57 protein-coding genes (1 of these 57 only partly in view) are annotated in these 57,671 nt (G+C 46.3%); 33 read left to right on the plus strand and 24 right to left on the minus strand.

All coding sequences use genetic code 11. The annotated features are described in order from the left end of the window. Window positions 1-19: 19 nt before the first annotated feature. The gene (locus tag H6626_13800; GenBank protein USN47244.1) at window positions 20-853 is read right to left on the minus strand and encodes a flagellin FliC; all 834 of its coding nucleotides are present in this window, start codon (window positions 851-853) and stop codon (window positions 20-22) included. A 206-nt stretch (window positions 854-1,059) separates the two neighbouring features. Here H6626_13800 and H6626_13805 point away from each other — a divergent pair, with 206 nt between their 5' ends. Both H6626_13805 and H6626_13810 read left to right on the plus strand, forming a co-directional pair. Beyond that, a complete protein-coding gene (locus tag H6626_13805; GenBank protein ID USN47245.1) occupies window positions 1,060-1,215 on the plus strand; it encodes a YgiT-type zinc finger protein in 156 nt (51 codons plus the stop codon). A 25-nt stretch (window positions 1,216-1,240) separates the two neighbouring features. Continuing rightward, entirely contained in the window at window positions 1,241-1,480 is a 240-nt protein-coding gene (locus tag H6626_13810) for a hypothetical protein (protein USN47246.1), read from the plus strand. A gap of 222 nt (window positions 1,481-1,702) precedes the next feature. On the opposite strand, the gene H6626_13815 is transcribed toward H6626_13810, so the two are convergent. The 3 genes from H6626_13815 to H6626_13825 form a co-directional block, all read right to left on the minus strand. Continuing rightward, window positions 1,703-2,548, minus strand: a complete 846-nt coding sequence (locus H6626_13815) for a flagellin FliC (protein ID USN47247.1) — start codon at window positions 2,546-2,548, stop codon at window positions 1,703-1,705. A 365-nt stretch (window positions 2,549-2,913) separates the two neighbouring features. Next, a complete protein-coding gene (locus H6626_13820) occupies window positions 2,914-3,717 on the minus strand; it encodes a hypothetical protein (protein USN47248.1) in 804 nt (267 codons plus the stop codon). 242 nt (window positions 3,718-3,959) lie between these two features. Continuing rightward, on the minus strand, window positions 3,960-4,652 hold the full coding sequence (locus H6626_13825) for a hypothetical protein (protein USN47249.1): 693 nt from the start codon (window positions 4,650-4,652) through the stop codon (window positions 3,960-3,962). 384 nt (window positions 4,653-5,036) lie between these two features. On the opposite strand from H6626_13825, the gene H6626_13830 reads away from it, so the two are divergent. The 3 genes from H6626_13830 to H6626_13840 all read left to right on the plus strand — a co-directional run bounded on the left by H6626_13830 (window position 5,037) and on the right by H6626_13840 (window position 6,873). Next, complete coding sequence (locus tag H6626_13830) at window positions 5,037-5,303, plus strand: hypothetical protein (GenBank protein USN47250.1); 267 nt, start codon at window positions 5,037-5,039, stop codon at window positions 5,301-5,303. Window positions 5,304-5,636: 333 nt separating this feature from the next. Further along, entirely contained in the window at window positions 5,637-5,849 is a 213-nt protein-coding gene (locus tag H6626_13835) for a DUF4143 domain-containing protein (GenBank protein ID USN49045.1), read from the plus strand. A 511-nt stretch (window positions 5,850-6,360) separates the two neighbouring features. Continuing rightward, window positions 6,361-6,873 carry a hypothetical protein gene (locus H6626_13840; protein USN47251.1) on the plus strand — a complete coding sequence of 171 codons (513 nt, stop codon included), beginning with the start codon at window positions 6,361-6,363 and terminating at the stop codon, window positions 6,871-6,873. Here H6626_13840 and H6626_13845 read toward each other — a convergent pair. Genes H6626_13845 through H6626_13855 form a run of 3 tightly spaced genes read right to left on the minus strand, consistent with a single transcriptional unit; the run spans window position 6,838 to window position 10,050 of the window. Then, entirely contained in the window at window positions 6,838-7,479 is a 642-nt protein-coding gene (locus H6626_13845) for a threonylcarbamoyl-AMP synthase (protein USN47252.1), read from the minus strand. The genes H6626_13840 and H6626_13845 overlap by 36 nt on opposite strands. Then, window positions 7,476-8,732 (minus strand): phosphoribosylamine--glycine ligase, encoded by a 1,257-nt coding sequence (gene purD / locus H6626_13850; GenBank protein ID USN47253.1) that lies wholly within the window; start codon window positions 8,730-8,732, stop codon window positions 7,476-7,478. The genes H6626_13845 and purD overlap by 4 nt, the downstream gene beginning before the upstream one ends. Window position 8,733: 1 nt before the next feature. After that, window positions 8,734-10,050, minus strand: coding sequence for an HD domain-containing protein (locus H6626_13855; GenBank protein USN47254.1), 1,317 nt, complete (start codon window positions 10,048-10,050; stop codon window positions 8,734-8,736). A 128-nt stretch (window positions 10,051-10,178) separates the two neighbouring features. On the opposite strand from H6626_13855, the gene H6626_13860 reads away from it, so the two are divergent. The 4 genes from H6626_13860 (at window position 10,179) to H6626_13875 (ending at window position 13,285) form a co-directional block, all read left to right on the plus strand. Continuing rightward, on the plus strand, window positions 10,179-10,658 hold the full coding sequence (locus H6626_13860; protein USN47255.1) for a hypothetical protein: 480 nt from the start codon (window positions 10,179-10,181) through the stop codon (window positions 10,656-10,658). Between the two features lie 112 nt (window positions 10,659-10,770). Next, window positions 10,771-11,565: a thymidylate synthase gene (locus H6626_13865; protein ID USN47256.1), complete on the plus strand. Its 795-nt coding sequence runs from the start codon at window positions 10,771-10,773 to the stop codon at window positions 11,563-11,565. Further along, window positions 11,562-12,056, plus strand: a complete 495-nt coding sequence (locus H6626_13870; GenBank protein USN47257.1) for a dihydrofolate reductase — start codon at window positions 11,562-11,564, stop codon at window positions 12,054-12,056. Before H6626_13865 ends, H6626_13870 begins: the two co-directional genes overlap by 4 nt. Window positions 12,057-12,106: 50 nt before the next feature. Beyond that, window positions 12,107-13,285, plus strand: a complete 1,179-nt coding sequence (locus H6626_13875; protein ID USN47258.1) for an ATP-binding protein — start codon at window positions 12,107-12,109, stop codon at window positions 13,283-13,285. Between the two features lie 101 nt (window positions 13,286-13,386). On the opposite strand, the gene H6626_13880 is transcribed toward H6626_13875, so the two are convergent. The 3 genes from H6626_13880 to H6626_13890 form a co-directional block, all read right to left on the minus strand. Next, complete coding sequence (locus tag H6626_13880; protein ID USN47259.1) at window positions 13,387-14,787, minus strand: sigma-54-dependent Fis family transcriptional regulator; 1,401 nt, start codon at window positions 14,785-14,787, stop codon at window positions 13,387-13,389. Window positions 14,788-14,955: 168 nt separating this feature from the next. Continuing rightward, the gene (locus tag H6626_13885) at window positions 14,956-16,893 is read right to left on the minus strand and encodes a PAS domain-containing protein (GenBank protein ID USN47260.1); all 1,938 of its coding nucleotides are present in this window, start codon (window positions 16,891-16,893) and stop codon (window positions 14,956-14,958) included. A 4-nt stretch (window positions 16,894-16,897) separates the two neighbouring features. Beyond that, window positions 16,898-17,593 (minus strand): DUF2817 domain-containing protein, encoded by a 696-nt coding sequence (locus H6626_13890; protein ID USN47261.1) that lies wholly within the window; start codon window positions 17,591-17,593, stop codon window positions 16,898-16,900. A gap of 91 nt (window positions 17,594-17,684) precedes the next feature. On the opposite strand from H6626_13890, the gene glmU reads away from it, so the two are divergent. Next, window positions 17,685-19,073, plus strand: a complete 1,389-nt coding sequence (gene glmU, locus H6626_13895; protein ID USN47262.1) for a bifunctional UDP-N-acetylglucosamine diphosphorylase/glucosamine-1-phosphate N-acetyltransferase GlmU — start codon at window positions 17,685-17,687, stop codon at window positions 19,071-19,073. A 3-nt stretch (window positions 19,074-19,076) separates the two neighbouring features. Then, complete coding sequence (gene glmS / locus H6626_13900; GenBank protein ID USN47263.1) at window positions 19,077-20,909, plus strand: glutamine--fructose-6-phosphate transaminase (isomerizing); 1,833 nt, start codon at window positions 19,077-19,079, stop codon at window positions 20,907-20,909. Here the strand turns inward: glmS and H6626_13905 are convergent. Next, a complete protein-coding gene (locus H6626_13905) occupies window positions 20,896-21,957 on the minus strand; it encodes a hypothetical protein (protein USN47264.1) in 1,062 nt (353 codons plus the stop codon). The genes glmS and H6626_13905 overlap by 14 nt on opposite strands. Before the next feature lie 166 nt (window positions 21,958-22,123). Between H6626_13905 and H6626_13910 the strand changes: the two genes are divergently transcribed. The 3 genes from H6626_13910 (at window position 22,124) to H6626_13920 (ending at window position 27,396) form a co-directional block, all read left to right on the plus strand. After that, on the plus strand, window positions 22,124-23,404 hold the full coding sequence (locus tag H6626_13910) for a hypothetical protein (protein USN47265.1): 1,281 nt from the start codon (window positions 22,124-22,126) through the stop codon (window positions 23,402-23,404). A gap of 264 nt (window positions 23,405-23,668) precedes the next feature. Beyond that, entirely contained in the window at window positions 23,669-24,853 is a 1,185-nt protein-coding gene (locus H6626_13915; protein USN47266.1) for a hypothetical protein, read from the plus strand. Further along, on the plus strand, window positions 24,850-27,396 hold the full coding sequence (locus H6626_13920; protein USN47267.1) for a hypothetical protein: 2,547 nt from the start codon (window positions 24,850-24,852) through the stop codon (window positions 27,394-27,396). The genes H6626_13915 and H6626_13920 overlap by 4 nt, the downstream gene beginning before the upstream one ends. A gap of 31 nt (window positions 27,397-27,427) precedes the next feature. Here the strand turns inward: H6626_13920 and H6626_13925 are convergent, their stop codons facing one another. The 3 genes from H6626_13925 to trmFO form a co-directional block, all read right to left on the minus strand. Then, window positions 27,428-29,359: a hypothetical protein gene (locus H6626_13925; GenBank protein ID USN47268.1), complete on the minus strand. Its 1,932-nt coding sequence runs from the start codon at window positions 29,357-29,359 to the stop codon at window positions 27,428-27,430. 117 nt (window positions 29,360-29,476) lie between these two features. Then, complete coding sequence (locus tag H6626_13930) at window positions 29,477-30,193, minus strand: hypothetical protein (protein USN47269.1); 717 nt, start codon at window positions 30,191-30,193, stop codon at window positions 29,477-29,479. A gap of 48 nt (window positions 30,194-30,241) precedes the next feature. Further along, the gene (gene trmFO, locus H6626_13935; GenBank protein ID USN47270.1) at window positions 30,242-31,675 is read right to left on the minus strand and encodes a methylenetetrahydrofolate--tRNA-(uracil(54)-C(5))-methyltransferase (FADH(2)-oxidizing) TrmFO; all 1,434 of its coding nucleotides are present in this window, start codon (window positions 31,673-31,675) and stop codon (window positions 30,242-30,244) included. Between the two features lie 144 nt (window positions 31,676-31,819). Between trmFO and H6626_13940 the strand changes: the two genes are divergently transcribed. The 3 genes from H6626_13940 (at window position 31,820) to H6626_13950 (ending at window position 34,940) form a co-directional block, all read left to right on the plus strand. Further along, on the plus strand, window positions 31,820-32,212 hold the full coding sequence (locus H6626_13940) for a DUF721 domain-containing protein (GenBank protein USN47271.1): 393 nt from the start codon (window positions 31,820-31,822) through the stop codon (window positions 32,210-32,212). A 237-nt stretch (window positions 32,213-32,449) separates the two neighbouring features. Next, window positions 32,450-32,860 carry a hypothetical protein gene (locus H6626_13945; GenBank protein ID USN47272.1) on the plus strand — a complete coding sequence of 137 codons (411 nt, stop codon included), beginning with the start codon at window positions 32,450-32,452 and terminating at the stop codon, window positions 32,858-32,860. A 181-nt stretch (window positions 32,861-33,041) separates the two neighbouring features. Continuing rightward, window positions 33,042-34,940 (plus strand): hypothetical protein, encoded by a 1,899-nt coding sequence (locus tag H6626_13950; GenBank protein USN47273.1) that lies wholly within the window; start codon window positions 33,042-33,044, stop codon window positions 34,938-34,940. Between the two features lie 114 nt (window positions 34,941-35,054). Here the strand turns inward: H6626_13950 and H6626_13955 are convergent, their stop codons facing one another. From H6626_13955 to H6626_13975, 5 genes are read right to left on the minus strand one after another with little or no spacing between them, the layout of a single operon-like run. Continuing rightward, window positions 35,055-35,930 (minus strand): M23 family metallopeptidase, encoded by an 876-nt coding sequence (locus H6626_13955; GenBank protein USN47274.1) that lies wholly within the window; start codon window positions 35,928-35,930, stop codon window positions 35,055-35,057. A gap of 44 nt (window positions 35,931-35,974) precedes the next feature. Continuing rightward, the gene (locus H6626_13960) at window positions 35,975-36,793 is read right to left on the minus strand and encodes an MCE family protein (GenBank protein USN47275.1); all 819 of its coding nucleotides are present in this window, start codon (window positions 36,791-36,793) and stop codon (window positions 35,975-35,977) included. Window positions 36,794-36,807: 14 nt separating this feature from the next. After that, the gene (locus tag H6626_13965) at window positions 36,808-37,539 is read right to left on the minus strand and encodes an ATP-binding cassette domain-containing protein (GenBank protein ID USN47276.1); all 732 of its coding nucleotides are present in this window, start codon (window positions 37,537-37,539) and stop codon (window positions 36,808-36,810) included. Continuing rightward, window positions 37,530-38,294, minus strand: a complete 765-nt coding sequence (locus H6626_13970) for an ABC transporter permease (GenBank protein USN47277.1) — start codon at window positions 38,292-38,294, stop codon at window positions 37,530-37,532. The genes H6626_13965 and H6626_13970 overlap by 10 nt, the downstream gene beginning before the upstream one ends. Continuing rightward, on the minus strand, window positions 38,291-38,779 hold the full coding sequence (locus H6626_13975; GenBank protein ID USN47278.1) for a hypothetical protein: 489 nt from the start codon (window positions 38,777-38,779) through the stop codon (window positions 38,291-38,293). Before H6626_13975 ends, H6626_13970 begins: the two co-directional genes overlap by 4 nt. 319 nt (window positions 38,780-39,098) lie before the next feature. Here H6626_13975 and H6626_13980 point away from each other — a divergent pair, with 319 nt between their 5' ends. From H6626_13980 to H6626_14050, 15 genes are all read left to right on the plus strand, one after another. Next, complete coding sequence (locus H6626_13980) at window positions 39,099-41,873, plus strand: tetratricopeptide repeat protein (GenBank protein ID USN47279.1); 2,775 nt, start codon at window positions 39,099-39,101, stop codon at window positions 41,871-41,873. Further along, complete coding sequence (locus H6626_13985; protein USN47280.1) at window positions 41,870-42,814, plus strand: sigma-54-dependent Fis family transcriptional regulator; 945 nt, start codon at window positions 41,870-41,872, stop codon at window positions 42,812-42,814. Before H6626_13980 ends, H6626_13985 begins: the two co-directional genes overlap by 4 nt. Then, window positions 42,811-43,221 (plus strand): flagellar basal body rod protein FlgB, encoded by a 411-nt coding sequence (gene flgB, locus H6626_13990; GenBank protein ID USN47281.1) that lies wholly within the window; start codon window positions 42,811-42,813, stop codon window positions 43,219-43,221. The genes H6626_13985 and flgB overlap by 4 nt, the downstream gene beginning before the upstream one ends. After that, entirely contained in the window at window positions 43,221-43,658 is a 438-nt protein-coding gene (gene flgC / locus H6626_13995; GenBank protein USN47282.1) for a flagellar basal body rod protein FlgC, read from the plus strand. Before flgB ends, flgC begins: the two co-directional genes overlap by 1 nt. A 51-nt stretch (window positions 43,659-43,709) precedes the next feature. Further along, window positions 43,710-44,048 carry a flagellar hook-basal body complex protein FliE gene (gene fliE / locus H6626_14000; protein USN47283.1) on the plus strand — a complete coding sequence of 113 codons (339 nt, stop codon included), beginning with the start codon at window positions 43,710-43,712 and terminating at the stop codon, window positions 44,046-44,048. A gap of 1 nt (window position 44,049) precedes the next feature. Next, a complete protein-coding gene (fliF, locus tag H6626_14005; protein USN47284.1) occupies window positions 44,050-45,699 on the plus strand; it encodes a flagellar M-ring protein FliF in 1,650 nt (549 codons plus the stop codon). After that, the gene (gene fliG / locus H6626_14010) at window positions 45,700-46,737 is read left to right on the plus strand and encodes a flagellar motor switch protein FliG (GenBank protein USN47285.1); all 1,038 of its coding nucleotides are present in this window, start codon (window positions 45,700-45,702) and stop codon (window positions 46,735-46,737) included. A 20-nt stretch (window positions 46,738-46,757) separates the two neighbouring features. Then, window positions 46,758-47,618 carry a hypothetical protein gene (locus H6626_14015; GenBank protein ID USN47286.1) on the plus strand — a complete coding sequence of 287 codons (861 nt, stop codon included), beginning with the start codon at window positions 46,758-46,760 and terminating at the stop codon, window positions 47,616-47,618. Next, entirely contained in the window at window positions 47,618-48,949 is a 1,332-nt protein-coding gene (locus H6626_14020) for a FliI/YscN family ATPase (protein ID USN47287.1), read from the plus strand. Before H6626_14015 ends, H6626_14020 begins: the two co-directional genes overlap by 1 nt. Next, the gene (fliJ, locus tag H6626_14025; GenBank protein USN47288.1) at window positions 48,949-49,398 is read left to right on the plus strand and encodes a flagellar export protein FliJ; all 450 of its coding nucleotides are present in this window, start codon (window positions 48,949-48,951) and stop codon (window positions 49,396-49,398) included. Before H6626_14020 ends, fliJ begins: the two co-directional genes overlap by 1 nt. Next, window positions 49,395-50,240 carry a hypothetical protein gene (locus tag H6626_14030; GenBank protein ID USN47289.1) on the plus strand — a complete coding sequence of 282 codons (846 nt, stop codon included), beginning with the start codon at window positions 49,395-49,397 and terminating at the stop codon, window positions 50,238-50,240. The genes fliJ and H6626_14030 overlap by 4 nt, the downstream gene beginning before the upstream one ends. 14 nt (window positions 50,241-50,254) lie before the next feature. Beyond that, entirely contained in the window at window positions 50,255-51,862 is a 1,608-nt protein-coding gene (locus H6626_14035) for a flagellar hook-length control protein FliK (protein ID USN47290.1), read from the plus strand. A gap of 1 nt (window position 51,863) precedes the next feature. Beyond that, a complete protein-coding gene (locus H6626_14040; protein USN47291.1) occupies window positions 51,864-52,847 on the plus strand; it encodes a flagellar hook assembly protein FlgD in 984 nt (327 codons plus the stop codon). Beyond that, the gene (locus H6626_14045) at window positions 52,847-53,266 is read left to right on the plus strand and encodes a hypothetical protein (protein USN47292.1); all 420 of its coding nucleotides are present in this window, start codon (window positions 52,847-52,849) and stop codon (window positions 53,264-53,266) included. The genes H6626_14040 and H6626_14045 overlap by 1 nt, the downstream gene beginning before the upstream one ends. 102 nt (window positions 53,267-53,368) lie before the next feature. After that, the gene (locus H6626_14050) at window positions 53,369-54,655 is read left to right on the plus strand and encodes a flagellar hook protein FlgE (GenBank protein USN47293.1); all 1,287 of its coding nucleotides are present in this window, start codon (window positions 53,369-53,371) and stop codon (window positions 54,653-54,655) included. A 55-nt stretch (window positions 54,656-54,710) separates the two neighbouring features. Here H6626_14050 and pfkA read toward each other — a convergent pair whose 3' ends face one another. The 4 genes from pfkA to H6626_14070 all read right to left on the minus strand — a co-directional run bounded on the left by pfkA (window position 54,711) and on the right by H6626_14070 (window position 57,090). After that, window positions 54,711-55,694 (minus strand): 6-phosphofructokinase, encoded by a 984-nt coding sequence (pfkA, locus tag H6626_14055; GenBank protein ID USN47294.1) that lies wholly within the window; start codon window positions 55,692-55,694, stop codon window positions 54,711-54,713. 105 nt (window positions 55,695-55,799) lie between these two features. Next, window positions 55,800-56,072 carry an HU family DNA-binding protein gene (locus H6626_14060; protein ID USN47295.1) on the minus strand — a complete coding sequence of 91 codons (273 nt, stop codon included), beginning with the start codon at window positions 56,070-56,072 and terminating at the stop codon, window positions 55,800-55,802. A 113-nt stretch (window positions 56,073-56,185) separates the two neighbouring features. Next, window positions 56,186-56,392 (minus strand): DNA gyrase inhibitor YacG, encoded by a 207-nt coding sequence (locus H6626_14065; protein USN47296.1) that lies wholly within the window; start codon window positions 56,390-56,392, stop codon window positions 56,186-56,188. Window positions 56,393-56,418: 26 nt separating this feature from the next. Next, window positions 56,419-57,090 carry a hypothetical protein gene (locus H6626_14070; protein ID USN47297.1) on the minus strand — a complete coding sequence of 224 codons (672 nt, stop codon included), beginning with the start codon at window positions 57,088-57,090 and terminating at the stop codon, window positions 56,419-56,421. Between the two features lie 264 nt (window positions 57,091-57,354). On the opposite strand from H6626_14070, the gene H6626_14075 reads away from it, so the two are divergent. Beyond that, complete coding sequence (locus H6626_14075; GenBank protein USN47298.1) at window positions 57,355-57,633, plus strand: DUF2283 domain-containing protein; 279 nt, start codon at window positions 57,355-57,357, stop codon at window positions 57,631-57,633. Here H6626_14075 and H6626_14080 read toward each other — a convergent pair. Continuing rightward, a protein-coding gene (locus H6626_14080) for a transposase (GenBank protein ID USN47299.1) crosses the window boundary here: on the minus strand, window positions 57,529-57,671 show its 3' portion. 520 nt of this gene lie beyond the right edge of the window; the window shows 143 of its 663 coding nt (coding positions 521-663); its start codon lies beyond the right edge, outside the window — the gene reads right to left on this strand; it ends in the stop codon at window positions 57,529-57,531. The two genes, H6626_14075 and H6626_14080, sit on opposite strands and share 105 nt — an antisense overlap.

The following is a 57,671-nucleotide window of genomic DNA, read 5'->3' on the forward strand; positions in this document are numbered from 1 at the left end:
GCCAGAGGCGCGTGTAAATTTAGCTGAGTAGTTTCAAGGCTAGGTTCTGGGCGCTGTTAGCTTGTGTCAGCACTGATATACCGGCCTGCATGAGAATGCTGTTTCTTGTGAGTTCGGCGGTTTCTTCGGCCACATCTGTGTCACGAATTCGCGAGTTCGCTGCAGCAGCATTTTCGTTGGCCACCATCAAATTTTGAATGGTTGAATTCAGTCTATTTTGAAGAGCTCCGAAATTGGCTCTCATTGCATTGATTGAAACCATTGCGTCATCGATGACGTCAAGACTAGTTTGGGCTTGCTCTTTACTGGATACAGCCTCCACGGACAAAGCCAGGGCATCTACAGATGCGTTGGCCGCGGCCGAGTTAAAGGAAATCCGATCTTTAAAAGGATCATTATGGGTGCCGACTTGGATATCAATAATGCCGCCCGTACCATTAAGGAGGTCTCGGCCATTAAAGTTAGTGACTTCAGAAATTCGCTGAATTTCAGATTTGAGTTGTTGAAATTCCACATCCAAAAATTTTCGTTCGGTGTTTCCGAGGGTATCAGATGCCGCCTGAACAGACAGCTCACGAAGACGAATGAGCATCGATGAAATTTCATTGAGTCCCCCTTCGGCAATTTGCACAAGAGACACACCATCGTTTGAGTTTCGTCTGGCCTGATTGAGTCCTCTGATTTGAGCCTTGAGGTTTTCACTTATGGCTAGCCCGGCAGCGTCGTCGGCGGCCTGGTTTATTCGGTAACCCGAACTCAGCCTTGCAAGTGATCGATCGAGCAGGCGATTAGTGCCGGCTAGGTTCTTTTGTGCATTCAATGATGCAACGTTAGTAGAAATATACAGTGCCATGTTGTCCTCCCTGCATGGCACATCTTCCTGATGTTTTGCCTTCCGTGTGGCAAAAGGTACATTCTGTACCTCAATGAATAGTCCGTTAATGATGAAGACTCAGTTCTTCATACGTGTCTTATATCGGGACGCCTCAAAAAAACTTTAAGTCTAGTTTTTAACGTGGGTGACAAGCCTCAACGAAGGGCGGGCAAAGAAACCCCATTATGACTCTGCCAAACGTCCAAGAAATCCCTTCAAGGGAGCATGTTCATGGTCGGGTTTGCGGAAATTGTGGTGAAGAGTATATTTCTGAAGAAGTGCTAGAAAATCTCTTTAAGGCCAGCAGACGGGCATCTTTTCGACACGTACCGGTTTGGTAACGATTTTAACTATGCTATTTTTGTTATGGACCTCGATGGGAATTTTTACGCCACCTACAAATATCACGAAAGTTCAGATGGTCCAGATGGCGTTCTAGAAAAAATTAATAATGATTCTGGCCATTACGGACCCGATGGTGAGCATCATCAACAAGTGTATGATCAACTACGGAAGCTTGTAGGATACGATTTTTCCCATTTGCGTGTGGATCCAGAAGAATTGCAGTACACGGTTTGCGCAAAGGCATTGCTATGGGATCCTTGAGAGTCGGTGGGTTTGCTTGCGGCATGCTTAGCGATAATTTTTTGGTGAATAAAAAAAGAGGAGCCGCCGCCTAGACGGCGACTCCAATCGCAGGAAACAATTTTTTACACTCAGGGCCAGCCGATGTTACCATCGGGGCCGCGTCACATTCCATCGCGACACGGGTGAGCTAAAGTTCGAAAACCAAAGGGTTTTCGCCGACTAACTCGTTAAAGTTAGACGTTACGAAAACGTCCGGTTCAAGAGACTCAAAGCGACCTGTGCCGATTGGTTAGCTTGTGCTAACACCGAAGCGCCCGCATTCATAAGAATGTTACTCTTCGTCAATTCAGCAGTTTCTTCAGCAACATCCACATCGCGGATACGGCTGTTGGCAGCGGCCATGTTTTCTAACGACACTGCTAAGTTAGAGATCGTTGATTGCAAACGGTTTTGGATCGCACCAAAATCCGCGCGCATCGCAGATACACTGACAATGGCAGAGTCAATAGCACCTAAAGCATTTTGTGCAGACGCTTTATCAGCAACACTTGTTAGGTTCACACCTAATGCTGCAGCGTTGGCATCGGCTTTTGATGAATCAAAAGATAGACGGTCAATATTTGGATCGTTACGAGTTCCCACTTGGAAATCCAAGATGGAACCAGTACCACTTAACAGCTGTGTACCGTTAAATTCTGTACCATCTGCGATTCGGTCGATCTCAGAAACCAACTGGTCATATTCCACGTTGAGAAACTGTCGCTCAACGGGGCCAATGGTGTCTGAAGCGGCCTGTACAGAAAGCTCGCGCAGACGGATCAGAATAGCACTGATCTCGTTCAAAGACCCTTCCGCCACCTGAACGAGAGAAACCCCGTCCTGGGCGTTTCGCGAAGCCTGTTTAAGACCGCGAATCTGAGCCTTTAAGTTTTCGGATATGGCCAAACCAGCGGCATCGTCACCGGCTCGGTTAATTCGGTACCCTGACGATAATCGCTCTAGGCTCTTATCCAGGGATAACTTCGTGCCGACCAGATTTCTCTGGGCATTCAGCGAAGCTGTATTGGTGTTAATTCTTAAACCCATTGTTTCCTCCTCCTTGAAGAACGCAGGCACCGTCCGTGATACCTGTCGGGTTATACTTCCTTACCTGTCTCTTCGGCGTTTCAGAATGAGACTTTAGGGGATGATCTCAAAATGAGAAAAACTGGACGTTGGGGTGGTTTCACGGCCGCCGTCTTAGCGGTGGGCGCGGGTCCAGCGACGGGTGCCGGCGGGCTCAGACATCCGCTTTGCGGAACTCGCCGGCGGCACCCTTCGCTGGATCCGTGCCCACCGCTAAGACGGCGCCCTAACAAAAGCCTGGTTTTGGTGGGGATGGTGGTTTGGCTTTCCGCTTGGCGGAAGTCGCCCTTGTTTTGTGAGTTTTGCTTTGGTTCGGTTGGCCTAGTTTATTGTTTTTTGCATTTTTTGTAGCCTAGGAAGCCTATTATGAATGAGGACACTTTGTTGTTGGCGTTGTTTAGGGAGAATTTTCTGTCACCTTCCGAGTAGAAGGTGGCGTCTTGGATGTCGCCAGTTTCTAGGACGTTGACCTTTATATAGAAGTCTTCGCCTTCGAAGGGGCCTATTATGCCTCCGTCTGTGTTGTCCCAGTAGTGAAATCGACCTTCGTATTGATGGCCTTCTTGAGTTTCTGCAGAGCGCTTAAGCTCGTTGGCGTCGTCGCTGAGAAGGACATCGTCTTTTTTGCTGTTACCTATGGTTTCCATGTCCCAGTTGACTATGTTGTCGGGGCTGCCACCTTCGTCGATGTTAAAATAAAAATTAAAGGTGAGGCCGTCGCTTCCTTCATAAAAAAATACGTGTGATGAAAATTCATCAGGCTTTGGTCCAATATAGGGATGGGCCGATGCGCTGTAGTAGTTGTAATTTTCAGCAGCCGATTTGTCTCCTTGATAGGGCACAATGGATCCCAAGAACTTTTCGTTTTCAATGGAACCGTCGTCGTTTTCATCTAGCCATATGCCAAAGTGTTTGCCTTCTTCGCAGATGAGATTTCCATCTTCATCACGAATTTCGGGTATATCTCGGGGTAAGTCTTGGTCTAGCCCCCCTTGGCCTGGATCATTCGGATCTACAGTTGCTGTGGGGATTGACGTAAACTGGACGTCTTCGCAGTTCTGAAAGCTCACGGTTATGCCTGCTCCTAAAACCAAAACAATACTGCCTATAATGTATTTTCGAAGCTTCATGAATTTCGCCCCCTCTGGCTACCTCTTATAGAATAGCAAGAAAAGGGCCATGACAACGATAAATAATAGATACTACGAGAAAAGAAGTGCGTAAGCCTAAGACAGTGTAAAGCCTCTAGGCGCTCTGCGATCCACGCAGTTTATATCCAGGTGCATTTCTAACGTCGACTGGGTGTTTTGGTCAAACTCACCAGTGGCTGCAGAAAATTTCCATTAAAGATTACCGAACTATGGCTACTGCATTAATCAACAAGAGTGATGTCCACAGAATCATACTGCGAGGACTGAATGCTGCCATCTAGGCCTTCGGCCATTTGGCCGTCGCGCTCTCTAAACACACTGACCGTGGCAGGTATATTGCCGCCATTCACTGTAAGTGTGTCGCTAGCAGGAATGGTGTGTGAGCTGGCCGTAGAAACTAGGGAACTACTCGAATACCCAGTTTCGTCATCACCCTGTTTAGATAGGGAAACCGAAATAGAATCAGATGCATCGGCCCCAGCATTCCACTGCACGCTCAGGGACTGGCCCTTGGTGGCATTCGCACCCGCCGTGGGCGATGAAATCGTCACAGCCTCTGTGAGAGTGACCGTTGATGTGTACGGTTCTTCGTCTTCGCGAGAAAAGACAAAAGTATAAATGCCACCTTCGCTATAGGGGACCGATTTTCGGTACTCAATGATGCCGAGTAATTCTTGTCGAGTCAGCACAAGTCCATTCACCGTAATTGAATCGCCACTAGATAAATCTAGAAATGATCCCGTGGGTCCGCCCACTTGAAACTTCGCTATTGCAGTAGCTGCCCCATTTGAGGCAGAAACATCAAAGCTCGCATAAATTCCCTTAGTTTTGACATTTTCGGAGTCGGTATTTGAGCATCCAAAAAGAGTAGCTGAACTAAAAAACAAAACTATAGACAAAATACTAAAGCGCATTCGACTCCACCTTTCAGATTCATCCATTAGAAAGATATTATTACCAAATTAATTGTCCCATTGATTTCAGTCCCTGGCGAGACCAAAAGTCTGAAATCAACTGAAACACCAGAGACCGATTCAAAATGATATCTTTGAACAGGTTAGTCTCAACGCGCAACGAGCCTTAGAGGGGGCGCCGAGAATACAGGCCGTATACGCAAATACCTTTATGTTCTTTTTATTTCAATGTCGCTGACGGGATGCCTATGGGGCACAGGCACCGGGAATCCAGAAAAACAACCTGCTTCTGACAGCAATAGTCTGTTTACTCTCCGATCATATGTATGTGTTAAGCTGACAAATTGTTACAACTTACTGTCCGCGAACGACTGCCAAGCAGGAATGGGTGTACAAACAAATATCGATACTGAATTAGGTCTATCTGAAGGGCAGTACGCCAGTTATGAAGAGGTTGAAGATGCGGTGTATGATGGTGTTCTCAGCCCCCATTTAGCGGCTGTTTCACAATGTGCCGATGATATATATCAGCTCAGCTGCGAAGACCTCGACGCACGGGATGTGTATGATCCATTGAAGTCAAACCCCTATGAAAATCTAAAGAATATCTTCTCACCCGCCTGTGAGGGGATATTTGGTGGCGTTCTCTAGACCATTGCTGGTGAATCATAACAACGCATTTAAAGGTCACCAAGTATTGGCCACTTAGGTTTTGGCAAATCCAGCGAGTGAATTTCATTTCTTCCTTAGTCATATGTCTGTATTTTTTGGAAGTGGAGTGATTAGAATGGGTTTTGGCTAGCACCCTCTCCAACTGACAGGCCCTAGTAACATTTTGTAAAATCAAATTAACAAAACGAATAACATGATCTAACGCACGGTAATTATTATGAAAAATAGACAGATTCAAGCAGTTTTGAAGGCCCGATTGAGTGAGGAAAAGCCGCTGATCCAGGTCCTAGTTGGCCCCCGGCAACACAATCTATCCCAGAAGAAAAAAGGGGTTGGTATTTTGAAAATGCAGTTATCGCCAGACTCATAGCGGCCGGTTGGGATGTCAGCTATTGGAAAGACCGAAATTATGAGGTGGATGCTGTGGCCAAGGGCCCTAAGGGTGAGCACTGGGCCATAGAAATAAAAACAAGTCCTACATCACACAGGGAACTTGCTGGCCTAGAAAAATTTTGTACTCAGTAACCAGACTTCGAGCCCTGCTTGGTTTCACTAGCCGGCCAGCAATTTCAAGACATTAAGTGCCTGGACCCCACAGAGATTTTATCTCTGCATCGATATTACTAACCCACCGAATTGCCCAATGAAAGGTATGGCGTTTGGTAGATTTACTCGCTCGACCTGCGTTTCAAGCAAAGAACCCAATGAGCCTCTAATTCCGGCTTTTTTTCTGAACCCTAGTTTTGGCAATCGAACGTACACCACATAGAATGTTAATGGGCCCGTGGGCGACAGTGATATAAAGCAGTGCTGAACAAAGAAAGGAAAAAAACTCTCTCCAGCCCGCTGTTAGCGTATCCTAACTAGCAAAATTGTCCAATCCCTCAACATCTGCCACTTTGTGGGGCATTTAACGCTGTCAGTGCCCAATAGATGGCTTCTGGCCGGACCGGTTTTTGCTCTTAATATTAATATCTTGAGCGCTTGATCGTATCAAAATGAGACGCAAGCGTGGGCTAAACTGGGGGAGAAATAAATGTCAAAACGTGGGAAACACAACGCAATTTTGGGTGTACTACTCTTAGCCACAAGCTTCTTGTGTCTAAGTAGTTCATTGGCGGCTGTTGATCCTACTGTTTTTAATTGGACCCACTCGTCCGTGGTGGATGATGATAGCCCGTCCCTCGATTTAAAATATTGGGAACAAGCTTATAGAGAGTTTGGTTCTGATCAGATCAATATGGCCAAATATATTCCGCTGAGTTTACATGGAGACTCAGAGTCGCAAATGGCTGAGCAAATGGCCGGTCACTGGCTTAAACAACAAGTCGTTGCAAGCCCCATGGGCGAGACGGCAGTGGTCGAGGGTTTCACCATGAAAGCAGACATTTCTGAAGATGAAGCGGGTGACGCCACCCACTCTGTGGAGTGGGACCTGGACCCTGCTTCTCAAAAAACAAAATTCACTTATCACGGCTACGTGAATGCCAACTTAGATTATCATGTGGGATCATCACAACTGTCGTTGGCTGTGAATTGGTCTTGGTAAAAATCCGAGCATGTCTAAGGCGGCCAGCAAGATGTCCTTGTCTTGATCACCATGGCGTAAGATTTCGTAGGTGTGTTTGTCTATGCGTATGACCGTGCTGCCTTGACCACTGCTATTGGTAGATGCCGCGGCAGGCTCCTCTACGATCATCACATCAGAGGGCAACCAATCAATCTGCTGTCTTTGTCGGGCTGGCGGCTCACCAGATCGGTTAATGCTGGTTGTTGTGATCGGTATTTGGTTACTCCATATGAGATCCCTGACTGTGGGATGGGGAGAACACCTAAGCCCCACAAATTGAGTGCCGCCATGAATGAACTCTGGCGCCCCTGGGAGCGCTGGTAACACAAATGTCACCGGGCCTGGCCACAAAGTCTCTAGAAGTTTTGTTGTGCTAGGGTCGAGGACCACATATCTGGCGGCCATATCCGGTCCTGAAACCAAGACGCTGACGGCCTTTTCAGGGGGGCGACCTTTGATTTCAAAAATACGTTTAACGGCCTTTGGCTTATCCCAATTGCACCCCAAGCCCCAGATGGTCTCAGTGGGGTAGGCAATAACGCCGCCTTGGCCCAAGTGTCGAACAACTTCATCCAGATTATTCATAACACCTTATTGCCGATATCCCGCCGCATCTGACGACCTACCCAGCCGGCTTTGTCAGCCTGTTTGTAGGCATTCTCAATGGCCTCGGCAAATGACGACCCCACGGCCACGGCATTGAGAACTCGGCCGCCATCGGTGACCCATTGGCCATTGTCGTTCTTCTTAGTGCCTGCGTGGAGAAAATAACTGGATGGAAGTTCTTTATCGAGGTCGCCTTCAATCAAAAGGTTTTTTTCAGGAGCTTCAGGGTATCCTGGTGCCGCCAAGACCACACAGGCTGAAAATAGGGATTTCCATTTCACGGGCGGCAAATCGCCAAGAGCCACTGCCATTAGAATGCTAGCCCATTCTTCATCTACCAATGGCAATAGAGCTTGCGCCTCGGGGTCGCCAAAGCGAACGTTGTACTCAAGCACCGTTGGACCTGAATCAGTGACCATGATGCCCACATACAATATGCCGCGATAGTCGAGTCGACGTTTTGCAATCTCGGCAATGGTTGGTTCAAGTATGGTTGTGTGTATGGCAGAGTCGAGGTTTTGATCAATTGTGAGCGGTGCAACCACACCCATGCCACCGGTGTTCGGACCCTTATCACCCTCAAGCAACCGTTTATGATCTTGCGACAATGGAAGTGGCGTGTAGTCGGAGCCATTGGTAAGCACGAGATAGCTCAGCTCCCAGCCGGACTGATGCTGCTCCAATAGAGCCCGTTTGCCGGCATCACTTAAAATATTTTTTTCGAACAACTGAACGGCCGCCTCTTTAAGGTCTTCAAGGGTGTCACAAATAAAAACGCCCTTTCCCGCAGCCAGGCCGTCGGCTTTTAAGACATACGGAGGGGTAAAACTGAGAGCCTGTGACAACGTGGATTCCACACTGTCTACAATGACAAAAGCCGCCGTAGGCACGCCCGCATCGACCATGAATTGTTTTGAGAAAATCTTGCTGGCTTCAAGTTGCGACGCCGGCTGGCTTGGGCCAAACACTCGGCATCCCTTTTTACGCAAATGATCACCAAGTCCACTGACAAGGTCAGCCTCAGGACCAATTACAACAAGGTCAACTCCGGTGCGTTTTACTAAATTTTCAACAGCATCAAAGTTCGCAGTGTCTACCCGATGGCACAGAGCCATTTTTTTCATACCGTCATTGCCGGGAGCACAATGGATCTCGCTAACGCTCGGAGAATGAGCAAGACTTCGTACGAGAGCGTGTTCACGTCCGCCTTTGCCAATAACTAAAACTTTCATCTCACATTCTCTTTTCAACTAACAAAGTCTCAGCTTCGTCAAACTGTTCGGGTGCTACATAGAGACGTTCAATACGGCGAATCTCTTCGTACTTTTGAAAAATTTCTGTTGTATCTTCAATGGGGTAAGGAGTGGCCATTCGATCGTAATGGTCCACCACATAGATGGGAAACACCCGTTCAAGAGGGCTTCCGCCATGGTACTTACTAAGCCGCATGGTGGAGTTGGAGTAGATCACTTTAACGTTGTGTCGTTCGAACTCCGCCTTCATGTTCTCAGCTCGGGGATTGGGCTCTGTCGAGTGCAGTTCAAACAACATTTTATAAGGGCGGCGATTAGAGATGCGCTTGGCCCACTCGTTATCAGATGTGGCCATATGTTGATAGAGCGAGTAATCGGTAAAGTGAATATACTGATTGATATCAGCGGGTAAACGAAAGCCGCAATCTTTAGATGTGAGAAATCGCAAAAGCATTTCTTCGTAGATAATGGCTTTGTGATGAAAATAAACCATTAGATGCATATGGTGGCGAGAAAGCAAAAAATCATCAAAGGTGTAAAGCGCTCTGCGGTTTAATGCCAAATGCATTCGCCCATTGACCGGATGATAGGTGAGGTTGGCGAGTAGCCACCCCAGTTCCACACGCCCATAGTTGGTTCCGCAAAAATAGGCATCGCGCTCTAAATAGTCCATTCGATCCACATCTAATTCAGAGCTGACGAGCTGGCTAAAGATGGTGCGAAAATCAAATCCCTGGTCGTGAAAGAAATCATCAGGAGTTTGCAAGCTGTTATCAATTAAGCAAGCCACATTTAGTGGGTTAATGTCTGGAAACGCTTTGCGAATGATTTCGGCCAAGGGAGAGTCAGTGACAAACTTAATTGTGTAGTCCTCATGGTCAGCCCGTCGCTTGGAATCGATAAACAATGATGAGGGGTCCATGTCGGTTCGTCGGTGTTCGTAAGCCGAAATTTTTAGCTCCGACAAAAACGGCATCACTTCTTCTGTTGTATGGCTTAAGGGGCCGTGTCCTACATCGTGAAGTAAAGCTGCCAGTCGAAGTGATTGACGAAGAAGGGCGCGCTTATCGGCGGTGCTAAATTTAAAATCACGAAAAATAGAATCAAAAGCCCGACCAGCAAGATGGCAAGCCCCAATGCTGTGAATGAAACGATTGTGGGTGGCTCCCGGAAAACTGAATTCCGAAAATCCCAATTGCTTGATTTGCCGCAACCTTTGGTACGCAGCAGAATCGATGATTTTTTCCTCGCCCCTAGAAAGTTCTATGGACCCGTGAATAGGATCGCGAATCTCCATGGGGTTTCTATAGCCTCTGGTCGCCTACTTCGCACTGAATAATCCAATTTTATGCAAGGCATTAAGAGGGGGTTGCCACCGGCTTCGACCTGTTTAAAAATCAATAGGTTTTCAATTCCGGAGGAATTATGCGCAGGTCTGTTGCGGCCCATTTGTGGCCGCTGCTCGGACTCTTATATCTAGCCCCTGTTTTTGTGCAGGCCGAAGTGTATCCAGAAATGGTTCGACCTCTGAGTCACGAAACTTGTGCCAGCAATCAAGCGCTGTTGTCACTGGGCTGGTATGTTCACGAGGCCGAGAATTTTTCTCAATTGGCGCAACAGCAGACTGATCTTATGTCGCATCAGAGAAATCTATATCGACCCGATACCGAAGGGGTTGTTTACAGTTCATCAGCGCATCGGCTGGTGCGCCTTGAATCCTACGATAAAATCACTACGGCAGCCGGTGAGATGTACGGAGATCTTCTTTTTATTATGGTTCCGGAGACGCGAGAGCTTATTGAAATCCGCTGGTATGAAGACGGCCTCCGCCATACAGCCTACAGCCGTGAGTTTCAAAATTGTGCTAGCAACATGATTCCGGATCAACCAAACGCACTGTTCTAGAGGGTCAGCCTGAGGGCGTATATCATCAAAATGACGCAGTCAGTGTTTCTTCTGTGGGACTACCGCATCACCCTTGATTTGCGCTATGGTGGGGACACTTTTGGAGGTTCCTTTGAAACAGTATGTCGAGTTAATGCAGCATGTGCTGGATCACGGTGTCAGCCGCGAAGATCGTACGGGCACCGGCACAATAAGTGTTTTTGGACATCAAATGCGTTTTGATTTGCAGCAAGGCTTCCCTTTGGTGACGACAAAGAAGATTCACCTAAAATCGGTGGTTCATGAACTGCTATGGTTTTTAAGCGGAAATACCAATACTAAATCTCTCACTGAACACGGGGTGCGTATCTGGAACGAGTGGGCTGATGAAAATGGCGATTTGGGACGGGTTTACGGTGCCCAATGGCGCTCGTGGCAGAAGCCAGGTGGCGGAACGGTCGATCAAATTGCTGAAGTGGTGGATAGCATTAAGAATAATCCCAGCTCAAGACGGCACCTTGTGGTGGCCTTTAACCCCGGCGAGTTGGATCAAATGGCACTGCCACCATGCCATGCGTTTTTTCAGTTTTATGTGGCTGATGGCCGCCTGTCTTGTCAGCTTTACCAACGAAGTGCAGATATTTTCTTGGGTGTGCCGTTTAATATCGCCAGTTATTCGCTTTTAACGGCGATGATGGCTCAGGTCACCGGCCTGAAGCCCGGCGAGTTCATACATACTTTGGGTGATGCTCATCTTTATTCAAATCATCTCGATCAGGCGCGCTTGCAACTTTCAAGGTCGCTACGTGAGTTGCCCACACTAGAGATCAACCCCAACGTTAAATCAATTTTTGATTTTAAATTCGAGGATTTTGAAATTAAAAACTACGATCCTCATCCACATATTAAGGCGGAGGTGGCTGTATGACTTTGTCCCATATTGTGGCAGCAGCACAAAACGATGTGATTGGTGTTGAAGGGGGCCTTCCTTGGAATATCCCTGAGGACATGAAGTTCTTTCGAGATAAAACCCGTGGGCACGCCATCATCATGGGACGAAAGACTTACGAGTGTGTAGAGCACCCGTTGCCCGATCGATTGAATGTGGTAGTCACCCGAAACACCGATTACGATGCTCCTGGGGCCCACGTGGTGGCGTCGCTGGAAGAGGCCATCGAATACTGCAAACAATTCACCGATAAATACGGTGATGAGATTTTCATTATTGGTGGCGGAGAGATCTACCGTCAGTCTATGGATATTGTTGATATTATATATTTGACTCGCATTCACAAAGACTACCCTGGTGATGCAAAATACCCCACGGTCGATTTAAAAGATTTTGAAATTATTGAGCAGCGTGATCGTTCCGAGCCAGAGCCATTTACGTTTTTCACCTACGCTCGGAAACAATCTTAAGCGTCCATAGCTCTTGACCATACTCCGAAATTTGGTTAGAATTTCGGAGTATGGTCAAGAGGATAATAAAGTTCAATAAAAACAATAGCTTATTGCTCTTTGGGGCGCGTGGTACCGGTAAAACCACGTTTATTCAGAAGGAAATTTTACCCCTATTTGATACCGACGATTACTGGTACTTCGACCTGTTAAAGGCAGAGATTGAGGACCGGTTTCTGCGGGATCCTGACTCACTAGAATCTGAATTCCTAGCTTCCAAGATTAAGCCCAAGGTTATCATTATCGACGAAATTCAAAAAGTACCAAAGCTCCTGGATTTGGCACACAGGCTTATTGAAAGCCATCAGGTGGTGTTTGTTCTCACCGGATCCAGTGCTCGAAAGTTGAAACAGCAAAGCGCCAATTTACTGGCTGGTAGAGCTTTTTCTGAAAGACTATTTCCTCTAACTCACCGGGAGCTAGGAGACCATTTCAACTTAGAGCAGGCTCTCAACTTTGGCACACTTCCGTCGGTTTGTTTTTTTGAGTTCGATGATCAGAGGCACAATTACTTGCGTACTTATGCCTTGGCTTACGTAAAGGAAGAAGTGCAGCTTGAGCAGTTAGTTCGAAAGCTCAAACCCTTTCGGGAGTTTCTTGAAATAGCAGCCCAAATGAGCGGCAAAATTGTGAATGCATCAAAAGTTGCCAAAGATGTGGGCGTTGACGACAAAACCGTCCATAGTTATTACGATATTTTGGTTGATACCTACCTTGGGTTTTACCTCCCACCCTTTCATCGCTCAGTTCGAAAAAGTCAACGCAAGTCACCCAAATTTTACCTATTTGACTGTGGCGTTAAGCGGGCTCTTGAACGGAGCTTACATGCTAAAGTGGTTCCCGGAACCAGTTATTATGGCGATACCTTTGAGCAGTTTATTATTTGTGAAATCTTTCGTCTCAATGAATACCTCCATCAGGACTACAGGATTTCTTATTTCGAAACCACAGCGGGAGGCGAAGTGGATATCGTCTTATCTCGTGGTCCCAAAGAAACATTGCTTGTTGAAATTAAGTCGTCAGAAAAAATCGATGAGATAGAAGTCAAAAAGTTAGCTAGTATCCAAAAGGAGTTTATGGCGAATAAAGCCTATTATTTGTCGAACGACCCCATTAGAAAAGAAGTTTTAGGTGTAAATTGTGTTCCCTGGTCTTTGGGGCTTGATGAAATATTTCCATCTAAAAAATAAATTTGAAGGGCCGCCTTAATAAAAGATTTTGAAATTATTGAGCAGCGTGATCGTTCCGAGCCTGAGCCGTTTACGTTTTTCACCTACGCTCGGAAACAATCTTAAGCGTCCATCTCGTGGGGTGGCAGCAGGCCTTTCTTTTTGATTTTCTCAACGAGAGTGGTTCGATTGAGTTTCAATAACATGGCCGCCTGGTTTCTATTCCAACCCGTTTTTTCTAGTGCCTTTAAAATGAGTTGGTTTTCGTAGGCATCAACGGCCGAGTTGAAATCCACTCCTGACTCAGGGATTTCCACTTTGTCAGGGCTTGGTACGAAATTGTGTTTACCACGATACTTCTGAGGCAAGTCATAGACATCAACGATGCCCGATCCTTTAAGAATGGCCAATCTCTCTACCAGGTTTTCTAGCTCACGAATGTTACCGGGCCAAGGGTAGTTATTGAGCAGGTCCATGGCATCAGGCGATACCCCTTGTAGGGCCCGTTGTTTATTCCGGTTGAACTGCTCCATAAAATAATGAAAGAGTAGTGGGATGTCCGTTTTTCTGGTCCGAAGTGGCGGGATTTCAATGGGAATAACGTTTAGTCGGTAAAAAAGGTCTTCACGAAAACGGCTTTCTGCCACAGCTTTTTCAAGATCAATATTGGTCGCGGCAATCACTCGAACATTGCACACCAGGCTTTTTGCACTGCCCACAGGCTCAAAGCGTCGTTCTTGCAGCACTCGAAGGAGTTTTACTTGTAAGTTGGGTTCCATTTCACCTATTTCATCAAGAAATACGGTTCCGCCTTCAGCCATTTCAAATCGACCCATTCGGTTAGAAATGGCGCCGGTAAAAGCCCCCTTGACGTGACCAAACAGTTCACTCTCCATCAGTTCGCCAGGGATGGCTCCGCAATTGATGGGGACAAAGGGCTGGTTGTTGCGCAAAGAGTTGTAATGGATCGCTTTGGCCACAAGTTCTTTTCCTGTGCCGCTCTCACCTGTGATCAAAACAGTGGAGTCGGACTCAGAGACTCGCTCGATCAGTTCGAGAACTTTGCCGATGCCTTCACTTTGTCCAATAATGTTATCGAACTTGTATTTACTGTGAAGAGCAGATCGCAACTTTTGGTTTTCTTGTTGCAGTTTGCTGTTGTCGAGGAGCTTGTCTACCATGCTCAGAACTTCTTCAAGATTGAAGGGCTTACTGACAAAATGCGAGGCGCCTTTTCGGGTGGCCTTCACAGCCAGTTCAATGGTACCGAACCCAGTGAGAATAACCACCTGGCAACGAGGATGCAGTTCTTTAATTGTGGTCAACAGATCAAGTCCATCGCCATCGGGTAATCTTAAGTCAATTAAAGCAAGGTCTAAGCCCTTTCCACCCTGACTCAAGGTGAGAGCTTCCTTTTTTGAACCAGCGGTAATTACACTGTATCCTTTTTGATCTAAGGCTCGAAACAGGGCTGTTCTTAGACTTGTTTCGTCATCAACAATTAAGATTCGTTGAGTCTGCATGCGCTTTCCTTCCGTGGTTAAGCCGATTCATCTCCGTCTTGGAGACGTACACTGTCCTAATGGCCGCCGATCAAAATAAAATGCGTACGTACTAGATGCTCAGGCGAGGAAGCTATTAGTGAGCACCAACAGCCATACTTTAAGTTTATGAAATGGCTTTAAGTAGTGTCAAATTTTGCTGTCAAAAACTTGGCTGGGTTTTGATAAATCTAGACGTTTAAAAGAAATTTTTGCCGTCGTTCCGCCGTTAGGCTGGGAAGTAATTTCTATATGCCCATTGTGCTCACGAACAATGTTGTATGCCAGGGTTAGCCCCAATCCAGAGCTTTTGCTGGAATCTTTCGTTGTAAATAGTGGATTAAAAATTTGCGGGGCAATGTCGCTAGAAATCCCCGGACCATTGTCTGTGACGGTGATCGCCGGGTGGCCTTGAACAGCATCGTCCAGGCGAACTTCGATCTGTCCAACGAATCGAGGATCATGTTCAGCCTGGTCGGCCACGGCCTCGTTGGCATTTTGCAGTACATTACATAGCGCCTGCGACAGCAGATTAAATTGCCCCTCAACTTCAACAGGATGATCAGGCACACTCACATGCACATCCACCCCCTGCGACCGGGCTTGCAGCTCCACTATTTTTAAGGCTTGAGTGATAACGTCTCGAAGGTCAATCCATCTTGGTTCACTGTTGTCTTGTTGGCGGGTGAAGCCAAGTAGGTTTTCGACGATTTCTTTACAGCGTTGGGCCGCCTGCTCCATGTTATTGATGTCGTCGACGATGTCGGCGTTGTTTTCGCCATCCATTTTTAGCAGTTGCAGAAAAGAAATCATTCCACCTAAAGGGTTATTGAGTTCGTGGGCAATGCTGCTTCCGATTGTACCGAGCTCTGCCATTTTTGCAGACTCAAGTAGCTGTCGTTTCATTCGCTGTTGATCGGTAATATCTCGAAGCATCATTAAGATCACATCACCTTGGTGCTGGCGATCTATAATCTTTTGGCAATTCACTTGAAAAGTTCTTGATTCTGAACCTTTTGTTCTGGTCTTTTGCAGTTGTACAATGGATTGGTCTTTTAATTGAGGACGATCTTCATCAGTTAAGAAAAAAGTTTCAAAAGCATCTTCGCCAGCAAGCTGAGTGATGGGCCTGTGGCAAGCCTCGGCAAACGAACGATTGGTCCGAATGATTTTCCAGTCCGTATCAGCAATGGCGATCGGATCAGAAATGGCGTCAAAAGTGGCCTCCCACTGTTGTTTTAAGTTTTCTGCTTGATTGAGTTTTGAAACCCGATCCACCGCCAACGCCACGGCCTCAGCAATTTGTTGCAAGAACAAGCGCTCTTCTTTTTTGAAATTGTTTTTTGTCGGCCGGGCAAACCAAATTCGCCCCAGTTCAGCCCCGCCAAGACCGAGGGGCGATTTTGCGATGGCGAAGGCGTTATTTCGCGAAAGCTGTTCTTCCACTTGTTGGCCTTCCGCCCCTAAAAATATACGAGTCCAAATTAGGCCGAGGGGTTCTTTTAGGGCTTCTGTTAGCATGCGCTCCATTTCGGCGAGAGAACGGGCTTTATGTACGGCCAAAAGCGCTTTTTGCAAGGCCGCTATTTTTCGACTGGCCACTTCGGTTCGTTCTCGTGAACGGTGTAGTTTGTCTTCACGGCGAACCATCAAGACTTCAAGCTCTTTTGTCAGTTCAATCAATTTATTGTTTTGCTCACTTGCCATTTGCAACAGTTCTGTGTGCTGTTGTTGTTGAGCGTGGGTCTCAAGAGCCTTGTGAATGGAGGCCTCAAGTTCACCTGATTCATAAGAATGACATATTCTGAGAGTTCGTGTTTGATTGACCACCTGTTGGAGTTGGTCAAAGGCTATGTCGCCGAGCACTCCAATGCCGATGGTTTCTGGTGAGTTTTGGCCCACTCGATGAAGTAAATCAACAAGTTCACTAAAAGACTTCGAGCTCAAAGGGAACACAATCACTTTGTATTTTGCAGACAAAACTTTATTTTTTGCGTGTTGCAGGCTTGGTGAAAAATCTGCTCCCAGCTCGATGGATTGTGGTTTCGGGTGACCAATGACAAGAATACTTGAATGAACATCTGTCATAAAACTAGCCCGCCGCAGTAGTTGGTTTTTTGCTCAAAAAAATATTGGCAAAGCCGCCAGAAAACTTGGGCCACACTTCACAGCTATTTAGTCTTTCTTCAGCCTCAATACAAATCACAGGAATTTTCATATCAGACCAGCCAAAATGGCTGAGGCTGCCGGGTGTGGGGTAACCGATATTGTCGACCAATTCATAGCCAGATGAATCACACAGGTGTTTGGCCGCCCAGTGGCCGGGCTCTCCGGTTAAGACCACGCAGGGGTTCCAAGAATGACAATGAATCAACAACGGGGGTTTGTAAGCTTTAATCAGTTCAACAAAAGCTTGAATTTCGGGTTCGCTGCCGGGATGAGGCCCCGGATAGTACCGGGGCTCTTTGTACTCAGAGCTCCAGTTGCTGCTTGGGTAGTTTCTATTGAGATCGACACCTCGACCGTTCACTCTTTGATTTTTGCTCAATCCGTCTGGATTTAAGCAAGGTATGATAATCCATGAAACAGGTGTCGGTTGATTTAAACTCCTTAGCCAACTCAAAAGTCCATCCACCAGATAGACGCCTTCGGGTTCGTCGCCATGAACGCCGCCAACGACAACAACGGGAGCTTCAGGAGTTTTGCTACCCAAATCAAAGGAGGAATATAAGGCAATGGGTTTTCCGTCATTAGATGTGGCCCATTGAGGATTTGCAAAAATCTTCATAGTTTCAGTGTAGAGAAGGTGGCCTCACGTGTAAATGGCCGGGATGTCCGTTCTTGACCTTTAAGGCAACTCCACGTAATCCAAGCGGGTTATGGCAAAATCTGATAATAAAAACTTCTCGGTGATAGTATTGGCAGCAGGCCAGGGCACGCGCATGAAATCGCCATTGCCCAAAGTTCTGCACCCCGTTGCTGGCCGTCCTATGGTCGGGCGGGTGGTTGAGGCGGCTAAACAGGCCGGAGCCAAAGAAATACGAGTGGTGGTTGGCTATGGTGAAATGCTCGTACGGCAAGTGGTCGAACCGATGGGTGCGGTGTGCCTAAAACAAGAGTCTCAGTTGGGTACGGCCGATGCGGTGCGTTCGGCGCGAGCTGAAGAAATGGAGGGCACAGTTGTCATACTTAATGGCGACCATCCCCTCATCACGGCTAAAGACATTAAAAACATGGTGTCCCGATTTCGTAAGGGGTCTGCAATGTTATCGGTTGTGACCACCGAACTTGAAGACCCCGGCAGTTACGGCCGTATTGTGCGACACATGGACCATGTGCGCGCCGTCGTTGAGGCCAAAGATGCCTCTGCAGACACCTTGGCAATTAAAGAGATCAACACAGGCATTTATGTTCTAGATGGTGAAATTCTAAAGCAGTTTCTGCCGCGAATCGAAAACAACAATGTGCAGGGCGAATATTATTTCACAGATATTATTTCGTTGGCCTTTGATGGTGGACATGTTTGTGCCCCCATTGAATCTCCAGCCCACGTGGCTGAGGGTGTGAATTCGCAAAGACAGTTGGCCGTGGCAACAAAGAAAGCCTTCCTTCGGAAAGCAGAAGCTTTAATGGACGAGGGTGTTATCATCGTTGATCCAGATCACACCTACATTGAAGACAATGTATTTGTAGGTGCAGGTAGTGTGATCTACCCAGGTAGTTACCTCAGAGGGACCACCCGTATGGATCGTTTTTGCGTGATCGAGTCTCATTGTTATTTATCTGACAGTGAACTTTCTGAGGCGGTACAGGTAAGGGCAGGATCGTATCTTGAGCAAGCCGTGGTTAAAGCGAAAGCCATTGTTGGACCCTATGCACGACTGCGGCCTGACACAGAAGTGGGTGTCGATGCACGCGTGGGCAATTTCGTTGAGCTGAAAAAGGTGAAGTTCGGTGATGGTGCAAAGGCATCTCACTTGACCTACTTGGGTGATGCCGAAATTGGCGCCAATACGAATATCGGCTGCGGAACTATCACCTGCAACTATGCGGCTGATCATAAAAAGTATAAAACAGTGATTGGCAAAGATGTATTTGTCGGAAGCGATACCCAATTTGTTGCGCCGCTTTCAGTAGGAGACGGTGCGGTTATTGGCTCAGGATCAACCATCACAAAAGACGTTCCGGCAGGTGCTTTGGCTGTGGCCCGTGGGCGGCAAGTGATCAAAGAAAACTACCAGCCAAAAAAATCAAATAACGACGAGTAGTATATGTGTGGAATAGTTGGTTACTTAGGCCCCGAAGACCCCAAAGATGTCATTATTAATGGATTGAAGGCCCTTGAATACAGGGGGTACGACAGCGCCGGTGTGGCCATTCTTGATGGCGATCAGTTTAAACGTGTCCGGGCCCAGGGAAAACTCACAAACCTTAAAGAAAAACTAAAGACTCAGGTGTTTTCAGGCCATCTTGGCATTGGGCACACCCGTTGGGCCACACATGGTGCCCCAAGTGAGCGAAATGCTCACCCCCATTGTGTAAAGGGCATAAGTATCGTGCACAACGGAATCATCGAAAATTATCAAGAACTGCGTGATGAACTTCCTAATGCCGAATTTCAGTCAGACACAGATTCAGAATTAGTGGCTCATTTAATCTCGAAAGAAGTTGATGCTGGTGAAGATCTATATTCGGCGGTATTAAAAATCTTACCCCAACTCACCGGAGCGTATTCCATATTGGCAGTGTCGTCTGATCAACCGGATGAAATGGTGGCTTTTAAAAATGGACCACCCCTTATTGTGGGGCAAACCCCAGACTCTGTTATAGTGGCGAGCGATGTGCAAGCAATGGTGAAGTACACAAAAAATGTGTACTACCTCGAAGACGATCAAGTCGCGCACATCAAGGGTCATGAATTTCGGTTAACCGACCGAACTGGCCGGCCACTGGAGAAAACCCTGACGGTGGTGGACTGGAGCCCCGAGCAAGCCGAGAAACAGGGATATCCCCACTTCATGCTTAAAGAAATCTTTGAACAACCCAGGGCCGTGGCTGCCGCCTTAGAGCCACATGTGAATACAGAAACCCATTCAGTAAATTTAAACGATGTGGGCTTTGGCAAAGACACCACCGCTGTTCTGGCCGGAGTGGAGCGCGTTTTCGTCGTGGCTTGTGGCACCAGCTACTATGCGGGAATGGTGGGCGAGTACTATGTGGAGCGCCTTGCTGGAATTCCCGTGGAAGTTGATATTGCCAGTGAGTTTCGCTATCGGCATCCGGTAATCCCTAAAAATTCGCTAGTGGTGTTTATTTCTCAAAGTGGTGAAACAGCAGATACGTTGGCAGCTTTAAGACAGGTAAAGTCAGAGGGTGTAACGACACTCAGTATTTGTAATGTGAAGCGCTCGAGCATTGATCGTGAGGCTGACGGTCATCTCTATATGAATGCCGGTATTGAAATAGGTGTGGCCAGCACAAAGGCCTTTGTGGCTAGCCTAACTTTAATGAATCTGTTGGCCTTAGCCATAGCGAAATCCAAAGGCCAATTGGGGTTGGGTCTTGAAAAAGAATTAGTACAAGACTTGTTAGGGGCCCCCAGTCAGATGGAAACCGTGTTGGCCTACGACAAGTTTTTTAATGAAGCGGCTGAGACTCTAAAAGGTTACCGTGGGTTTTTGTATATGGGTCGTGGGGCTAATTATCCAGTGGCCATGGAAGGGGCATTGAAGCTAAAAGAACTCGCCTATATGCATGCCGAAGGGTATGCAGCTGGCGAAATGAAACATGGTCCGTTGGCTTTAATTGATGAGACTATGGCCATAATTATGTTGGCTCCCAGTGATGACTTATATGAAAAGACAGTGAGTAACCTCGAAGAGGCGAAAGCGCGCGGGGGAGTGATTATTTCCATTGGTACCGGCGATAATGATAAACTCAAAGGTCTGAGTGCCCATTATTTGGCATTGCCCCCAGCACATTGGACCATCAATCCACTGTTAGAGGTGATTCCCCTTCAGCTATTGGCCTATCATGTGGCCGATGCCATGGGGCGGGATGTGGATCAGCCGCGAAATTTAGCCAAGTCGGTTACGGTGGAGTAGCGCGCCCCGATTTTCGAATCAGTGTGTCGACGTCAAGGCGGGAGATTTTCATACTTTCTGGCATGGGATTATTCACCTGACCCACTCGAAACAAAAATAGGGGCAGTTTATTTGTGCCAAAAAGATCACCGAGGGTGGTTTTATTAGCCTCACAAAACTGCAAATATTTTTTAGGATAGTCTTGGGTGCAACCATTTAAATAGCCATACATAGGAATTATGGCTGAGGTGATAGGCTGAACAGAAAATCCTTGGCCACAGAGAGACGTCCATACTCGCAATATAAACCGACCTGCTGAAATAAAATCGTAAGAATCCGCTGTTAGAAGTACATAAGCAGGAGTGGCTGAAAAAGCTTTTTCAGCATTACTCTTTCCGACCTTGCCCATAATTCCAAGAAAATTGGCTATTCGGTACAAGGCTGGATAAAGCGACATTAAGTGAATTGCCTTCACATCAAACGGCTTAATGCCCAAATTCTCTGGCGATAGTCCCCACTTGACGGTGCCAGAATTAGTAAAATCAATGGTTTTTGTAATATCCAAGAACGCCCCAAAATAGGTCCAGACAATCTGATCCGAGCCAATTAGAAAATCGCGTAATTTTTTTTGACCATTGTTTTTTAAGATATGAACATGCGCCAAATCTACGCCACCCGCGCCATCGACCGCAGCTTTAAGGGCTGGCATATCAATATCAAGGTTATAGGGGCGCCGATCGGTTAGGCGAAGATGCGCCTTGGCGGCCAGATTGTCTATAGCTATGGTCTCATCCTCAACAACATGAACTCTAGCATCTAATTGGCTTGGCATAATCTCCACATCAAGACGCAACTTCATCCGACTGGCGGCAATCTCGAGGAGCTCGAGCAAGGCACCTAGGGCCATCATGGAACTCGAGTTTTTTATATTAAACACATGTTTGCCACGTTCTTTGACGTGGTGAACGGAAAATTCATCCCGGCCAATTACAAAGTCAAAGGGTTGAGCATTGTCGCCCGATGGATACCAGCGGGCATCATCCAGTAATTTTAGAATTTTTTCTCGCACTTGTAACGTCCTTAGACATAGTTTGGGTTGGGGATCGTATATAAGTTAACCATCAATTGTCTCAAAATGATACGTATGTATTTGTAAATTTTGAGATTTCGAGCTTTTAGCCTGCCGTTGGAGTATGATGACATGAGGAGCGCCATCAATCGCGCCGGGGTACTCTATGGGTCTAAAAAAAATTATTGCAAAGTGGCTCCCTCACTCCTTAAAGGAGCGTTTTTTTTTAAAGTCGCTCAAGCCCTTTTCGTTGGAAGAGTTTAACCAACAATTCGTGATAAAGGTAGCAGAGACGCCAGATGAAATCCTTTCTGCATACAAGCTTATTTACGAAAATTATTTTTTGGCGGGTCTTTGTGAACTTGATGACGAGATGCTTCGCTTGACAAAACATGCACTGTTGCCAACGACTTCGGTTATCATTGTTAAGCACCACGACCAAGTTATTGCCACAATGTCAGTGATTCTTGATAACCCACTCAAGTTACCTATGGAAAGCCTTTGGCCCCTTGATTTTTTAAGGAAAAGCGGAAATCGCATAGCTGAGATATCAACACTATCTATTAAACCAAATTACAGAAACCAAAAGGGGCGGTTGTTACTTCCACTGACAGGATATCTGTATCGATACGCCTTGAATACTTTAGGCGTTGATTTTTTGACTCTTGCAGTTCACCCCTATAGTACTCCGTTTTACTCAGCATTTTTCAATGCTCGCTTTGTTGATAAAAAGGTCATGTACTACAAAGGTGCCAATCACGCTCCGGCGGCAGCGATGACTATTGATTTAAAAAATAACCAAGTTCAAAATCATGTCGAATCAGTGTTTTTTGGACCGAAACTGGATATCCCACTGATTCATTACATGCATTGGGATAGGTATCCCAGGGCCTATGTTTTTCCAGAAAGAAAATATTTTCGTGCCTTTGATCCCGGCTTTCATTTAGATTTATTGAAAGACCTATTTAAGAAAAACATCACCGGTCTCAAGACGCTCACCGAATGGGATAAGGAGATTTTGACAAAAATTTACCCAAGTGATCTGCAGGAGACACTTGAGGTGACTAGTGTGTCCTCTGGTCCTCGAGAAACATATCGCTACCCCGTCAACTGTTCTGGTATTTTTACCGAATCGTCATCGGGACAAATGCAGTTTGTTCGCGTGTTTGATATTTCCGACAAGGGCCTCTTGCTATTTAATAATTCAATGGGTCAATTAGACTCCCAACATGGGCATTTGGCACTAAAGGTTTCAAAAGACATTACTATCCAACTGGAAATTCAAATTGTGCGCACCATGAATCAGCTTTACGGGGCCAAAATTGTTAGAGTTAAGCCAGTACATGAATGGAAGCGTTTTCTTGAATACCTCCACCTCACTTTTTTTAAAACTGCTTCTGCTGATCAGCCGTTACCTCAGCGTGGTCGCAATTTAAAATCCGCATAATTTCTTTGGTGCCCAACCAAGCCGGGTCTGACATTTTTTGGCAAGACATTGAAATAATGATAGGGTTTCAGGGGCCTGTGTCCCCCGTGCATTCGTAATTTTTTTAAGGGTTTTCGCAAACTGTGATTAGTCTGGGCCTGTGGACAAGGTGAATTCTCTTGGTGTTCTCCTGGCATAAGATCTGCTACTGTTTGACCATCTACGAGGAGAGCGCCCATCAAATATCTCAATGGCTTGGTGTTGCTATTAGGGTTAGTGGTCACAGTGAATAGCTGGGCCGGGCGCACGGATGTATTGCCAGAAGGCGTATTTGGCATCAATCTTCAGCTGGGGCATATGGACCGCTTGAGCTATCGCTATAGCGAAAGTGGCCTGTATGAACATTTAGACCGCAAAAATTCTTTTGTGGTCGATGCCCAAATGCTGTCATTATTAGATGATGATGCCAAAAGATTGATTACGGCCCTTGATGCTCTCAGCCCCCATAGGTTAGGCTCGCAGCTGTCGCTTGGACTGCTGTCGATTCGTGCGCGACCAGAGGTAAGCTATTGGGCGCCGGCCCTCGCCTACGGGCTAAATAAAAATTGGACATTGGGGATCGGCCTTCCTATTTTGAAGTACGTTAACCACATACAAGTCACGCGTTCAGAAAACAACATTGCCCAGGTTCAACAACAAGTGGGCGGTTTATCAGCCGAAATTGATGCGGGCCTTCAGCAGCTGGCGGCAGTGGACCTTCGCGATGAGCTTAAAGTGGCTTTAAGTGAGAAGGGATATGAACCTCTTGATGGCAAAAATGACCAATTTTTGGGAGATATAAGGCTCATGAGCCTTTGGCAATTTAGTCAGTCCGCGAGAAGCCAGTGGCAGCTGCGGTCCACTTTAGAGTTGCCCACAGGGCCCGACCCAAACCCTGACGACCTCACTGACTTGGGAGCCTTTGGTAATTTGGCTTTTGAGCAAAAAATCATCCGTGATGACAATTTAGGAACAAGAGATTTTAGTTTATCAACCGAGGTGGCGGCAAAAGTGTTTGCTCCAAAGGCGATGATAAAGAGGGTTCCGAAGGACGAATCCGACGTGCTGCCCGCAGCCCACAGCAAAGAAGAAGTGGTCCGTGATGTGGCCATTAATATGAGCCTTGGCACGTGGATGGCTTCACGTTTAAGCCATTGGTTATCCGGATATGTGGGCGTTGAATATGACTGGAAAGGCGCCGATAAATACACGGGATCAAAAGACTCTCGCTATGATTTGTTGGGAGCACCCACAGAAAGTTACATCACCAGTGCCGTTTTCGGTGTTGATTTTTCCACAGTGGAGCTATTTTTGAAGCAAAAATTTGCCCTACCAATGACGTTCAACTACGAATTCACCACATCCATTGCTGGGCGAGACATTGAGGATCAACAACAACATATTTTCTGGCTGCAGGTGTTCTACAAATGAAAAAGCGAAGTGTTTTATGGCATTCGGTTTTCTTGGTGTTGGGATTATTTGGTTGCAAACCCGTGGACGAGACCCCGAGTACTTTTAGGCGACCCGTGAATGAGTCAGGTTTGGGTCATGGCATTGATGTCTCTGCTGTCAACGGGCTGTCTCAGTTTGAACGATTTGGGCCTGAGCTAAGGTGGTCAAAAAAGCCGGTGCACGCCGCAGAATACTGGAGTGCCATGAAGCGACTGAGCCGCCTTGAGCAGCAAGGTGTGGTTCAGTGGGCTGAAAGCAAGTCCGCGTCTAGTGTACTCAAGTATGCTAAGAAGCAGTTGCAAACAGTCCCGCCCGAAAACGACGTGTTCTTTTCAGTGGCCATTGAAGAGAATAAAGAACTACTCGAAAACGAAATAGGATCCGTTATAGATGAGCTAGTAAAAACGCAGTCAAAACTAAGCTCCCAGTGGCAGGGGACCGAATATTTTAAAACCCATTTTAATAGTGCTGTTTCCATAGAAGATATTAACCCGAAGATGAAAGGGTTTTTAAATGCCTTGCCGCGAGAATTTCAATCTATGGGTCTCGACAAAGACATCTCTCAAATCATAATCACTGAGCTCGCTGGGCGGGTTCTGCCGATTTTAGATGCGCTTTCGCCTGTACTGGCGGAGCTTCAGCCCAATCAGATCTTGAAAAAGAACTTGTCCGTGGTTCGCAAAGCTCTACCCATTCTCGTCAACGAGGCTCCAGAAACTGTGGCCCGCATTGAAAGGGATTTGTTGCGAGGCGATGACGTTGTGAAAAAAATCGAGGCCGCCGACGGCTCTCATGATGTACTTCGTCTTATTATGGATTTCTGGCATCAAATGTCTCCGGAAGAACGGGAAGAGGTATTTAAGTCGCAGTCACCCACCCTTTATAGCTATCTTAATGCCATGTCAGAAGAAGGGTTTGAGTGCCTTAAGCGCACAATTTGCAATCCCATTCCGCCAAAGCCCGATGTGATTTTAGCTATTACCACGAAGCGATTTATATTGGCTCGAATCCAGGTAGAAGGTTTTCAGGGAATACTTAGAAAAATTAATCTTTCTGCTGGCAACTATGTTGTAGAAGCGATTAATAAGCAATTGTTGGCAGAATTGCCCAGTGGTCTTGATCACCTTCGGGATATAATCGTCATGGGCGTTAGAAAAAAACAACAGGATATCGAAGCTCTAAGGGCAAATGATTGGTCGGGCCTGCGAGCGAAACTATCTGACTATATGTCAAAGCGAGTATTGGGTCAGCAACCTCTACTGACTTGGCCGGATTTGTTGGTTCAGCCGACCGGCCAAGAGGTGGGTCCCTCCGGATCCGCTCATGAATCCGGCATTGGGGCTGTGGCCAGTTTTATAGGCGCTTTGTCCACCACGTGGCCGCAAGCTGGCGACAAACAGATGCGTCGAGATATGGTGTCCATAATTAATTGGAGTTTGTACCTTTCTGGAATCTCCCGATGGAGTGACACGGAGGCATTGCCGCAACCTTATTTTGGAAGCTTCGATCCCACTTATCGCTTAGATAACTACTTTGATCGAAGTGATTGGGTCTACGGCGTGCCAAGTATTTTTGGCAAATCCAAAATCGGCGCTTATGTGCCCCCCACGAAGAAGCTTTTTCGCGCAGAGGATCAGTGGCTGCTTGTGGAAAACCTTATGGAAATGAGCCGAAACCTAGTGGACTGGGAGACCACACGATTTGATAAGGCCTTTTCGATATTTAATCTTCGCGATTTTATGCCCGATGTAGAAGGAGACGCAGGCGAGAAAAAACTTTTTCCCAAAGAACAGATATATCTTTTGACCTTGGGGCTTGCGGGTCAGGTTCTTGATAATGCACTTAGAGATCCCAGTCATTTTGTACTGGTAGACCTCGATGGTAAGGATCGCTTGTTGGCAGATGGTCAATATGACAATGTGGTCATGGCCTATACAAAGAACTACGAAGATGGCACGGGCAGTGAAATTGACGTGGTTGGTGCGGCACAAGCAATTTTGGCCATTGAAAGTTTTAAAAGAGCCACACTGGATATTCGAAAGACGAAAATACCCTTTCTCACGTCAAATGCCGAAAAGCCTTCCATAGTGAAGCGAATTGAAAAGGCTCATGTGGACTTAACCGATTTGCAAAGGGCGTTGGCTGTGTTTTTATCCCGATATGGAGTGGGCGAGGATGGCCAGGTCTGCAAAACATTAAACCGCCAGTGGGAATGTTTAGCGCCAGAAACCAGTCCCTCTGGCGTGATAGCTGTTGTGCGAGCCTTGGATCAATCCTACCAATTGACCTCGGTAGAATTATTTAACGATCGCGCGCAAGAGGCTCTGTCTGCGTTCATAGACACGCTGGCGGTAGATGAATTGGGGCTTTGGAGTTCACTTGGAGGCGACAGGGATATGCAGGTGAGCTTTTTGGTGGAAGGACTGGATCTATTGGTGAATGGTCGTCAACTCTTTGAAGAAAACGCGTCTTACCACAAGTTAAAGGCAGCTTTTATAAAAGCCCTACAAATGCTCCACTAGTGGCGAATCCACTCGTGCCTTTGATATTAACTCAATTCAATACTTCCTGAAAACTGTTCATAGGATATTGCCAATGTTTCACCGACCATAGGCTATCGGGATCGGGATGGCCCGATTTGATCTGGCCCAGAGTCGAACTCATATTTGGGTCGTTCACTAACCGCCAAAGCTCCTCTGGGAATGGAATGAGAGTTAGAATTTGCCGCCACCAGGCCTTCTGATCAAATACATGAATGTTATAATTGTGCCCATTTGCAGATAATGGATAGATCCATCGGTTTTTCTGCTCACCCACGCTAAAGGGTCTAGATACAAAGAGTGCGGCTTGCTGGCTTTGAGAATCGAGGCCAACAATGAAGGTATTTGGTGATGTCGTGGCCGATTCAAGAGTTAAGGTAGTGATCTGTCGAGATGCAGCGGCTGGGGTCCAGGCCTGCCCGTCGTCAGTGAGACACTCTTTGCGCTCACCAGACATCACTTGTAGGCAGGGAACGTGCTGAGATAAGTATTTAAGGTCCTCAATCCAAAGGTCTTTTGAATCAGTGTTTTTAAGCAGGTATCGAAACTGCGCAAGCCACTCTTTGAAAAAGAGGGACGAAAAGGCATTGTTTCGCACAATAACGAGATTCTCATCATTACGAGCACTATTGGGGTCTTTTTTCACGGCTGCATCAGTTCCGCCTGATTTTCCAAGCGCCTGCTCGGTCCAATTGGCACTACCCGTAACTACACTGACCGATGAGCCGCGGCCAAATAGGGCAAATTTGTTGTGATTCATGCCAAACTCACCCACTAGGCTGTTATACAGCAGCCAACGACCACTCAGTTGTTTAATGGGCTTTGCCATTTGCTGAGCCCGCCCGCGACGCCCATCATAGATCAAGCGAACTCGACCGCCGCGCTCTTCAAGTAATTTCAAATCCTTTGCCAGCTCCGGGTGGGTAAAGAAGTTCAAGGATGCGTAGAAATAAGCTTCTTCAGGGTGATCGAGAAGTGTTTGAAGCTCCCGTTGGATCACCTGAGTGAGGTTATCTTCAGGCCCAAAATAAACTTCAATGGGACTGGATTTCATAGGGCGCCTGATTCCTGTTATGGGTTGGACGCTCACTCGGGTGCCATCCCAGTAGGTTTCATTGGCAGCCACTTGAGACAAAAAGGTCTCTACCTTCTGTCCGAGAGATTCGTTTTGAAAACACTTTTTTATGTTCTTAATACGAACTTGGTTCCCCGCAGTGAGTAGGCCGGCACCCAGTCGACTTTGCAGTTGTCCTGATCGTGAGCTCTTAAAATAACAAGGTGTGCCCTCGTCAACCACAAGGGCTGATTTTGGAAACTGTCCAGACTGAAACAGCGTATCGATGTCTGTTGGCCATGTCACTGCAGCGGTCCCACAGCGTGTTGGCGAGTCGCTCAGAAGTTCGCAGGCCAGGCGCGAGGCACTTGCCAGCTCTTCAAACTCGCTAGCGAACTTCTCTACGGCTTTGACATCTTCTATTAAGACAAAGTTTTCGAAATTTCCAGCTAGCCCATAATGCGAAAAGTTCCCTGAGCCGGTGACTACTTTTTTGTGATCTACGATCATAAACTTGTTATGCATCTGCGGAAAGCGTCCGCGTAGCACCGGCACCTGCAATATGGTGAGAAGGGGTGAGGGGCCAAGGTGATAGATAATTTGTTTTGATGAGAGTGAATGTTTGTAGTCCATGATGATGGTGACACGAACCCCTTCAGAAAGTTTTTTTTCCAGAAGCGGAACAAACTCTTGCACTTTCATTCCGTAGGCAGCGATTTTCAGATCGCCGCGAGCGGATTCAATGAGTTCACCAATAGCTTGAAAACTTGGTGATGAAGGTGAAAAAAAAGCACACATTTTTTCGTTCGGAAGGCAGTGATCGTTAAAAACAGACAGGTCAGCCCAGGCAAGGCCAGGCAAGCTTAGCGCCAGACAAAAAAGCATCCGCATAGAAATCCCCCTCTTTGCGAGCCACTGATAGATACCATATAGAATTTGGGGTACAAATAGAAAAAGCGGCACTGCCGCAGGGCCCTTATGAGAATTTTGTTGGCTCAAAGAAAATTTTTAGAAAAAGAACTTCAGCCCGTAGATAAGTCCTTTTGTTTCAACAACGGTGGGTGTGCCGGAACTAGTGGTTGTTGCTTCGTTGTTGTACCAATGAGAATAAAGCCTAAGAGCGTGATACTCAATAAACACGCCACCTTGCGATTGGGACTCGGAAAGTTTATCCCCACTATTGGCTTCGGCCTCCAGGTAGGATCTATATTCTCCCTCGATGCCAAGCCAGCGAAACAAATACAAGCTGAGGCGGGCACCCCAAAGTGGATTTGAAAAAAGTTGGGTAGAATTTTTTTGTTCCCGGAGCCCGTAAAACACAGAAAGGCGGGAGCTCTGTTCCGCCTCGCCAAGAAGTCGTAAATGCAAGGCGGCCTGCCAACTGAGGTCAACAGTATCTATCTGATTCCATCGTCCCTCGAGACCTACGATGCTGTAAAAAAAGCCTAGCGTACCTGAAGTGAGAAGGGGATCATTAGCCCCATTGGGATCTGTTTGTTGTACATAGGAGCCAGAAACATAAAATTCCAATGGATTGGGTGTGGTGTTGGCTGCAAGCCAGTAGTCCATGAGTCGAATATTTTTTTTCTGTTCCAACCATTCGGCGAGGGTCCAGCGAGTGGCTTCTTTTTTGGCCTGCTTGCTGCCAATATAACTCACCACAGAGGCGTGGGCCATGGGGGTTAAAGCAAGCAGTGAGAGACAAAAAATCCATCGAGCAAACATAAACTCAAGTGTGCATGAATCACCTAAAGCTGCCAAGTTTAAAATGGATCAAGAATCAGGTTGAGTATCCATTTGTTGAGATAAAACCGTCGTGGCACTGGTTAAGAAACTAGTTTTTGAAATGGCCACTTGATCGCCATTGAGCCAGTCTAACAATGCTTTTTTAGCTACCACGAGTTGTTCGTCTCGGCGTGCCCGCTTTCGGCCTTTGCGCCCAGCAAATTTAAAACCTTCCAGAGGTGGCATGAGTCCAAAGTTAATATTGGTGGGTTGAAAGTCCGTTTTATCTTCAGTGATGGCGTTAAGAAGTGAGCCCAATGCCGATTTCCTTGGAGGAAGAGAAACGGGTCGTCCACGAAGTTTGTCATTAATAAATCGCGCCACTAGGAGTCCAATACATGTGGATTCAAAATAACCTTCAACACCAGTGATCTGGCCTGCAAAAAATAAAAGATCATCTTTTTTACTGGTGAGAGTGGGAGACAATTTCTTTGGCGAGTGGATAAATAAGTTTCGATGCATACTGCCCAACTTGAAAAACTCCGCATTCTCTAAGCCTGGGATCATTTGGAAAACGCGTTTTTGTTCGGGGTATGCCATTTTAGTTTGAAAACCCACCATGTTGTATGCTGTGCCACTTTTATTGTCTTGCCGAAGTTGAACAACGGCGTAGCAAGTTTTACCAGTGTGGGGATTGCGCAGGCCTTTTGGTGACATGCAACCGTATCTTGCCGTCTCAAGGCCTCGCCGTGCAATTTCCTCTATGGGCATACAGCCTTCAAAAAAAGGCGTGTTCTCAAAATCTTTAGGTTCAATTTTTCGAGCGCCATTGATTTCTGCAATAAGGTTTTCATATTGTTCTTTGTTCAATGGGCAGTTGAGGTAGTCGCCCGTGCCGTCACCCTCACCGTAGCGGTCACCTCGCCAGACCACATCGTAATCAATAGACTCGGCATCAATAATTGGTGCAATGGCATCGAAGAAATACAAAAAGTCGTCGGTATCAGAAGCTTCGGCTAAATGCTGTCGCATACTTTCTGCCAATTCAGGGTGGGTGAGTGGGCCAGTGGCAATCACTGCGGGTCGAGGAAGATCATCAAGGCTTCGAATGAGCTTACGCGAAACAGATATATTGGGATGCTGTTCAAGTGTTTTGGTAACTAGCTCAGAGAATAAGTTTCGGTCCACTCCGAGCGCCATGCCAGCGGGGACGGAGGCCCTTTTTGCACATTGAAGATTGAGTGAACCCAGCTGGTCGGCTTCCCACTTCAGCTGCCCGGGAGCCGAGTAATCGGTGGTGCTGCCAAAGGAGTTAGAGCAAACAAGTTCAGCAAATTCCGCAGTTTTGTGAGCGGGTGTCATGGTTTCTCCACGCATTTCGTAAAGAACCACCTTGTGGCCTCTGATGGCCAGCTGATAAGCACACTCACTGCCCGCCAAGCCAGCACCAACCACATGTATTGTTGAGGAAAGAGAGTCCATGGGCCTCCAGGAGCTAAACAGAGATTACACGTCGTCCCATACCGAGAGGACGGGGGCTTTGTCAAGGTGAGTCTAAGTAGGTATCCACCATTTTGTCAGAAGCCGGCATGATTTTGTCGGTGAATCCATGGTAGTTGAATACATATGTCTGAGAATCGAAAAAACGGAAAATTTCGCGCAAAAAGCCAGTTGTCATCGGCCTCAGAAATTTTGCAGTCGGTTTTGCAAAATAACAAAAGTGCTTTGGGACAAGAATTCACACGCTGGAAGCTCTGGAATAAGTGGTCCGATGTGGTCGGTCCATCAATGGCCAAGTACTCAGTGCCCGTGGGCTATCGCGGTGGCGTCTTGTATGTGTGGGTGCGCGATTCTGTGCACCTGCAGGAGATGACTTTTATGGTTCGCGCACTGAAGGCAAAGGTGAATCAATTTGTGGGGCGATCCTGGGTGAAATCCATTCGCCTCACTCTCGACCGAAAAGATGTACCCACTGTGCAAGAAACCGAAGGGGAATTGCGGGACTACCTTTCCCGCTGAAAAAAATACCTGGGTTCCCTTTTTGAAGCAAAAAGCCAAAGCGGACTGCATCGGTGGTACGGCCAATGACAGAATTCTTGGCTGACTCTTTTCGAAAAATTCAAATATCGACTTGTCGCAAATAGGCTACAGTCAAGGTATTTGCCTCCTGAATTTCATACCCAAGTATGGTCGAAACTGTTATGCAAAACGAGTGGTGTAGAATATGTGTTTTAAGTAAACCTATAGGAGGCGAAAATGAAAAAGTTAATAGTATCTCTCCTCGTTTTGCTACCAGTCTTGGCATTTTCTCAAAAGGGAAGACAAAATATCCAAAATCGAAATTATGACCCATCGACCAAAATTGAGGTCAAGGGGAGTATTGAGGAATTTGTAAGTAGGCCAGCCCGACACTCAAACGCAACAGGATGGCATTTGAGGCTAAAAACTAATAACAAAATTTGGTATGTGCATCTTGGGCCAAAATGGTTTTATGATGACCACAAAGTCAAGCTATCGAAGGGTATGAAAATAGAGGTTGAGGGGTCGGTCATAAAAATGGATGGCGAAGAAGTTCTAGTAGCGAAACAAATTGAAACTCCCAATGGAGAGATCAAAGTTCGAGACGATAGCGGCAAACCGTATTTTTCTCGTAGTCGCAATCGGTAGAAAGTAAATGGGTACCTTCTCGCAGGTTGACTCAAATGGAGACGTCAAACTCATTTTCGTGCACAATGAAAACATTGGTCTAGCTGTTTGTTTGCTATCGGAAAGATGTGGGTTACCCTTAGACATATGGGTCTTTATGGAGGCCAGGCGATTGTATGAGCAATGATGAATGGGTACGTATATGACAACATCTTTTACCAAGTTTATGATGATAACTTTAGTAGTGTTTGTCACCTCCTGTCAGCTTGCGGACAATCGCGTGAATGGCTCCATTAAGGTGACACAAGGTCCTGTGGCAAACATCGAAGTGCCTGGAATTAATCTTTCAAATTACCTGAGCTTTTCTTTGAGTGGAGTTTGTGCCGAAGACGGACAAATTGTTGTTATTGATGTCAACGATGGTGCTATGCTCTTCGAAGACGTCTGTAGTGGTGGAGCTTGGGGGATTATAATCGATTTTTCGGCGTTACCAGACGGTTTGGTCTCCCTTAAAATTTCATACAAAGATTCTGCTGTTCCACCTGAAGTTGTCTCAATAGTAAAAGATATTGATCCACCAACAAATCCTCTAACTGAAATTAACGGGGATGCCCCGTTTACGAACTCCACTACCGTGACGATAACTCCGGCCGTTGACGGTGGAGCTAGTCAAATTTATCTTACGCAAACGCCTGGCTGTGCGGGAGGCGGTGAGTGGCAAGACTTCTCTGGTGATGTTTCATTTCTACTCACTGACCTGACACCGCCAGTAACGGTTTACACTAAATACAGGGATGCTGCTGGCAATGAAACATCTTGTGTCAGCGATATCATAGGATTTGATAATATTATTCCTCAACCAGCAACAGCCCCAGTTGCTGGTTCCATAGGGTCAGAGACTCAATCTCCGGCAATTACCTGGACCGATGGGTCTGACGCCGATAGCGGTTTGTCTCATCATGAGGTATCGATATACGATTCTTCAAATGACGCACTTGTGGTTGATTGGACCTCGGCGGTAAGCGGCGACAAAATTTCTGGAACGTTTGTTGACGGCAACGATTACTACGCAGTTATTCGTGCCGTAGATCACGCGGGTAATGTGAGCTCGTCGATCCAAACGGGAAATTGGACAGCCAGCAAATGTCCTAGCGGTTATATTAAAGTCCCTGCTGATGGCTCCTACGTAACCCAAGATTTTTGTGTGATGAAATATGAGGCCAAACTACTTTACGATACCGACGACGATGGAGACTTTTCTGATGAAAGTGTTCGGTCAGATGGAAATGCCGGTAATACCTATAACTACGACACCTTATATGAGAGCAGCAGCGACCGGTTTAAACCCGTGAGCGTCGCTGCGGGTTGGCCGTGGGTTTACATTAAGAGGGGCGAAAATGGTGGGTCAGTTGGTCAAGGAGCCATAGAAGCTTGTCAAAGTTTAGGTGTTGGCTATGATCTCATTTCAAACGATGAGTGGCAGGCCATTGCTGTGAACATTTACGGTCAACAGTCAGGGCCCACAAACAATTGGGGCCTTGATTCGGGGCAGGTCGTGATTAACCGTGGGCATGCTGATGGTGCGCCAGGAACCCCATTGGTAGCAGATCCCGACGATAACAATGGCTGTGCCTATACTGGTCAAGAGACAGCGCCCGGATCAGACAGAACTTGTCCGGGAGGTTTTGTAATGGAAAAACGGACTCACAATCTATCCAATGGTGAAATCATTTGGGATTTAGCTGGAAACGTCAACGAGTTCACTAGGGATGTGGTTGTCACTAATTTCGGATTGGGCGCCGGTGGGCATGCGTGGTCTACCCTGACTGATGGCAATAGCGATGGAGTCAGCGACTCTTTGCCCACAGAGCAACTCACTTTTGGCCCGCCAGACTTAACCCCGGCTGTTTGTACTGTGCCTGGCGGATCTCATAGATGTGGCTTCGGGGCCATTTGGGAGACGCCTGCAAATGGTGCCATTTTCCGCGGGGGAAACTGGGGCAGTCAAACTTCAAGTGGAATATTTGCCATTGAATGGGCTAGCGTCACCGGCGGAGCAGCAGCTCAAAATTACATGGGCTTTCGCTGCGTTTATCATTAAAAAAAGGCATCCCATCAAAGGTATCCCTTTCCTTTTTGCGTTGCACAGCAGCTACCGTGTAGCTGCTGTGCAACGCAAAAAGGAAAGGGATACCTTTGATGGGATGCCTTTTACTTATTTCCCGCAAAGGTGCGACCAGGCTTTTGTTATTTTTAGGGGATCTGTCTTTACCCCTTTCCAAACCACTTCCCAATGTAAATGGGGGGCTTCCACTCTTCCGGTGGCTCCTGCTAATCCCACCTGTTGGCCTTGTTTGACTTGATCGGTGACGTTCACTGAAATTTCACTCAGGTGCATATATCGGCTAAAAAAACCACCTCCGTGGTCTATAACAACCACGTTGCCAGGTACGACCATATGCCCAGCATAAATGACTTCACCCTCACCTGAGGCGGGTATGGGTGTGCCTGTGGCTGCACGGAGATCAAGACCGGTGTGAAAATAAGATTTTCCATTGGGGAGAGATCTTGGTGATGCAAACTTCGAAACTACTTTTGAATCTAATGGAGGTTGCCAGCATGATGGGATCAGTGGGCGATTTGAGTTTGCAAGCAGTCGGCGCATGGTTTCGCGTTCAATGGCTTTTTGTTCGGCATGGTCGTCGTTGACCTTTTCCCACACGCTGGCGGGAATACGTAGTTTTGCGGCCTGCTCCAATTTCGGAGTTTGAACATCGATGAAAACAGAAAAAGCATGAACCACTGGGTGAGACAGCCATGATCCTGAATCAACTATTTTCACGCCCGAGATTTCTGTAGGAAAATCATGATAAATGCTGACCGCACCCAGATGGCGGAGTTCGTTTAGTGAAGTCATTTCTCTACCGTTAACAAAAGCTTTGTCCATGGGTTGCGTGAAATCAATTTCTATTAAATCTCCCGCCGTGATCTGCTCAGGAGGCGAAAAGGGCGGGGTAACGACTTCTATTCGTGCAATTTTGTAGGATGGAAAAAAACTAACTGTGGCCAGCGCCCAAAAAACCACCAACAACAAGCCTAAATCAATAGCAATGGCACGAACGAGTGCAATCGCCCTTACTTTGTGGCTTTCTCGTTGGCTTGAATGGTCTCCCTGATGAGAGGTTTCAGATAGGTTTTCCGTGGCGATTCCCCCAATAAACTTATCAATCGCTCATGGAGTTCAGGATCATTGATGATAGCACCGAGCGTACCCTTACCATTATCTACTTTTTTCAAGATGCTGGCTAGATGCTGTAGACCTTCTGCAAGACTAGTTGTTTCACCTTTACCGCGAAGATCCTTTAATATCAAATGCACTTCGGCCAGCACTTTGTCTAGATTGTCGCTGGAACGCACAAGGTTTTCCATGAATAATGCGCTGCGATCATTGGAGTTCATATTTAATAAAAGCCGGTGTAGCTCATCAACCACATCCACCACGCCGGCGAGTTCGGCGCCCTTCTTGCTGATCAAATCAATGAAGTCAGGTTGGTCATCGGCGGTCAAATGGGCTCCATCCTTAAGCGGCGTGCCCCCGGGTTCCCCAGGGCGAATAAAGATAAATTTGTCGCCGAGGGCCCCTTGTGTTTTCACGGTTGCTATAGAGTTGGCAGTGATTCTTTCTTGGTATTTGGACATGAGGCTTAACTCGATATCGACGGCGTTTTGGTCTTCAGACAATCGCACATCTCGAACATTACCCACAGAAATTCCTGATAGAGAAACAATGCTGCCAGAAGCAATCCCTTGAGCCTGTTTGAGACGCACATAGAGTGTGTAGTGGCTGCCAAAAAGGATTTTATCTCCACCCAGCAATAAAATAGACACAGATAAGAGCACCACCCCTGCCAGTACGAAGGCTCCCACTTTCAAATCATTTTGTTGTGAAATCATTGTTCCTCCGCACTCTAGAAATCCTCTCCGGCTACAAATTTATGAAACAGCCCTTGGGGATCTTTTTGCATAATCTCCGCTTTACCCTGCGACTGAATGCGCCCATGCCTGAGCAAGCAAATATAATCGCACACAGCATAGGCTGTGGGTAAGTCGTGAGTGACCAAAATAGAAGTCACTCCTGTTTTTTTTAGTCGTAGAATAATTTCTTGCATTAAGCGGGTGTTGAATGGGTCTAAGCCTGCAGTGGGCTCGTCAAAAAGTACAATTTTTGGATTTGATACAATTGATCGAGCGATGCCCACCCGCTTTTGCATTCCCCCAGATAGCTCTGCAGGAAAAAGCTTCTCAGAGTCTTTCAAGCCAAAATCATCGAGTACATCAATGACCTTTTCTCTGACTTGCTCTTCAGTAAGGTTGGTGTGTTCGCGAAGGGGATAAGCCAGGTTATCGAAAACCGACATAGAGTCGAATAAGGCACCATTTTGAAAAACGTAAGCCGCCTTTTTTCGAACTTCAATGAGTTGTTTTTCTTCCCAGTGGGTGATGTCGTCTCCATCGACGATGATCTGCCCTGAGTCGGGTTTTTCTAGGCCAATAAGGCTGCGTAAAATCACGCTCTTGCCGGCACCAGAACCACCCAGTAAGGCCAGACAAGTGCCTTCATCGACCGAAAAGCTAACGCCCTGGTGAACCACTTTTTGACCAAAGGCTTTTTTAAAGTCCTTCACCTCGATTAAAGCCATGATTCCACCACGATCAACAGTTTTGTCAAAAAGAAGTCACCGATGACAATAAGGATACAAGAAACCACAACAGACTTTGTCGTCGCAATACCAACACCCTGAGTGCCGCCTTTGACGTTCATGCCGTAGTAGCAGGCAGGAATCGCAATAAAAATGGCAAAGGCAAAAGTTTTTACAAACCCCGATAAGTAATCGACTATTTTGATCGTATCGAAGATTTTGTTCAAATAAAAAGAAGGATCAAGTTGAAGGTCAAATACACCAACGGCTAAACCACCGGCAATGCCCACGGTATTAGCCATAATTGCTAAAATAGGAACTGTAATCAAGCAGGCAAGTACCCTGGGAATCACTATCTTTTTGATCGGAGAAGTTCCCAGAGCTCGAATAGCATCAATTTGTTCAGTGACTTTCATTGATCCCACTTCAGAAGTGATTCCTGCCCCCACCCGAGCGGCCATCATCAGGCTGGCAAAGGCGGGCCCGAGCTCTCGGACGATCGACATGGATACAATTTTAGGAACATAAAACTTACCGCCAAACTTTGCTAGGCCAACCCCAAACTGTAGGGCCATTACCATGCCCACGCTAAGAGCCACGATTATCACAAGGGGGAATGAGCGCACTCCAATTTGAAAGACTTGCTCTATGACGAGGTCTCCATAAAAGGGTCTAGTCAAAGTCTCTCGCCAAGCCTGTTGAGCCAAATTAAAATTTCCACCTAAAAATTTTAAAAGTCGACGAAGAGGGCTCATGGTACACTAAACCCTTTTAAGAACGACTCAAAGACCATATGATCTGCTGAGTAGGTGGCAGGTAAAGCCACATAGTTCAATATGTAGATGCAGTTATTTTTCTTAAACACAAGAATATCCATTTTTGAAGATACTCCATCGATGCTGCCCTCAACCGTAGATCGAAGGGCTCTCCTTCTGTTGAACGAGACAATATTGGCCGAGAGCACGTTTCTGTTTTCTATATCCCGTATGATATTGTCGTGAATTTGTTTTAGAGGAGGGTCAGAGGGGCTATGGCAATCGGAAAGGTACGAAATGGAATTGCCGTTTTTTAAGTTACGCCACAAGCCGTCTAGTTGATCGTGGTTCACCTTAGTAAAGTTGTCTGATGGATCAGAAAATTGCACAGACTCTGAGCGTTGCCGTTCGTTGTCGGCTATATTCACAGACACGCAAGACGCCAGCGCGATGATAGTTGGAACGTAGAATAAAAAACGAAACATGCTGCTTTTCATGGTGATAAATCTTAATCAGTTAGTTTTTTTGTTTTTCCTTATCTGAGGCATTAAATCCTCAGTAAGTTATCGGAAATTCAGGACATTACATGAAGGTTGCTTGAAAAACCAGATATTTGGACAGTCTAATTAAGAAGACCGTCAGGAGTTTGTCGGACGGGCCAAGAAACTATCACGACGGAAGTTTTGTCCTGGTAAAAATTTGCCGGTTATTTGGCCTCTGAGAATTGGCATCGTATGTGCTTAATAAAATGTAGGAGTCCAGACATGAGGTCTGGCTTGTAATGGTCAGGATGAGCGGAGCACAATGTTTAAAGGCACAGCCAAACTAAAGTTTAGTGCACAGAAACCCTTCAAATGGTTGACCGTTGCATTTATTGGAGGATTCACTTCCTTCGCTTTTGCTGTGTCTGGTGAAGTCACCAAAATTGGTGATACAACCCATATTGAGTTTTCAGGTCGGGCTCAATGGAACTACGAGCTGGAGCGCCCAGAAGAAAAACTATTCATTCTAAATATTGAACCCTTTGATGAGGCTACGGTGACTCGACTTTCATCCTGGAAAGGGGCGCACATATCAAGAATCAAAGTTAATAAAAATGGCAGCGATGGGCGTTATAAAGTCGAATTTCACGTTGCAGACAGCAGCGTAGAGACCTTCGATTACCTCACCGACGATCCTTCTCGAGTGATAGTAGATTTCTACCGCGACGAGGTGAAGGTGGCGCCGGCGCCTCCGGTTCAAGAAAAAAAGAAGACGGTCAAAAAGGCGTCAGGCGGCGAGCGCAAACCTGCCAGCGAATTGCTAATAGTGTCTGATGATTCCACGCCTTATTCCTCTCCTGAGACAAATCAGGTGGTGTCTGGTGAGTCTGGTCCCGAGCGCGGCATCTTTGATGGGTCAGATCCAGACTACGCACGATTTTTAATGAAAGACTACGAAATCAGCGAAGAGGCAATTATTGCTAGCAGGCAGAATATCTATATTCGTTTTCCCATGTTAAAAATGCCTCACAATCGCTTAAGTGATCTTCTTGAAAATCGACCCGACTATGTGATTCGCCCACAGGACTCTCAAGAAAATAAAGAAGCGCGGCTACTTTTGACTTTAAGTAAAAAGAAGCGGTTTTCCACATTTCTTAAAACTTATGAATACTTCACAACTAAATATCCTACTTCGACATACGATGAAATTGTTCGAAATCTGGCCGCCGAAGTTCACTATGATCTGTACCTAAGCACTAAAGATAAGTATCACTACACGGAGTTTCAAAAAATATCTCAATATTTGATGGAGAACTATGCCGGGTCGGATCTCAGTGAGCGGAATCATCTGTTGTTGGCGTATTCAGATCTTAAGGAGAAAAATTACACCGAGACCATACGACAACTTCTGAGTTATTTAGAACGCTACAAAGCCGGTGACGAATACGAGCCAGCTAACTTTGCCTTGTCTGAGAGTTATCTGGGGATGCAGCAATATGATAAGGCCCAAGAAGTTTTAGCAAACATAGAGGCAAACTCCAAGTTACCCAGCGCCGTAGCAGAAGCCAAGTTCAGACAGGGCGACATTCTCTTTTTTCAGAAAAAATACAAGTTGGCAGCCAATGTCTACAAAGAAGCCATGCAAAAATACCCCAAATTTCGAACAACTTATCCAAATGGTCTATACAATTTAGCCGAGTCAGAGTTTTGGATGGGCCGATATCAAGAAAGTCTCAGCACCTATGTCGAGTTCGTGAAAGATTTCCCCAATCACTATCACGGAGGGTATGCCCTTACGCGCATAGGTGAGCTTCTTGAAATACTGGGTGCCAGTACAGAAAAAATCATTGGGGCCCTTTTAGAGAGCCGATTTAGATATGGCGATCATCCAGGGTCGCAGGTGGCTCGAATCCGTCTGATTAGCCAACAAATGAAAGGGATGAAAGAAAAAGAATTAAGCAAATCTCTAACAGAAATAAAAGAGATTGCAAAGGGTTCGCCATTGCCACGGATGGAAGAGTTCACGACCCTCAAGATTGCCGATGGTCTGCATCGACGAAAAGAATTCGCAAGAGCCGTAAATTATTTGAAAGATTACTATCAAAAAAACCCCATGACCACCAGTCTTGATTTTTTCAGAAGGCGTATTGCCAATGAAATGTCTGACGTGGTGAAAATCAAAGTGGATAGCCAAGAATTTATAGGGGCCTTAGAGTACGTGAAGGCCAACTCTCATACCTGGTTACGTGGATCGGATCGGGTAGATATACCATTTTTTGTAGCCGAGTCCTTTGAACAGGCATCAGTCCTGGATGAGGCAGAGCGTGGATATAAGGAAGTTCTGGTCCGGCTTGAGAAGATGGCGGGCACTCAAGAAGAGAAAGAGCGTCGTGTACATGAACATTTGCCAAAGATGGCCGAAGTTAAATTGCGCCTGGCCAAAGTGTCTTTAGATCAAAGAAAATACAAAGAGTCTGACGAGTACCTAAAAAAGATCACTCAACACGAGGATCTCTCGGCCGACGACTATATCGAGATGATTCGAGTGTCGGCAAAAGTAAATGAGCGCCGGGGACTTTTGCGGTTGGCAAAACATGATCTTGAAAAACTTGTTGAAAACTGGAAAGGCCAGGCCAGTAAACTGGGGCCGGCTTATGTTGATTTGGCGGAGCTACACTATAAAGGCGGAGCATATAAAACGGCGGCAGACTATGTTGACCACGCGGCGGAAAGTCTGGCCCAAGTTCAAGAGCAGGATCCTGAGCTTGACCTAAGAATGCGGCGACTCAAGGGCGACATCCTCGTTCAGCAAGGGCAGGAGATGGCCGCCGTTGAGGCTTATTTAGGAGTCCTTGATTCCTATGAATCAAAGATGCCCTTGGGATCGCTGAGATTCAAAGTAGGCGATCTTCTCTATGCCCGTGGTGATGTAAAAGGGGCTGAGACCATATGGCAGGGGCTCGCTGATAATGACAGTCTGTATAAAACCTTAGCACAAGAAAAACTCACGCGGGCTAAATGGCAAGACGAGTACCAACGGTATGTAGATCGTATTCCAGCAGCGTCTTCAATAAATGCCAGGGAGAAGAGTCAATGAACCTAAAAGTACTACACACAGCAGACCCCACAGTTAGAAAAATTCTTGAAACGGCAGGCAACATTGCTTTAAGCCGAGCTGCGGTTTTAATCTCAGGAGAAAGTGGAACGGGAAAGGAGCTTCTGGCTCGGTACATCCACGCCAAAAGCACTCGAGCCACAAAGCCGTTTTACGCGATCAACTGTGCGGCTGTACCCGAAGGCCTTTTAGAAAGCGAACTTTTTGGATACGAAAAGGGTGCCTTCACGAGTGCCGATTCCCGAAAGATCGGAAAGTTTGAACAAGCCGATGGCAGCACTTTTCTTTTAGATGAAATCAGTGAAATGCCGTTGTTGCTGCAGGCGAAGTTATTGCGGGTTATACAAGAGGGTGAAATTGAACGTCTTGGTGGAACTACTCCAATTAAAGTGAATGTGCGGATTATCGCCACGACCAATCGAAATTTGGCGGAGATGGTGAAGTCCGGGAAGTTTAGAGAAGATTTGTATTATAGGCTAAACGTAATTCCAATAACGTTGCCAGCACTTCGGCAGCGACCGAGAGATATTGAAATGCTCTCGAAGCTATTTGCAGAAATATCTTGTGACGAAAACGGCCTGTTGTTGAAACAGCTTTCAGATGAGGCAAAAGCCAAGCTCGCAAGCTGGCGTTGGCCTGGAAATGTCAGAGAGTTGCAGAATGTGGTGGAGCGATCTGTGTTGCTGTCGTCGGGCGCGATTATATCGGCAGATGAAATTTTGATTGAAGGCTATGAGGCGATGCAAGAAAAGAATGTCCAACTTAAACCGGGGTTAACGGTTTCTGAGGCTGAACGTCTATTGATTATGAAAACTCTTGAGTTCACTGAACAAAACAGAACTAGAGCCGCCCATATGTTGGGTATAAGCATTCGTACATTAAGAAATAAACTCAATGAATATAAAAGGGTGGTAACGCCATGAGCCTTTTTGACAAAACCACAAATTCCCTTGGGGCGGCAACGAATATGCGCCTACTAAGGCAGAATGTAATCACAGGTAATATCGCTAATGCCGAAACTCCAGGATACAAAGCAAAAAAGTTGGATTTCGAAGCAGCCCTTTCTAGGGCCATTGACCAAGAGGGATTTGCGAAAATGAACACAGAGCATGCAGATCATTTTCCTGTGGGCCGAGGGGCCATTTCTCGTTTGAAAGCTGACGTTTATGATAATCCTGAGATCAATGTGACAAATGACGGAAACACTGTGGACCTTGAAACTGAAATGGCAAAGCTTTCAGAGAATACCATTTTGTATAAGGCGGCTATTCAACTAATGAACAAGAAGTTAGCGACAATGCGCTACGCCGCTACTGAAGGGACTAGATAATGGATTTTTCACGGGCTATGAGAGTTTCTAGCAGTGGTCTGACTTCGCAGCGGATGCGGATGAATACCATTTCTAGCAATATCGCCAACGTCAACACGACACGCACTCCAGAGGGCGGTCCATACAGACGAAAGGACGTGGTGTTTGAAGCCATTCCCGACGCTAAGGATTTTGGCGAAATATTAACGACGTCCCCCGATAAGAATGTTCAAAGAGTGCAAGTGACAGATGTCGTTGTAGACCGAAAAGCACCACTACTTAAGTATGAGCCCGACCATGTTGATGCCAATGAAGAGGGCTATGTGGCATATCCAAATATCAATTTGATGGAAGAAATGACTAATATGATTCAGGCCACTCGATCCTACGAGGCTAACGTCTCGGCCATGCAAGCAACAAAAGACATGGCAATGACTGCACTAGAGATTGGTCGTTAAGCTTTTGGTTTTGGGATGAATGTCTGATAGAATTTAACTAAGAGGATAACCATGGACGGTTTGACCATATCAACATCTGAGTCATTATTAAATACTGGTAAAACAGTATCTGAGATTAATGACCTCAAGTTAAGAAAAGAACTACAGTCTGGAACAGATGTTTCGGATTCGAAGTCTTTTGCCGACACATTAAAAGACGCTGTGCAATCCGTAAATGCTCTGCAAAAAGACGCTGACATAAAAATGCAACAGTTGGCCACAGGCGAGGCAAAGAACATCCCTGAAGTTATGGTTGCTGCTGAAAAGGCAGATATCGCATTTAAGTTAATGGTCCAAGTTCGAAATAAAATTATTGAAGCTTATCAAGAAGTTATGAAGATGCAGGTGTAATATGCAGGACTTATTGGGCAATTTAATTGGGCAATTCCGAGAGTATACAAAGGCACTTTCGCCGGTAAAGAGAAATTCCTTACTGGCCTCAGTGCTTGTCGGATCTGTCGGTATTTCAATTGTTGTGGCTATGGTATCGGGTACCCATTATAAGCCGCTATTCACCAATGTTGCCTCTGATCAGCTGCCACTAATTGTTGAGAAACTGCAAAAGAGAAATGTGCCGTTTGACCTCCAAGATGATGGAAAAACAATCACGGTTCCAGAAGAGCTTCTTCATGCCACGCAAATGGCGATCATGGCTGAATTGGGCAACACAAAAGTGGGCAACACAGGTCTTGAGATGTTCGCAAAACAAGACTTCGGTGTGACGTCATATGCCCAGCGTATCAACTATCAACGAGCCCTTCAGGGCGAGCTGATGCGATCGATCAATACATTGACTGCAATCAAGCAGTCAAAAGTGCTTTTGGCGATCCCCCCAAAGAAGACCTTTCTTGAGGAATCTGGTGAGCCCACAGCTTCGGTGGTGGTGGAGCTGAATGCAGGCAAAACACTGACTGAAGAACAGGTGAAAGGAATCACATATCTTGTGGCCGCCTCTGTCGAAAAGCTGGTTCCTGAAAAGGTCACCGTTGTAGACTCTCGCGGAAAAGTGTTGTCAAAGCAATACTCAGCAGAGGGCGTGGTTTCAGCCGAACTTCTTGATCTGAAGAAGAAAGTAGAGGCCGAGTTTGAAGAAAGCATTGAATCAATGCTTTCTCGCGTTGTGGGCACTGGTAAGGTAATTGCCAAGGTGAATGCCACATTAAACCCGCGCCATACTAGCAGTGTTGAAGAGCTTGTTGATGCTGACTCTTCAGCTGTAAGAAGCCAACAATCAGAAGAAGAGCTACTCGATGGCGCCCGTAATAACCCTGCCGGCATACCCGGTGCTCGAGCGAATTTGCCAGGTGCAGAAGACCAAGGGCAAGTGGGATTTCGCCAAAACGTGCGGCGCGAGATAAAAACACTAAATTACTCTGTGCCAAAAACAGTAAAAAGAATCAGAGAAGCCGCTGGAGACCTAGAAAGAGTAACGGTTGCGGTCTTGGTTGATGGCGTAATGACCAATGTTACAAATGAAAAAGGCGACCAGGTTCAGCAGTGGCAAGAGCGATCAGCGGCGGATTTAGTAAAATATGAAAATATCGTTAAAAACGCCATCGGATTTAATGCCTCTCGGGGTGATTCTGTAAAAATCGAAAATATTCAATTTGAAAAAGAGGATTTTAAAGAGGCCGAAGAGCTGTTGACAAACCTTGAGCGTCGGCAACTTTTGCGAAGTCTCTTAAAGTGGTCACTCCTCGGCTTTGCTTTGGCCATGTTTTTCTTTATCGTTGTAAGGCCGTTTATGAGATGGGTAACAGACTCGTTTCAAGACACAGTTGAGGATATGTTACCTCGAACAATAGAAGAGCTTGAAGATTTGCAATCAGTAGATAACACGTTGCCAGGAATGTCAGGGGCACTACCTGTACTGGAAGAAGCCATTGATCCGAACAAAGCTGAGAGTGAACTCCTGAAAGAGCGAATAGTGACTTTGATGGGTGAAGATGTTGAAAAATCGACGGCTGCAATGAACTTGTGGTTATCAAGGAGAGATCTGTAAATGGCTCGTTTAAAGAAAGTTGACAATATCGTCTTTGATAAGCTGCGTGGCCACGAAAAGGCGGCTATTTTGATTAATTACCTGGGCGCTGAAGCCGCCAAGACAATATTTAAAAATATCGACGACGGTGACATTCGTAAACTTTTGGGAACCATGGCTCGGTATCGCATTGTACCCATAGACATCACCAAAAAGGTGCTGGAAGAATTCTATGAAATGATCAGTGAATCCGAAGACTACATTTTTTCAGAAGGTCCGACTACAAAAGAGACCGTGGTAGAGGCCGTTGGAGAAGAAAGGGCCAGAGGGATTCTTGGACACATGACCACGGGTTCACCTGTTCAGCGTCAACTAGAGAGTCTTGAGCTTGTTGACTCAAAATCTCTATCTAACTTTTTGCTGAACGAGCACCCTCAGACGATCGCCGTTATTCTTGCCCATTTGGAGCCTGAGAAAAAGGGTGAGGTTCTCAAGCGGTTGCCGGATGCTCTGCAAGCCGAGGTGGTATTGCGTTTGTCTAACCTGGACCACGTGGCACCAGAGCTAATCTCTGAGGTGGATCGGGTTTTGAAAACTGAACTCTCTAATATTGGAACTGTGGAACAGGCTTCCATGGGCGGAGTTCAGCCCGTGGCTGAAATGCTCAACGTAATGGATAAAAACACAGAAACTTCAATTATGTCGCGGATTGAAGAAAAAGACCCAATCCTGGCTGAGGAAATCAGAAAACTCATGTTCGTATTTGAAGACATTGTCAAAATTGACGACAAAGGGATCCAGACTCTTCTTAAAGAAGTACCAAATGACAAACTTCTTTTGGCCCTTAAAACAGCTGACGATGAGATCAAGAACAAGATTTTCAAAAATATTTCTCAACGGGCAGCCAACTTGCTCAAAGACGATCTTTCAAATATGGGGCCCTCGCGGCTTTCAGATGTGGAATCGGCCCAAGTGGAGATTGTCAACATTGCACGACGTCTCGAATCAGAAGGAAAGATCCTCATAGCCAGAGGTGGCTCTGAGGACTCTCTTGTTTAATAAGATAGGATGGGTAGCTCATGGCTGGCAAAGAAAGGCATGTTAAACCGGTAATTTCTAGGGCGGAAGCTGAGAAAATAGTTTTTGATTATCACCCGAAGGAGTTTCCTATGGTGTTTTCAAAGCCGGCAAAAGAATTCGTTGATAAGCACTCCCACGTGGCCTCTGATTTTATCATCAGCGAACTGGTTTCAGAGCAGTCGGGCATTGCCGAGATGAACAGGCGTGGGATCGAGGCCCGCGTGGAAGAACAAGCCCTTGAACGCCTCAAAGAGGTGGAAGAAAAAGCCTACGAAGAGGCTCATAAAATAGGGCTGATCGAGGGAGAAGAGAAAGCCTTTGCCGAACATAATACTGAACTCCTTGAACGCATTCATCGGCTGGACGACCTCTTTCAAAGAGTGCAAGAACTAAAACGAGAATTGGTCGAAGTTAACGAAGTTCATATAATCAAGCTGATTTATCAAATAGCTAAACGAATAGCGCTTAAAGAGATTAAGGAAGATCCCGACGCTATCATACCTGTCATACGTAAAGTCGTAGATGAAGCACAAACTGATGAAACTGTAGTCATACATGTATCAGAAATTGATTTAGAGATAATTGAAAAAATCAGAAAAAGAAATCATGAGTCCACGGAATTTCTGAAGCGCATACGGCTGGAGCCTTCAGAGAGAGTATCACCCGGTGGGTGTTGGCTTGAGTCTAATTTTGGCACAATCGATGCGACCATTGAAAAACGTGTGGAAAAAGCATGGGAACTTATCACAGAAAAACTTCCCCATATAGCGAATCAAGATGTGCTAGGGCAAATGGAAGAAAACGGGGATGAGTCTAATTCGGATGATGGCGGAGAAAGTGACTCTGAGGGAGGTCGTTAATGAGCGAAGTCCTCCCTCTCGCGCGATACGAAAAGGCCTTTTCAGGCGTGAGCCTCACAACGGACATCGGCAAAATAACTCAAGTCACCGGGGTGTTGTTGCGCGGATATGTTCCCGGCGTGAGCGTTGGAAGTATTTGTTGTGTCACCGCAGGTGGAACCGGTCGGAGGTTTTTGGCTGAGGTTGTGGGCTTTCAGGATCGGCACGTTTTGATGATGCCGCTTGGAGAAATGCAAGGCGTGGGCCTTGGCTCGCGCGTGGAAGTTTTGCGTGGACGTGCGGTGGTGCATGTAGGGCCTGGATTGCTCGGTCGAGTGATCAACGGACTGGGTGATCCCATTGATGGTAAGGGCGAGGTGCAGGCTTATGAAGAAGCACCTCTTTACAGCGAGAACACAAATCCATTGACCCGCCCTCCTATTACTGAACCGTTGAGCCTAGGAGTGAGAGCCATAGATGGCTTGCTCACAGTTGGCAAGGGTCAACGTGTAGGAATTATGGCAGGTTCTGGAGTCGGTAAGTCGATGTTATTAGGTATGATGGCCCGTAACACTTCAGCTGATGTAAACGTCATCGCCCTAATCGGCGAGCGGGGCCGTGAAGTTCGGGAGTTTATTGAACACAACTTGGGCGAAGAGGGCCTCAGTCGTTCTATTGTGATTGTGGCTACTTCTGATCAAAGTCCTCTATTGAGAATGCGGGGTGCCTTTCTTGCCACAGCCATTGCTGAATATTTTTGCAGTTTAGGAAAAGAAGTATTGCTAATGATGGATTCGGTCACCCGATTCGCCATGGCTCAGCGAGAAATTGGATTGAGCACGGGAGAACCGCCAGCTTCAAAAGGCTACACGCCATCAGTGTTTTCTTTGTTGCCGAAACTTCTAGAGAGGGCCGGCACATTTGAGGGGCAAGGCAGTATTACTGGTCTGTACTCAGTGCTGGTTGAAGGCGACGATATGGACGAGCCCATTGCCGATTCTGTCCGTTCCATTGTAGATGGCCACATCGTCCTGAGTCGGTCATTGGCCCAACGGGGACACTTCCCGGCCATAGATGTGTTACAAAGTGCCAGCCGGGTTATGCGGCATGTGACAAGCCCTGAGCATCAAGAGTGCGCCATAGCGGTACGAGATAATTTGGCCACCTACAAAGATGCCGAAGATTTGATTAATATCGGTGCCTATAAAACGGGCGCAAATCCTAAGATTGATCGGTCCATTTCCCTGCACGAGCCTATTGAGCTTTTTATGCGACAGTCAGTAAATCAATCTGTCAGTTATGAAGAAAGTCTGCGATCCCTTCAAAATCTCATTCATGGAGGGTACGGTTGATGGCTTTTCACTTTCCACTTGAAACACTGCTTAAGCACAGAAAACGTCAGATGGAAATGGCTCAAAGAGAGTTTGAGATCGCCCAGCACCAATTGAATCAATGTCTGCAAGAGATCGACAACATTCACCGGCAGATTCTGGAGAGTAGACAGTTGATTGCCTATGCGGAGTCACAAAAAACCACTGATACGCGTTCGGTAGACCAACTTTTTGAGTTCATCGAAGGGTCTAAGATCCGAATGAAGATAAAGCAAAATGAGGCGAGAAACCTGATGGAGGTCGCTGACAACAAGCGGCGGGTATTTCAAGAAAAAGCCACGGACCACAAAAGTCTTGAGAGACTGAAAGACCGCCGGAAAAGCGAGTACAAGGTCCAGGTGAAGAAAAAAGAGAATCAAACAATGGATGATATGAACGTCATGCGCGGAAAACGAGGGGTGTCTGTATGAGCCAGGGATACGATAACTTTTTTGCAGCGGCTAAGAAGGCCAAAAGCAATCAATATCAAACAAAGGCTCGGCCCCATGTTCAAAAAAACCTACGAAAAAGCGCTTTGAAAAAATCAGATCCAAGTAAGCCGACGTCGGCCGAGTTGGCCTTGAGGGCGGCCTTGAACTTGAAATCAAAACGAAGAAAACCGCGAGTCCCCGTGGTGGCTGTGGCCACCAGTATTGTGGGGCTTATGGTTTCACTTTTAGCTTTTGTTTTTGTTGATGATTTAGAGGAATTTATTTCAAGAGTAGAAGTGAATTGGTTCACAAGTGCCGGTGCAGCCCAAGACCAGGGTCAGAAGGAAAAATCATCCCCGGCAAAGGACAAGAAACAGGAAAATATCGCCAAGTCTGAAAATTCTGAAAAAGAAAAACCCGCGGACCAGGTCCAGGATAAAAATGGCGTAGACTTCAATTATTTAAGCAAGTTAGCGGATCGAAAGAAACAATTGGACCAGCGAGAACAAGAGTTGGCCGAGTTGGAAGAGGAATTGCATAAACAAAGAGAAGAGATAGAAGGACGTATTCAGTATCTCCAAGATGTGCGCAGAGAAATTGCTGGGATCTTGAAAGAGCGAGTAGATATTGACGAGCAAAAAATAAATAAGCTTGTGGATGTTTACTCGAATATGAAGCCGCAACAGGCGGCAGGGATCTTAAGTGACTTAAACGATGAACTAGCTGTGCAGATTTTGGGACGAATGAAGAAAAAGAACGCGGCAGAAATCTTGAATTTATTGAAGCCTGAAAAGGCCAAGATGCTGTCCGAACGGTACGCAGGATATAAAGGTCGGCAGTAAGCTGACAGGGAGAAATGAAATTGGTTGAGATGGCAAACCCCATCCAGCAATTATTGCCTCTAAACAGTCGAGACACCAAAAGTGTTGGTCGACGAGAGGACTCCAAGCGCGATAGTCAAGCTCAAGACAAAAAGAGCTTTGCTGGCGCCATATCTGGTGGCATTAGCCATTCGCCAAAAGCTTCACCCAAAATTGAAAAAGACGATAGCCGCACTGAGGGCACAAAATCGGTTGAATTTTCAAAAGAGAATAAAGAGTCTAAAAAAGGCAATGAACAGCGCCGTCCCATGGTTGAGTTTTTAATGCAAATGGACGAAAAGTTCGGAGTGTCTCCCACTGAGCTTGTTACGGCCTTTTCAAATTTAAGCGACGAAGCTTTGCAAAGTGCGCCAGAGGATTCAATCAATGACTTGGTAAAGGAATTAAGCCTCAATTCTAATCAAGAAGTTGAAGTTAAAGAACTGTTCACTCAAATGTTAGCTGAGCAAAGGCAACAGTCAGGGGCTTCAAAAGGCGAAGGTGTTTCATCCGAGAGGTCATTGGCGGCAGGGGCTTTCGTCGAGGGCGATGGGTCAATTCTCTCCGAAAAAGAAGTTTCAGATATTAAGCTGCAATCCTCCATCGATCGAATGACTAGAGATTTCTTTTTATCTGATAAAAAACCTCAGTTCGAAAATGGCGATTTTCTGAAGCCCTCTGCACTAAATGCGTATTCGCAACAGATGAAAGCCATGGGGCGTGAAAATTTATCAGAAATGGCGACTAATCCGTGGACTGCAGATGCCAATCAGCAACCAGAGGTTTCTGATGCCAACTTAGAGGCACCGATGACGTCAGTATTGGGTGGGATTGCCGCTTCAAAAATGACAAAGGCCGACTCGCTTGGACAGGTTCAACCCCAGGTGCAGAACTCAAATCAACCAGCTACATCTGATATTATGGCTTCGGCAGGAAACGAAACGACCTTTGGCGATTCTCTAGAGGATTTTGATGAGGAATCTCTGTCATCAGAGCAAGATAGTCTTGCGCCATTTATGGCAAAAAATTCTGAGGGAGTACAAAACGCTGGAAAGGTTGCGGCACCCTTTGCGATCAACATGAATGAGCCAGGCGACCCCGAAGCTCCGATGAATGTGAAGCAAGTGATTGACCAAGCTGAGTATATGGCCAAAAAAGGCGGCGGCGAAATGAAGGTAAAGCTCAGCCCCGAGGGCTTGGGCGACTTAAACCTTAAGGTCAATATGAGTGAAGGTCGCATCAATGTGGAGATGCTCACATCAAGTAACGATGCAAAAAAATTGATTGAAAAAGGTCTTGGAGATTTAAAGTCAACTTTAGCCGCCCACAAAATTCAGGTGGACCAAATCAAAGTTGATGTTTCTAATAACATGACCAACGATCTGGATATGAACCAAGAACAGCAAGAGCAACGGGCCCATCAAGAACGATTCCTTGATGATTTTCAACGGCAAAATCGTGCCTTTCGCCATGGGTTCTATGACGTACCAGGTGGCTCTCGACGAATCACATCGCAAACCAATGACGATGCCGACAACTCCTATCTTATTGAGCAAGCCCGGAAGCAACGAGCGAATAGCCGCAGATTAGATTTGGTGGCGTAAGATGATTAGTATAAAAGGCGGCACTAAAGTATTTTCAGATTCCAAAACCACCTCGTTCGGGGGCGGTGCCGATGAAAAACAGGCCCTCACCGATGCAGAACGCCAAAAGTATTATGGTGGCAAAGACATTGGTGAAATTCTCAATAAGGTATCTGATCCCAACTGGGTTGATCCTGCCAAGCAAAGAAAAGTGGGCGGATCAGAGATGGATAAGGATGCTTTTTTGAAACTTTTTTTGGCACAAATGAAAAACCAGGACCCCACAAACCCTCTGCAAAACCACGAGTTGGCTTCACATTTGGCTCAATTTACGACCCTTGAAAAATTGAACAATATCAATACGGGCATTGATCAGATGGTTCAACAGAGCAATCCTGATAAGAGTTTTGAAACATTAAGCTTAATTGGCAAAGGTGTGGCCGGGGATTCCAGTAAGATATTGCGTTCAGATGAAACATCTGAGCACGCAGTGCAGTTCTCTTTGCCGGGCAAAGCATTGACGGCTACCGTAGAAATTAAAGACGCCAATCAAAACACCATTCGAACAATAGAGTTAAACAGTCTTGAGCCAGGAACTAACTCATTCACTTGGAAGGGCGACAGGGATGATGGATCTACGGCAACTCCCGGCGAATATCGGGCCGATATCATTGCGAAAGATCCAAGTGGCCGAAAGTTGGCTGTAGCCACAGGATTTAAGGGGATTGTTACGGGAGTGAATTTTTCTGCAGGTGGACCAGTGCTCATGATGGGGAATCAGACCATCAAATTGTCTGATGTAAAATCAATTTTTGAACCAAAAGCTACGGCATTGGCAGAGATTAACCAAGCCGCGGCAGTAGCAAAAGCGCCGGCAGAGGGTGATGTGAAAGGAGCTACAAACAGTGAAGCTCCTCAAGATGGAAATTTGGGCAGCCTCGGAATGGATCGAGGCATGATTAATAAGCTAAAAAAACAAACTGGCAATAACATGGGGATCAACTAATGGCGGTGAATAATATCAACACAGCTGTTGGCAACATTGGTTCGCGGCCGTTTGACAAAGCGGCGTCGGTTAGGCCATCGACCAATGAGGGGCCAAGTTTTGCTGAGGCTTTAAAACAAAATGCATCAGTGGATACGAAAAGTACCAACGGCGAAAAACCAGCCTCCACTTTAAAATTTTCTAACCACGCGGTAGAGCGTATGCGTACCCGCGGCGTTGGATTCTCTCAAGATATGATGGCAAAACTCGAAGGGGCCGTTGAAAAGGCCGCTGAAAAAGGCGCAAAAGAAACGCTGGTGTTGACAGATAATTCGGCCTTAATTGTGAGTGTGCCCAATCGAACAGTGGTCACGGTGATGGATAAAGAAGCACTTCGAGAAAGGGTTTTTACGAACGTAGACAGTACAGTAATGATTTAGATTGTTAATAGGAAGTTAAACAATTTTAGGGCTGGTCCTCATTGAGGGGGCCCTTCAAATAGCTACCGAACGACTGAGGTAGCTGCGACATGGAGGTCAAGTATGGGAGTATTATCTTCGCTGCGAACTGGTGTGTCCGGTTTGAGCGCACAAGGTGAAGCCTTAGGGGTGATTGGTGATAACATTGCCAACGCCAACACCACGGGCTTTAAGGCGAGTCGAGCCGAATTTCAAGACATCATAGCCAAAAGTTTAAAAGGGATTCTTGGTGGAAACCAAATAGGTCGCGGTGTTAAAATTGGTGCCGTAAACCCAGTGATGATTCAAGGTAACGTGGACTCAACAGAAAAGACTACGGATTTAGCGATTTCTGGTGATGGATACTTCGTGGTTCACGGGTCAGATGGTCGATCCTATACACGGGATGGCTCGTTCCACTTTGATAAAGAAGGGTACCTTGTTACTAACGACGATCAAAAAGTGATGGGCTTTCTTGCCGATGAAAGAGGAAATGTTCAAAACCGTCTTTCTGAGGTAAAGTTTCCGCGGGCATTAATTCCTGCTAAAGCCACCACAAAAATCAATATCGACATGAACTTAGACTCACGAATTCAAGAGTTTAAGACGTTCGACGTAAAAGATCCGTATTCAACATCCGATTATTCTACAGCCATTGAAATGTACGACTCCCAGGGCAATAAGCATTTGCTGACCATGTTCTTTAATAAAACGGCTGACCGAAACTGGGTGTATCGCGGTATGGTTGACGGAAAAGAAGTCACCACAGGAAATCCAGATCAACTGGCAGAAGTGGTCAGAGGCCGACTGATCTTCACTACAGATGGTAAATTGGATCAGGAGATCACGGAACTATCAGCTTTTAACTTTAAAGGTGGAGCACTTCAGAATCAGCAAATCAAAGTTGATTTTGGTAATTCAGTAACCACGGATAAAGGCGATGGTCTTGACGGAACGAAACAATACGGTAAGACATCAGACCTTATCAGCTGGTATCAAGATGGTTCATCTGCGGGTACGATCACAAACCTTTCGTTCAACGACGAGGGTGTGTTGTCGGCACTTTACAGCAATGGTCAGACTCAGGATTTGGCCCAGATTGCACTGGCTAAATTTGAAAACCCTGAAGCTCTGTTTAAAGTGGGTAATAACCGCTTTAAGCAATCAAGAAGTTCAGGGCCTGCTGCAGTGGGTGTGGCTAACCGAGCCGGTAAAGGCAAGCTTTATGCAAAGTCTTTGGAGCGATCCACTGTTGACCTGGCATTAGAGTTTGTGAACCTGATGCAGAACCAAAGAAACTTCCAGGCCAACGCCAAGACCATTACCACAACGGATGAGTTGTTGGCAGAGATCATCAACCTTAAGCGATAATCTTAAGGGCTAAATTGACCTTCTATGGGCCCGGTGGCTGAGCTGCCGGGCTTTTTTAATGGGATAAGATGCGGGTCAGCTCTAGCAGCTCGTTACTGAGTACTCGTTTTTTAGTCATGCAATCCTCAAGCGGAGACATGATGACTTGATCGTGATGGGTGCCGACCATGATCCCTGATTTCCCCGCCATTAACGCGTTAACAGCCGCTGAGCCAAGGCGGCTAGCTAGAATTCGGTCATTCGCCGTGGGGCTTCCGCCACGTTGAATATGACCAAGGATACAGACTTTGGCATCAAAACCAGAGTGCTTTCTTATAACATCTGCCAAATCGTAGGCACGACCGGGTTTTTGCCCCTCAGCCGCAATTAAAATGCTGCTCGATTTGCCACGAGTCATTCCCCGTTTGATGTGCTCGATCACTTTCGGAATATTTTGCGGCATCTCTGGGACGAAGACCTGTTCGGCACCGCCGGCCAAGCCCACAGCAGCAGCGATAAAACCTGAATCTCGACCCATCACCTCAACAATGAAAAGCCGACTATGGCTGGCCGCTGTGTCGCGAATTCGGTCAATGGCTTCAAGTGCGGTATTGATGGCCGTATCAAACCCGATGCTATTGTCAGTGCCAAAGATATCATTATCGATGGTTCCCGGAATGGCTACAATGGGGATGCCATGCTCAGAGTTAAGAAGGTGGGCGCCTTTGAAAGACCCATCGCCGCCGATGCACACAAGAGCATCGATGTTATTGGCTTTTAGATTATCGGATGCAATTTTTCGATTATCGGCAGTTCTAAATTCGGGGCACCGCCCAGATTTCAAAATAGTGCCGCCTCGTTGGATGATATTGGCCACAGACCCAAGGTCTAGTATTTGGAGTTGTCCACTAATCAGGCCTGAGTACCCCTCAAGGACGCCGTCGACCTGAAGGCCTTGATAAATGGCGGATCGGACCACAGACCGTATGGCTGCATTCATGCCCGGGGCATCGCCCCCACTGGTGTAAACCGCAATTCTTTTTAATTTTTGAGAGGTCATGTTGGCTTTGTTCTATCGCAGGTTAAAAAAAAGGCCAATTCAAAATGAACTGGCCTTATTCGTTGGCTCAGCGAGGAGCAACGAAGCTCGAGACTAAGCTCGATATTATCGCACCATGTTTTTAAATTCAGTACCAGGACGGAACTTTGGGTGCCATGCAGCTGGTATTTTAATAGCTTTACCAGTTTGTGGGTTACGGCCAGTGCGGGCTTTGCGCTTAGTTTTTGTGAACGTGCCGAAACCAACAAGTTTCACTTCGTCACCTTTTTTAACTGATTTGCGGATGACGTCGATAGTAGTATCGAGCCAACGCTCAGTTTCTGCCTTAGTGGCGCCAGTTTCTTTCGCAACTCTTTCAATAAGTTCTGCTTTATTCATGAGGTTCCTCCGTTGGAATTCCTGGTTGTTTTAGTTCTGCGATAACTGAAATTGAATAGGCGAAAGCCTTTCGCGTCAACGGAAAAAATAATGTGTGCTATAATTTTGCCGAATTAGTGCAATATCCGTCGCTGTTTTTCGTTTTCTTCGTTGACATCGGCCCGTGATGGGCCCTCTTCTGCGGGAATTAAGTATTTTTCCTCAGCCCATTCGCCGAGGTCAATCAACTGACATCGCTCAGAGCAAAAGGGCCGGTATTTATTTTCCGGCCCATATTCGGTGTCTTTACCACATTGGGGACATTTAACTATTTTTGCCATCAAGTCCGATTTTTGGACTCATTTAATTATCGTGTCAAGATACCGCGAGCAAATTCTGTGTTGTTGTATCGCAGTATTGCTCGATGATCGCCAGCAACGTCGGGGGCCCCTTCAATGATGATCGTAAACTTGTCGTTGTAGGCTTTGCCCCACTGAAGCGCATTGACTTGCATAGCAAAGCAACTTTCTTCGCTACAACCGGCTTCACTTACAGTCTTATAGAACGTGCCTTGGATCGGCTGTAAACCGCGAACATCTACGATGGGTTGGACGGGGCCATAATAGTACTGTGGATATCGAACCGATTTTGCTTCTAACTGTACAACTCCATGAGTGCCTGCATCAGCAATGGAGGTTTCAGATAGTCCTACATAGACATTCAACTCATTAGCGAATTCTGAACAGCTGATTTGCCCTGTTAAAAATTCCCATACTCCATCATCGTTCGTGCAAAACTGACCATAGTCTTCAAGCAAATTTTCATAAGCGGCGAAATTCGTAATTTCAAAACTTTTGCCACCCAATGTGAGTTTTACGTTATAGCCGATAAACTGCGAATTGTAGTTATTCGTAACAGTGGTGCCACCATTGTTATTATTTGAACCACCGCCAGAACCACCACTATCACCACAGCCAACAAGGCTGAATGTGCCGGCAAAAAGGGCTACCATAATTACAGCTGCTGCATGTTTGAACATTGTCTCTCTCCTTAATATTCAAAACACAGAGGGATTAGGGTCACAACCACCAGCGGGCAGGACCCCCCTCTCGTCGAAGACAAAGTTCACATCCCGTGCCGGCCAAATCAAAATAAATGGGCTCTCATCCCGGGGAACACAACCCTTGAGGTCAAAAAGCGACGAAAATCGGCCCCGCTGTCTAAAAGGTATCCCTTTCCTTTTTGCGTTGCACAGCAACGCAAAAAGGAAAGGGATACCTTTTCAGTATTGGAGAGGTGAGTTATGAAAGTGATTAAAGTGATTAAAGACGAAAAACTTGATGTAGCTTATGTCAAACTCCGTCGTGGCAAAATAGAAAAAACGGTTGAACTTCGACCAGGGCTGCTTTTTGACCTCGACAAAAAGGGTGATGTGGCAGGTATTGAAGTGATGTCACTAGAAAAGCTAGCGCCAATGCTAAAAAGTATGAAAGGTATCCCTTTCCTTTTTGCGTTGCCACATGTCAAGTTCAATTGGTCGACCGCTCTTATCACGGCAGAGCTTAAATTCTCGCTTATTTAGTCCCTTTTTAATGGCGATATCTAACTCGTCCGATTGGG

The sequence above is a fragment of the Pseudobdellovibrionaceae bacterium genome (genome assembly GCA_023898385.1).
Classification (GTDB): domain Bacteria; phylum Bdellovibrionota; class Bdellovibrionia; order Bdellovibrionales; family UBA1609.

Bases quoted from the DNA above. Each gene is read 5' to 3' on its own strand.
- H6626_13800 (USN47244.1), bottom strand. From the start codon at position 853: ATGGCACTGTATATTTCTACTAACGTTGCATCATTGAATGCACAAAAG.
- H6626_13805 (USN47245.1), top strand. From the start codon at position 1,060: ATGACTCTGCCAAACGTCCAAGAAATCCCTTCAAGGGAGCATGTTCAT.
- H6626_13810 (USN47246.1), top strand. From the start codon at position 1,241: ATGGACCTCGATGGGAATTTTTACGCCACCTACAAATATCACGAAAGT.
- H6626_13815 (USN47247.1), bottom strand. From the start codon at position 2,548: ATGGGTTTAAGAATTAACACCAATACAGCTTCGCTGAATGCCCAGAGA.
- H6626_13820 (USN47248.1), bottom strand. From the start codon at position 3,717: ATGAAGCTTCGAAAATACATTATAGGCAGTATTGTTTTGGTTTTAGGA.
- H6626_13825 (USN47249.1), bottom strand. From the start codon at position 4,652: ATGCGCTTTAGTATTTTGTCTATAGTTTTGTTTTTTAGTTCAGCTACT.
- H6626_13830 (USN47250.1), top strand. From the start codon at position 5,037: ATGGGTGTACAAACAAATATCGATACTGAATTAGGTCTATCTGAAGGG.
- H6626_13840 (USN47251.1), top strand. From the start codon at position 6,361: ATGTCAAAACGTGGGAAACACAACGCAATTTTGGGTGTACTACTCTTA.
- H6626_13845 (USN47252.1), bottom strand. From the start codon at position 7,479: ATGAATAATCTGGATGAAGTTGTTCGACACTTGGGCCAAGGCGGCGTT.
- purD (USN47253.1), bottom strand. From the start codon at position 8,732: ATGAAAGTTTTAGTTATTGGCAAAGGCGGACGTGAACACGCTCTCGTA.
- H6626_13855 (USN47254.1), bottom strand. From the start codon at position 10,050: ATGGAGATTCGCGATCCTATTCACGGGTCCATAGAACTTTCTAGGGGC.
- H6626_13860 (USN47255.1), top strand. From the start codon at position 10,179: ATGCGCAGGTCTGTTGCGGCCCATTTGTGGCCGCTGCTCGGACTCTTA.
- H6626_13870 (USN47257.1), top strand. From the start codon at position 11,562: ATGACTTTGTCCCATATTGTGGCAGCAGCACAAAACGATGTGATTGGT.
- H6626_13875 (USN47258.1), top strand. From the start codon at position 12,107: ATGGTCAAGAGGATAATAAAGTTCAATAAAAACAATAGCTTATTGCTC.
- H6626_13880 (USN47259.1), bottom strand. From the start codon at position 14,787: ATGCAGACTCAACGAATCTTAATTGTTGATGACGAAACAAGTCTAAGA.
- H6626_13885 (USN47260.1), bottom strand. From the start codon at position 16,893: ATGACAGATGTTCATTCAAGTATTCTTGTCATTGGTCACCCGAAACCA.
- H6626_13890 (USN47261.1), bottom strand. From the start codon at position 17,593: ATGAAGATTTTTGCAAATCCTCAATGGGCCACATCTAATGACGGAAAA.
- glmU (USN47262.1), top strand. From the start codon at position 17,685: ATGGCAAAATCTGATAATAAAAACTTCTCGGTGATAGTATTGGCAGCA.
- glmS (USN47263.1), top strand. From the start codon at position 19,077: ATGTGTGGAATAGTTGGTTACTTAGGCCCCGAAGACCCCAAAGATGTC.
- H6626_13910 (USN47265.1), top strand. From the start codon at position 22,124: ATGGGTCTAAAAAAAATTATTGCAAAGTGGCTCCCTCACTCCTTAAAG.
- H6626_13920 (USN47267.1), top strand. From the start codon at position 24,850: ATGAAAAAGCGAAGTGTTTTATGGCATTCGGTTTTCTTGGTGTTGGGA.
- H6626_13925 (USN47268.1), bottom strand. From the start codon at position 29,359: ATGCGGATGCTTTTTTGTCTGGCGCTAAGCTTGCCTGGCCTTGCCTGG.
- H6626_13930 (USN47269.1), bottom strand. From the start codon at position 30,193: ATGTTTGCTCGATGGATTTTTTGTCTCTCACTGCTTGCTTTAACCCCC.
- trmFO (USN47270.1), bottom strand. From the start codon at position 31,675: ATGGACTCTCTTTCCTCAACAATACATGTGGTTGGTGCTGGCTTGGCG.
- H6626_13940 (USN47271.1), top strand. From the start codon at position 31,820: ATGTCTGAGAATCGAAAAAACGGAAAATTTCGCGCAAAAAGCCAGTTG.
- H6626_13945 (USN47272.1), top strand. From the start codon at position 32,450: ATGAAAAAGTTAATAGTATCTCTCCTCGTTTTGCTACCAGTCTTGGCA.
- H6626_13950 (USN47273.1), top strand. From the start codon at position 33,042: ATGACAACATCTTTTACCAAGTTTATGATGATAACTTTAGTAGTGTTT.
- H6626_13960 (USN47275.1), bottom strand. From the start codon at position 36,793: ATGATTTCACAACAAAATGATTTGAAAGTGGGAGCCTTCGTACTGGCA.
- H6626_13965 (USN47276.1), bottom strand. From the start codon at position 37,539: ATGGCTTTAATCGAGGTGAAGGACTTTAAAAAAGCCTTTGGTCAAAAA.
- H6626_13970 (USN47277.1), bottom strand. From the start codon at position 38,294: ATGAGCCCTCTTCGTCGACTTTTAAAATTTTTAGGTGGAAATTTTAAT.
- H6626_13975 (USN47278.1), bottom strand. From the start codon at position 38,779: ATGTTTCGTTTTTTATTCTACGTTCCAACTATCATCGCGCTGGCGTCT.
- H6626_13980 (USN47279.1), top strand. From the start codon at position 39,099: ATGTTTAAAGGCACAGCCAAACTAAAGTTTAGTGCACAGAAACCCTTC.
- H6626_13985 (USN47280.1), top strand. From the start codon at position 41,870: ATGAACCTAAAAGTACTACACACAGCAGACCCCACAGTTAGAAAAATT.
- flgB (USN47281.1), top strand. From the start codon at position 42,811: ATGAGCCTTTTTGACAAAACCACAAATTCCCTTGGGGCGGCAACGAAT.
- flgC (USN47282.1), top strand. From the start codon at position 43,221: ATGGATTTTTCACGGGCTATGAGAGTTTCTAGCAGTGGTCTGACTTCG.
- fliE (USN47283.1), top strand. From the start codon at position 43,710: ATGGACGGTTTGACCATATCAACATCTGAGTCATTATTAAATACTGGT.
- fliF (USN47284.1), top strand. From the start codon at position 44,050: ATGCAGGACTTATTGGGCAATTTAATTGGGCAATTCCGAGAGTATACA.
- fliG (USN47285.1), top strand. From the start codon at position 45,700: ATGGCTCGTTTAAAGAAAGTTGACAATATCGTCTTTGATAAGCTGCGT.
- H6626_14015 (USN47286.1), top strand. From the start codon at position 46,758: ATGGCTGGCAAAGAAAGGCATGTTAAACCGGTAATTTCTAGGGCGGAA.
- H6626_14020 (USN47287.1), top strand. From the start codon at position 47,618: ATGAGCGAAGTCCTCCCTCTCGCGCGATACGAAAAGGCCTTTTCAGGC.
- fliJ (USN47288.1), top strand. From the start codon at position 48,949: ATGGCTTTTCACTTTCCACTTGAAACACTGCTTAAGCACAGAAAACGT.
- H6626_14030 (USN47289.1), top strand. From the start codon at position 49,395: ATGAGCCAGGGATACGATAACTTTTTTGCAGCGGCTAAGAAGGCCAAA.
- H6626_14035 (USN47290.1), top strand. From the start codon at position 50,255: ATGAAATTGGTTGAGATGGCAAACCCCATCCAGCAATTATTGCCTCTA.
- H6626_14040 (USN47291.1), top strand. From the start codon at position 51,864: ATGATTAGTATAAAAGGCGGCACTAAAGTATTTTCAGATTCCAAAACC.
- H6626_14045 (USN47292.1), top strand. From the start codon at position 52,847: ATGGCGGTGAATAATATCAACACAGCTGTTGGCAACATTGGTTCGCGG.
- H6626_14050 (USN47293.1), top strand. From the start codon at position 53,369: ATGGGAGTATTATCTTCGCTGCGAACTGGTGTGTCCGGTTTGAGCGCA.
- pfkA (USN47294.1), bottom strand. From the start codon at position 55,694: ATGACCTCTCAAAAATTAAAAAGAATTGCGGTTTACACCAGTGGGGGC.
- H6626_14060 (USN47295.1), bottom strand. From the start codon at position 56,072: ATGAATAAAGCAGAACTTATTGAAAGAGTTGCGAAAGAAACTGGCGCC.
- H6626_14065 (USN47296.1), bottom strand. From the start codon at position 56,392: ATGGCAAAAATAGTTAAATGTCCCCAATGTGGTAAAGACACCGAATAT.
- H6626_14070 (USN47297.1), bottom strand. From the start codon at position 57,090: ATGTTCAAACATGCAGCAGCTGTAATTATGGTAGCCCTTTTTGCCGGC.
- H6626_14075 (USN47298.1), top strand. From the start codon at position 57,355: ATGAAAGTGATTAAAGTGATTAAAGACGAAAAACTTGATGTAGCTTAT.